The sequence below is a fragment of the Colwellia sp. BRX10-3 genome, from assembly GCF_014077505.1.
Lineage (GTDB): Bacteria > Pseudomonadota > Gammaproteobacteria > Enterobacterales > Alteromonadaceae > Cognaticolwellia.
Map to the genome: position 1 here is coordinate 1 of NZ_JACGWA010000002.1, position 57,671 is coordinate 57,671.

At 38.4% G+C, this 57,671-nt stretch carries 55 protein-coding genes, 1 other RNA gene and 1 riboswitch (1 of these 57 running past the window's edge); of the genes, 35 read left to right on the top strand and 21 right to left on the bottom strand.

Annotation, left to right across the window (positions count from 1 at the left end):
- Positions 1–348 precede the first annotated feature (348 nt).
- A complete protein-coding gene (locus tag H4J38_RS05105; RefSeq protein ID WP_182130183.1) occupies positions 349–759 on the top strand; it encodes a hypothetical protein in 411 nt (136 codons plus the stop codon).
- Between the two features lie 122 nt (positions 760–881).
- Here the strand turns inward: H4J38_RS05105 and dolP are convergent, their stop codons facing one another.
- Genes dolP through H4J38_RS05125 form a run of 4 tightly spaced genes read right to left on the bottom strand, consistent with a single transcriptional unit; the run spans position 882 to position 4,327 of the window.
- Positions 882–1,469, bottom strand: a complete 588-nt coding sequence (gene dolP / locus H4J38_RS05110) for a division/outer membrane stress-associated lipid-binding lipoprotein (protein WP_182130185.1) — start codon at positions 1,467–1,469, stop codon at positions 882–884.
- 1 nt (position 1,470) lies between these two features.
- Entirely contained in the window at positions 1,471–2,061 is a 591-nt protein-coding gene (locus H4J38_RS05115) for a phosphoheptose isomerase (protein ID WP_182130187.1), read from the bottom strand.
- Between the two features lie 42 nt (positions 2,062–2,103).
- Positions 2,104–2,478: a YraN family protein gene (locus H4J38_RS05120; protein ID WP_182130189.1), complete on the bottom strand. Its 375-nt coding sequence runs from the start codon at positions 2,476–2,478 to the stop codon at positions 2,104–2,106.
- Positions 2,465–4,327 carry a penicillin-binding protein activator gene (locus tag H4J38_RS05125; RefSeq protein ID WP_182130191.1) on the bottom strand — a complete coding sequence of 621 codons (1,863 nt, stop codon included), beginning with the start codon at positions 4,325–4,327 and terminating at the stop codon, positions 2,465–2,467. Before H4J38_RS05125 ends, H4J38_RS05120 begins: the two co-directional genes overlap by 14 nt.
- A 77-nt stretch (positions 4,328–4,404) precedes the next feature.
- Between H4J38_RS05125 and rsmI the strand changes: the two genes are divergently transcribed.
- The 3 genes from rsmI to H4J38_RS05140 all read left to right on the top strand — a co-directional run bounded on the left by rsmI (position 4,405) and on the right by H4J38_RS05140 (position 7,080).
- On the top strand, positions 4,405–5,259 hold the full coding sequence (gene rsmI / locus H4J38_RS05130) for a 16S rRNA (cytidine(1402)-2'-O)-methyltransferase (RefSeq protein WP_182130193.1): 855 nt from the start codon (positions 4,405–4,407) through the stop codon (positions 5,257–5,259).
- 61 nt (positions 5,260–5,320) lie between these two features.
- Positions 5,321–5,754, top strand: an RNA gene (gene rnpB, locus H4J38_RS05135) — RNase P RNA component class A.
- Between the two features lie 177 nt (positions 5,755–5,931).
- Positions 5,932–7,080: an ATP-grasp domain-containing protein gene (locus tag H4J38_RS05140; protein WP_182130195.1), complete on the top strand. Its 1,149-nt coding sequence runs from the start codon at positions 5,932–5,934 to the stop codon at positions 7,078–7,080.
- A gap of 131 nt (positions 7,081–7,211) precedes the next feature.
- Here H4J38_RS05140 and H4J38_RS05145 read toward each other — a convergent pair whose 3' ends face one another.
- Positions 7,212–7,529, bottom strand: coding sequence for a hypothetical protein (locus H4J38_RS05145; RefSeq protein WP_182130198.1), 318 nt, complete (start codon positions 7,527–7,529; stop codon positions 7,212–7,214).
- A 234-nt stretch (positions 7,530–7,763) separates the two neighbouring features.
- Between H4J38_RS05145 and H4J38_RS05150 the strand changes: the two genes are divergently transcribed.
- The 3 genes from H4J38_RS05150 to folA all read left to right on the top strand — a co-directional run bounded on the left by H4J38_RS05150 (position 7,764) and on the right by folA (position 10,555).
- A complete protein-coding gene (locus H4J38_RS05150) occupies positions 7,764–8,696 on the top strand; it encodes a sensor domain-containing diguanylate cyclase (protein WP_182130199.1) in 933 nt (310 codons plus the stop codon).
- Positions 8,697–9,058: 362 nt separating this feature from the next.
- Positions 9,059–9,688, top strand: coding sequence for a DUF5610 domain-containing protein (locus H4J38_RS05155; RefSeq protein WP_182130201.1), 630 nt, complete (start codon positions 9,059–9,061; stop codon positions 9,686–9,688).
- Positions 9,689–10,066: 378 nt separating this feature from the next.
- Positions 10,067–10,555 (top strand): type 3 dihydrofolate reductase, encoded by a 489-nt coding sequence (gene folA / locus H4J38_RS05160; RefSeq protein WP_182130203.1) that lies wholly within the window; start codon positions 10,067–10,069, stop codon positions 10,553–10,555.
- A gap of 267 nt (positions 10,556–10,822) precedes the next feature.
- Here folA and H4J38_RS05165 read toward each other — a convergent pair whose 3' ends face one another.
- On the bottom strand, positions 10,823–11,923 hold the full coding sequence (locus tag H4J38_RS05165) for a phosphotransferase enzyme family protein (RefSeq protein WP_182130205.1): 1,101 nt from the start codon (positions 11,921–11,923) through the stop codon (positions 10,823–10,825).
- 192 nt (positions 11,924–12,115) lie between these two features.
- On the bottom strand, positions 12,116–12,946 hold the full coding sequence (locus tag H4J38_RS05170) for a LysR family transcriptional regulator (RefSeq protein WP_182130207.1): 831 nt from the start codon (positions 12,944–12,946) through the stop codon (positions 12,116–12,118).
- 127 nt (positions 12,947–13,073) lie between these two features.
- Here H4J38_RS05170 and H4J38_RS05175 point away from each other — a divergent pair, with 127 nt between their 5' ends.
- The 4 genes from H4J38_RS05175 to argR all read left to right on the top strand — a co-directional run bounded on the left by H4J38_RS05175 (position 13,074) and on the right by argR (position 18,250).
- Complete coding sequence (locus tag H4J38_RS05175) at positions 13,074–14,267, top strand: acyl-CoA dehydrogenase (RefSeq protein WP_182130209.1); 1,194 nt, start codon at positions 13,074–13,076, stop codon at positions 14,265–14,267.
- 115 nt (positions 14,268–14,382) lie between these two features.
- A complete protein-coding gene (locus tag H4J38_RS05180; protein ID WP_182130211.1) occupies positions 14,383–16,587 on the top strand; it encodes an alpha-ketoacid dehydrogenase subunit alpha/beta in 2,205 nt (734 codons plus the stop codon).
- Complete coding sequence (locus H4J38_RS05185) at positions 16,584–17,675, top strand: ACP S-malonyltransferase (protein WP_182130213.1); 1,092 nt, start codon at positions 16,584–16,586, stop codon at positions 17,673–17,675. Before H4J38_RS05180 ends, H4J38_RS05185 begins: the two co-directional genes overlap by 4 nt.
- A gap of 98 nt (positions 17,676–17,773) precedes the next feature.
- A complete protein-coding gene (argR, locus tag H4J38_RS05190) occupies positions 17,774–18,250 on the top strand; it encodes a transcriptional regulator ArgR (RefSeq protein WP_182130215.1) in 477 nt (158 codons plus the stop codon).
- A gap of 76 nt (positions 18,251–18,326) precedes the next feature.
- On the opposite strand, the gene H4J38_RS05195 is transcribed toward argR, so the two are convergent.
- Complete coding sequence (locus tag H4J38_RS05195) at positions 18,327–19,421, bottom strand: aldose epimerase family protein (protein WP_182130217.1); 1,095 nt, start codon at positions 19,419–19,421, stop codon at positions 18,327–18,329.
- Between the two features lie 159 nt (positions 19,422–19,580).
- Positions 19,581–20,552: an octaprenyl diphosphate synthase gene (gene ispB, locus H4J38_RS05200; RefSeq protein WP_182130218.1), complete on the bottom strand. Its 972-nt coding sequence runs from the start codon at positions 20,550–20,552 to the stop codon at positions 19,581–19,583.
- A gap of 507 nt (positions 20,553–21,059) precedes the next feature.
- Here ispB and rplU point away from each other — a divergent pair.
- The 3 genes from rplU (at position 21,060) to cgtA (ending at position 22,974) form a co-directional block, all read left to right on the top strand.
- Positions 21,060–21,371, top strand: a complete 312-nt coding sequence (gene rplU / locus H4J38_RS05205; protein ID WP_077285540.1) for a 50S ribosomal protein L21 — start codon at positions 21,060–21,062, stop codon at positions 21,369–21,371.
- A 16-nt stretch (positions 21,372–21,387) separates the two neighbouring features.
- A complete protein-coding gene (rpmA, locus tag H4J38_RS05210; RefSeq protein ID WP_182130220.1) occupies positions 21,388–21,645 on the top strand; it encodes a 50S ribosomal protein L27 in 258 nt (85 codons plus the stop codon).
- Between the two features lie 168 nt (positions 21,646–21,813).
- Positions 21,814–22,974: an Obg family GTPase CgtA gene (gene cgtA / locus H4J38_RS05215; RefSeq protein ID WP_182130222.1), complete on the top strand. Its 1,161-nt coding sequence runs from the start codon at positions 21,814–21,816 to the stop codon at positions 22,972–22,974.
- Positions 22,975–23,111: 137 nt separating this feature from the next.
- On the opposite strand, the gene H4J38_RS05220 is transcribed toward cgtA, so the two are convergent.
- The 7 genes from H4J38_RS05220 to moaA form a co-directional block, all read right to left on the bottom strand.
- Positions 23,112–23,858, bottom strand: coding sequence for a HesA/MoeB/ThiF family protein (locus H4J38_RS05220; protein ID WP_182130224.1), 747 nt, complete (start codon positions 23,856–23,858; stop codon positions 23,112–23,114).
- Positions 23,851–25,065, bottom strand: coding sequence for a molybdenum ABC transporter ATP-binding protein (gene modC, locus H4J38_RS05225; protein WP_182130225.1), 1,215 nt, complete (start codon positions 25,063–25,065; stop codon positions 23,851–23,853). The genes H4J38_RS05220 and modC overlap by 8 nt, the downstream gene beginning before the upstream one ends.
- On the bottom strand, positions 25,062–25,760 hold the full coding sequence (gene modB / locus H4J38_RS05230) for a molybdate ABC transporter permease subunit (RefSeq protein WP_182130791.1): 699 nt from the start codon (positions 25,758–25,760) through the stop codon (positions 25,062–25,064). The genes modC and modB overlap by 4 nt, the downstream gene beginning before the upstream one ends.
- Before the next feature lies 1 nt (position 25,761).
- Positions 25,762–26,559, bottom strand: a complete 798-nt coding sequence (gene modA / locus H4J38_RS05235; RefSeq protein WP_182130241.1) for a molybdate ABC transporter substrate-binding protein — start codon at positions 26,557–26,559, stop codon at positions 25,762–25,764.
- A gap of 23 nt (positions 26,560–26,582) precedes the next feature.
- On the bottom strand, positions 26,583–27,113 hold the full coding sequence (gene moaB / locus H4J38_RS05240; RefSeq protein ID WP_182130243.1) for a molybdenum cofactor biosynthesis protein B: 531 nt from the start codon (positions 27,111–27,113) through the stop codon (positions 26,583–26,585).
- On the bottom strand, positions 27,106–27,765 hold the full coding sequence (locus H4J38_RS05245) for a molybdenum cofactor guanylyltransferase (protein WP_182130245.1): 660 nt from the start codon (positions 27,763–27,765) through the stop codon (positions 27,106–27,108). Before H4J38_RS05245 ends, moaB begins: the two co-directional genes overlap by 8 nt.
- The gene (gene moaA / locus H4J38_RS05250) at positions 27,765–28,736 is read right to left on the bottom strand and encodes a GTP 3',8-cyclase MoaA (protein WP_182130247.1); all 972 of its coding nucleotides are present in this window, start codon (positions 28,734–28,736) and stop codon (positions 27,765–27,767) included. The genes H4J38_RS05245 and moaA overlap by 1 nt, the downstream gene beginning before the upstream one ends.
- Positions 28,723–28,878: riboswitch (molybdenum cofactor riboswitch) on the bottom strand. (Overlaps the previous gene by 14 nt.)
- A 207-nt stretch (positions 28,879–29,085) precedes the next feature.
- Here moaA and moeA point away from each other — a divergent pair.
- From moeA to dbpA, 3 genes are all read left to right on the top strand, one after another.
- The gene (gene moeA / locus H4J38_RS05255; protein WP_182130249.1) at positions 29,086–30,321 is read left to right on the top strand and encodes a molybdopterin molybdotransferase MoeA; all 1,236 of its coding nucleotides are present in this window, start codon (positions 29,086–29,088) and stop codon (positions 30,319–30,321) included.
- 40 nt (positions 30,322–30,361) lie between these two features.
- Positions 30,362–31,099, top strand: a complete 738-nt coding sequence (locus tag H4J38_RS05260) for an alpha/beta fold hydrolase (RefSeq protein WP_182130250.1) — start codon at positions 30,362–30,364, stop codon at positions 31,097–31,099.
- A 107-nt stretch (positions 31,100–31,206) separates the two neighbouring features.
- Positions 31,207–32,598: an ATP-dependent RNA helicase DbpA gene (gene dbpA / locus H4J38_RS05265; RefSeq protein ID WP_404842594.1), complete on the top strand. Its 1,392-nt coding sequence runs from the start codon at positions 31,207–31,209 to the stop codon at positions 32,596–32,598.
- Between the two features lie 114 nt (positions 32,599–32,712).
- On the opposite strand, the gene H4J38_RS05270 is transcribed toward dbpA, so the two are convergent.
- On the bottom strand, positions 32,713–33,063 hold the full coding sequence (locus H4J38_RS05270) for a DUF3718 domain-containing protein (RefSeq protein ID WP_182130254.1): 351 nt from the start codon (positions 33,061–33,063) through the stop codon (positions 32,713–32,715).
- Between the two features lie 414 nt (positions 33,064–33,477).
- On the opposite strand from H4J38_RS05270, the gene H4J38_RS05275 reads away from it, so the two are divergent.
- The 10 genes from H4J38_RS05275 to H4J38_RS05320 all read left to right on the top strand — a co-directional run bounded on the left by H4J38_RS05275 (position 33,478) and on the right by H4J38_RS05320 (position 45,097).
- Complete coding sequence (locus H4J38_RS05275; protein WP_182130256.1) at positions 33,478–33,867, top strand: YebG family protein; 390 nt, start codon at positions 33,478–33,480, stop codon at positions 33,865–33,867.
- A 155-nt stretch (positions 33,868–34,022) separates the two neighbouring features.
- Positions 34,023–34,751, top strand: a complete 729-nt coding sequence (locus H4J38_RS05280) for a M48 family metallopeptidase (RefSeq protein ID WP_182130258.1) — start codon at positions 34,023–34,025, stop codon at positions 34,749–34,751.
- Between the two features lie 677 nt (positions 34,752–35,428).
- Positions 35,429–35,794 (top strand): response regulator, encoded by a 366-nt coding sequence (locus H4J38_RS05285; protein ID WP_182130260.1) that lies wholly within the window; start codon positions 35,429–35,431, stop codon positions 35,792–35,794.
- A complete protein-coding gene (locus H4J38_RS05290) occupies positions 35,791–36,399 on the top strand; it encodes a chemotaxis protein (RefSeq protein ID WP_182130262.1) in 609 nt (202 codons plus the stop codon). The genes H4J38_RS05285 and H4J38_RS05290 overlap by 4 nt, the downstream gene beginning before the upstream one ends.
- Before the next feature lie 2 nt (positions 36,400–36,401).
- Positions 36,402–37,346 (top strand): diguanylate cyclase, encoded by a 945-nt coding sequence (locus H4J38_RS05295; RefSeq protein WP_182130264.1) that lies wholly within the window; start codon positions 36,402–36,404, stop codon positions 37,344–37,346.
- Positions 37,347–37,606: 260 nt separating this feature from the next.
- Complete coding sequence (gene thrA, locus H4J38_RS05300; protein WP_182130266.1) at positions 37,607–40,063, top strand: bifunctional aspartate kinase/homoserine dehydrogenase I; 2,457 nt, start codon at positions 37,607–37,609, stop codon at positions 40,061–40,063.
- Positions 40,063–41,040 carry a homoserine kinase gene (thrB, locus tag H4J38_RS05305; RefSeq protein ID WP_182130268.1) on the top strand — a complete coding sequence of 326 codons (978 nt, stop codon included), beginning with the start codon at positions 40,063–40,065 and terminating at the stop codon, positions 41,038–41,040. The genes thrA and thrB overlap by 1 nt, the downstream gene beginning before the upstream one ends.
- Positions 41,041–41,100: 60 nt before the next feature.
- Positions 41,101–42,387 (top strand): threonine synthase, encoded by a 1,287-nt coding sequence (thrC, locus tag H4J38_RS05310; RefSeq protein ID WP_182130270.1) that lies wholly within the window; start codon positions 41,101–41,103, stop codon positions 42,385–42,387.
- A 257-nt stretch (positions 42,388–42,644) separates the two neighbouring features.
- The gene (gene ung / locus H4J38_RS05315) at positions 42,645–43,337 is read left to right on the top strand and encodes a uracil-DNA glycosylase (protein ID WP_182130272.1); all 693 of its coding nucleotides are present in this window, start codon (positions 42,645–42,647) and stop codon (positions 43,335–43,337) included.
- 227 nt (positions 43,338–43,564) lie between these two features.
- Complete coding sequence (locus H4J38_RS05320; protein ID WP_182130274.1) at positions 43,565–45,097, top strand: aminotransferase class V-fold PLP-dependent enzyme; 1,533 nt, start codon at positions 43,565–43,567, stop codon at positions 45,095–45,097.
- Positions 45,098–45,208: 111 nt separating this feature from the next.
- On the opposite strand, the gene H4J38_RS05325 is transcribed toward H4J38_RS05320, so the two are convergent.
- Positions 45,209–45,775 (bottom strand): GNAT family N-acetyltransferase, encoded by a 567-nt coding sequence (locus tag H4J38_RS05325; protein WP_182130276.1) that lies wholly within the window; start codon positions 45,773–45,775, stop codon positions 45,209–45,211.
- 103 nt (positions 45,776–45,878) lie between these two features.
- On the opposite strand from H4J38_RS05325, the gene H4J38_RS05330 reads away from it, so the two are divergent.
- The gene (locus tag H4J38_RS05330; RefSeq protein WP_182130278.1) at positions 45,879–47,216 is read left to right on the top strand and encodes an FAD-binding oxidoreductase; all 1,338 of its coding nucleotides are present in this window, start codon (positions 45,879–45,881) and stop codon (positions 47,214–47,216) included.
- A gap of 69 nt (positions 47,217–47,285) precedes the next feature.
- Here H4J38_RS05330 and H4J38_RS05335 read toward each other — a convergent pair whose 3' ends face one another.
- The 3 genes from H4J38_RS05335 to H4J38_RS05345 all read right to left on the bottom strand — a co-directional run bounded on the left by H4J38_RS05335 (position 47,286) and on the right by H4J38_RS05345 (position 49,981).
- Complete coding sequence (locus tag H4J38_RS05335; RefSeq protein WP_182130280.1) at positions 47,286–48,239, bottom strand: NAD(P)-dependent oxidoreductase; 954 nt, start codon at positions 48,237–48,239, stop codon at positions 47,286–47,288.
- A gap of 183 nt (positions 48,240–48,422) precedes the next feature.
- Positions 48,423–49,628, bottom strand: a complete 1,206-nt coding sequence (locus H4J38_RS05340; RefSeq protein WP_182130282.1) for an NnrS family protein — start codon at positions 49,626–49,628, stop codon at positions 48,423–48,425.
- A gap of 107 nt (positions 49,629–49,735) precedes the next feature.
- On the bottom strand, positions 49,736–49,981 hold the full coding sequence (locus H4J38_RS05345) for a DUF2164 domain-containing protein (RefSeq protein ID WP_182130284.1): 246 nt from the start codon (positions 49,979–49,981) through the stop codon (positions 49,736–49,738).
- A gap of 241 nt (positions 49,982–50,222) precedes the next feature.
- Between H4J38_RS05345 and iscX the strand changes: the two genes are divergently transcribed.
- From iscX to ispG, 7 genes are all read left to right on the top strand, one after another.
- The gene (gene iscX, locus H4J38_RS05350) at positions 50,223–50,423 is read left to right on the top strand and encodes a Fe-S cluster assembly protein IscX (protein WP_182130286.1); all 201 of its coding nucleotides are present in this window, start codon (positions 50,223–50,225) and stop codon (positions 50,421–50,423) included.
- A gap of 158 nt (positions 50,424–50,581) precedes the next feature.
- Entirely contained in the window at positions 50,582–52,276 is a 1,695-nt protein-coding gene (locus H4J38_RS05355) for an NAD-dependent malic enzyme (RefSeq protein ID WP_182130288.1), read from the top strand.
- Between the two features lie 452 nt (positions 52,277–52,728).
- Positions 52,729–53,160 carry a nucleoside-diphosphate kinase gene (gene ndk, locus H4J38_RS05360; RefSeq protein ID WP_182130289.1) on the top strand — a complete coding sequence of 144 codons (432 nt, stop codon included), beginning with the start codon at positions 52,729–52,731 and terminating at the stop codon, positions 53,158–53,160.
- A gap of 279 nt (positions 53,161–53,439) precedes the next feature.
- Complete coding sequence (locus H4J38_RS05365) at positions 53,440–54,585, top strand: bifunctional tRNA (adenosine(37)-C2)-methyltransferase TrmG/ribosomal RNA large subunit methyltransferase RlmN (protein ID WP_182130291.1); 1,146 nt, start codon at positions 53,440–53,442, stop codon at positions 54,583–54,585.
- A 42-nt stretch (positions 54,586–54,627) separates the two neighbouring features.
- Positions 54,628–55,968, top strand: coding sequence for a type IV pilus biogenesis/stability protein PilW (pilW, locus tag H4J38_RS05370; RefSeq protein ID WP_182130293.1), 1,341 nt, complete (start codon positions 54,628–54,630; stop codon positions 55,966–55,968).
- 12 nt (positions 55,969–55,980) lie between these two features.
- On the top strand, positions 55,981–56,973 hold the full coding sequence (locus H4J38_RS05375) for a RodZ domain-containing protein (protein ID WP_182130295.1): 993 nt from the start codon (positions 55,981–55,983) through the stop codon (positions 56,971–56,973).
- Between the two features lie 45 nt (positions 56,974–57,018).
- A protein-coding gene (gene ispG / locus H4J38_RS05380) for a flavodoxin-dependent (E)-4-hydroxy-3-methylbut-2-enyl-diphosphate synthase (protein ID WP_182130297.1) crosses the window boundary here: on the top strand, positions 57,019–57,671 show its 5' portion. Its footprint extends 466 nt past the window's final position; only the first 653 of its 1,119 coding nucleotides appear in the window; it begins with the start codon at positions 57,019–57,021; its stop codon lies off the right edge, out of view.

A 57,671-nucleotide genomic window follows, 5' to 3' on the forward strand; every position in this document is an offset into this window, starting at 1 on the left:
CAAGTGTCGAATTAGTTCGCTTTGACAATAAAAGTGGCCGAGCGGTTACACAAGCTTGCAACAATTCTCAATTACTACCTGCAGTTACCACAGGTTTAATTTATGAAACAGCATGTGAAGAAGCGCCGACAAAAAATAAGAAGAAATCTTGGCTAGAAAAATTATTTGGCAATTAGTTTTATAGTGAATTCAACGGTTAAGCATTTAGCTTTTGAATTTCGCTATTTTGTTAGTTGAATAACCCCATTTACACACTATGGTTAATAGGTAGTGAATAAAAGGGGGGCAAACTAAATAGTTACAGTAAAAAATTGCCTATATAAGAAGTACCTATATTAGAGGAGCAGAATGAAACATAGATTAAGCTTTGGTTACTTTACATTACTAGCTGAAAATATTGTTGAAGTTACTATCGATGAAGGTATTGAATTATCACTTGAAATGGTTGAAGAGTGTGATGTGTTTTTTAAAGCGCATATTTTTGGTGGTTTTGGCATGCTTATCAACAGAATCAATGAATATACTTATAGTTATGAAGCACAATTATCCATAGGCTCTTATGAGGGGTTAAAAGCTATTGCTTTTGTTTATTACTCAGATAAAAGCAAAGTCATTGTAGACGAATTAAATTTAATACGCGCATATGACAAGTGGAATAGTTGTACTTTTTCAGGCTTAGAACTTGAGTGGCAACAGGCATTTCAATGGCTAAAGCATGAGTTATTGATAGGTAGTGAACAAACAGCAAGTATTGGGTAACTTTATTAAAAGGTAAATGATTTACGTAGGTTGTAAATCATCAAAAATTCAAAATAAAAAGCAAACCTATTGGTTTGCTTTTTTATGTTCAGGCGAGAATGAAAACCTTAGAGCTTAATCAATTAGTCAACTTGGTTTTCTTCAACATATTCGAATATTTTAAACACTCGGTTAACGCCGCTAACATTGCGAGCAATATCTACCGCTATAGTCGCTTGTGTTTTTGTGACTAAGCCCATTAGAAATACTTCGCCATTTTCTGTTACCACTTTAATATTTGTAGCATCTAACTTGTCAGTGCCAAATAAAGAGGTTTTTACTTTTGACGTTAACCAAACGTCATTCGTTTTTGTGGTAAAAGATATCGTGTTACTTATGCGAATTTGATTATGTAGTTGTTTAACACCATTAACCTCATTTATCGCTTTTATAGCTTGATCACGCAAATAGCTATTAGGCGCTTGCCCAATGACTAATACACTGCCGTTAACACTAATGACTTGCAGGTTGGTATTGTCACTTAAAGCGTCGATTTTATTGATCTTTGCATGCGCATCAATTTCAATTTTTTGGTCGTCTATTTGATTGCCCAAAGAGCGATTGTCGGTTGCAACGCTTGCACCACCAACAACGCCAACAACAGCGGCAGCAACACACCCTTGTAGCAATACAGCAAGTGTAATTATGCTGACAATTGATTTTATCGACATACTAAGCCTCAGTTTGCGGAAATAATGTAGTATCTATAATGTCACATAAGCAATGAATAACCACTAGGTGCACTTCTTGAATTCGCGCAGTTCGACTTGAAGGTACACGAATTTCAACATCGTTTTCACCCAGCAGGCCTGCAATATCACCGCCGTCACCACCGGTTAAGGCAATAATTGGCATGTCGCGAGATACCGCAGTTTCAATGGCTTTAATAACGTTGCGAGAGTTACCACTGGTAGAGATGGCGAGTAATACATCTCCATTGTTACCCAACGCTCGTACTTGCTTTGAAAAAATTTCATCAAAATGATAGTCATTACCAATAGAGGTAATGGTTGACGTGTCGGTCGTTAAGGCAATTGCTGGCAACGGCGGACGCTCTGTTTCGTAACGATTTAATAGCTCGGCGGAAAAATGCTGTGCATCACCGGCTGAGCCACCATTACCACAGGCTAATATTTTATTGCCGGCTAATAAACTTTGTACCATAGTCATTCCGGCTTGTTCAATTGGCCCAGCCAATAATTCGCTGGCGGCAATTTTTGTTTGTATGCTTTCAGTAAAATTACTTTTTATCCGTTCTAACATGGTGGACTTAGCTCCGTTGTTTCAGTTCATAAAAGGCATTGATTAAAAGGCATTTTTAAGCCAAGTAATTTCTGGGTTATTAATATCGCCTTGCATCGCGATAACATCGAATCGGCAAGGGGTATTATATTCATTTAATCCGGCTTGTTGCAGATAAAATGCTGCACATTGTCTAATTTTTTGCTGTTTTTTAGCTGAAACAGCAGCAATGGCGCCACCAAAGTGATTATTTTTGCGATATTTCACTTCTACAAACACCCAAGTGTCATTTTCAGTCATGATTAAATCAATTTCACCACGGCGATTTTGAAAGTTACATGTCTTTAATAGTAAGCCATTTTGGCCTAAATAGTTGGCGGCTAATTGCTCACTATTTTTACCTGTGGTTACTGTGTTTGTTTTGTTAGTCCATAGCAATTTCTTGTACCTTGCTGCGGCTGTATTTACCCCAAATTAAGCTTCGGGTTAAAATGTTATCTTTGCCCAATTGCAATATACCCGTTTGACCATAATGCCTGACATAAGTTTTATTTTTCATGGCAGAAATTTTATCGACTAAAGACAAACTATCAAAACCCATGGCAAAGATGGTCTGTAAACTATCGCTGCGATTAGGCCAAAGTTTTTTGGCTTGTGCTGCTAAGGCTTTATTTTGTTGCTTACTGCGCAATTGCCAAGGCATTTCAGTAAATGTTAAACCGGATAAGTCACGATTATCACTTTTATCTATTTTAGAACTGTGGCTGCGCGAGCTCGCAAATACTGGAATTATATCGGCAAATGGGCTGATGTTAACGTCAATGTAAGGTTTTAAAAGTTTAGTTTCTAGCGGTAAACCTACTACGTAAATCATATCAATATCGCGGCGGTTACGTAATTCACTTTTAATTGAATATTTAATGTGGCGATTTAACTCTTTTGTGCGTTGCTGGCTGAGATCAACACCAAGACTAGCTTTAAGTTGATTTTGCATTTTCGCATCACTATTGAAAAATACCGTTTCAGGTGCCTTACCTGTTATATGTTGCCATTGTTGGCTAAATGTTTTCGCGATGCGACGACTGGCACTGTCTTGATGGCTTAATATTATTGGATATTGATACTGTTGACGGCTCAATGTTGTTGCCGCTTGAATCGCTTCATCTTCTGGTCGCATTGAAAGGGCAACTTGATGTGGCAATAATGCAATGCTTGCTGGTAAATTAAGTAAAAGCGTAGGAAGCGTTATCTCTGTTTGGGCTAAATAACTGTTAACATTTTGTTTAAGTAACGGGCCAATAACATAGTCAATTTTTAGCTCTATCAGTTTGGCATTTAACGTGGTCATGTCTAGGGTTGTTGAATCAATAAAATGTAAGGTTTTAGCGCTATTAATATCATAAGCGGCGAGTATGCCTTGCTGTGCTACTTTACCGGCACGTTCTTGTTTACCGGAAAGTGGAATAATAATAGCAATGTTTTGATATTCACTGGTTAATACTGGTTCTTGTAGGATTAAATTCCCAACAATATATTGCGCAGGATGAGTACTGAACTCTCGTTGCCATTGGCTTAAGTAGCGTTGAAGTCTAGCGTCGTCATCACCAAATTTATTAGCAAAAGTGATCAGTTTACTCCAACCTTTAATATTTGGTGGAGACATTTTAACTAACTGTTGATGCTGCCAAGGCGATAATTGACAAAACTGCTGCCAAATTAGTTCAATATCGCTGTCAGTTGATTGTGAATTTACAGCAAAGGCTCTTAAGTTTGCATCGAGCGCCACAATTGGCAGGTTTCGTTGTGTTTGCACGTTGGCCAGTGTTTGAAAATAATCAATCTGGTGAACAAGTTGTGCTTTTTCTCTAATGCTATTGGCATTTTCTAGCGCGATATAAGCCTTTGGGATTTTTGCTAAGGCTAAATAACTTTTAGCTTCAATAATGGCGAGGCGATATTGTTGCGCTGGAGATGGTGCTAATACTTCAAGTTGTTTAGCTAACCAAAGTGCTTTATGTGGTTTAGCTTGTGCTAAATATAACTCACTTGCGTTTAATAACGAAGCCACGGCTTCATCTTGCTGGTTTGAAGAAACTTGTGATGAAGCTTGAGCAATTAATTGCTCAGCGGTTAAGTTTGTTTCAAACTCTTGCATAACGTCAGCTTGTTTTGAAGTTGACGGTGCTGGTTTACTTTGTTTAGTTGTTGAGCAGCTGGCCAAAATAACCACAGCTACAAACGCACAAAGGCTACTTTTATAAGACGAAAACCATTTAGTAAGTGTCAAAGTTAATAAATCCATACTTTTTAATAGTGCTTTATAATAAACTTCATCCTCTTCAGTCTCAACACAAGTATTTTATTATGTCGGATTCTCAAATTCTGCCCAGCACCTTATATATTGTTGCCACACCCATAGGTAACTTAGGTGATCTTAGTCAACGGGCGCGAGATATACTCGAACAGGTTGATGTTATTGCCTGTGAAGATACCCGGCATACCCAACGTTTGTTATCAGCCTATACGATTAAAAATAAAACCATGTCGATGCATGATCATAACGAGCGTCAGCGCCAAGAACAAATTGCGGTTCTTCTAAAAGAAGGAAAGAGCGTTGCTTTAGTGTCAGACGCGGGTACACCTTTGATTAGCGATCCGGGTTTTCATTTGGTACGTCACTGTCGTCAACAAGGGCTTAATGTTTCACCCATTCCGGGGGCTTGCGCGGCAATAGCGGCGCTTTCTGTTGCCGGATTACCAACTGACAGATTCACCTTTGAAGGTTTTTTACCGTCAAAAACAGGTGCGCGACAATCAACATTAAACGAATTAGCCAATGAATCACGCACTATGGTGTTTTATGATGCACCACGCCGCGCCATTGATACCGTTGAAGATATCGTTAAAACTCTTGGCGGCGAGCGTTATGTGGTTATGGCGCGAGAACTAACCAAAACCTTTGAAACTATCCATTCAGATACTGCCGAAAACTTATTAACTTTTTTACAAGCCGATCCAAATCAGCTTAAAGGTGAAATGGTACTGATCATAGAAGGTAAAAAGATCGATCCAAATGATATTCCAGCCCATGTAGTAGCAACATTGAAGTTATTGTTGTCAGAAATGAAGCCGAAAAAAGCTTGTGCAATTGCCGCAGAAATTCATGGTGTGAAGAAAAATGCACTTTATGAATATGCCTTAGCAATGAAAGACGCTTAATAGATAATTTAATAACAATAGATGGCTTTCCAAGCACAATAATATCAAGTAGAATGCGCCCCGAGTTGACGAGACAATCGCTGCTTTATCGTTGTGCCGCTTATTTTAATAAGAGGTAGACAGATAGAGGGGAGGAAAGTCCGGGCTCCAATGAGCAGGGTGCCAGGTAACGCCTGGGGGGCGCGAGCCCACGACAAGTGCAACAGAGAGAAGACCGCCGATGGTTGTTCTTAGGAACTTCACAGGTAAGGCTGAAAGGGTGCGGTAAGAGCGCACCGGATTGCTGGTAACAGTAATTGCAAGGTAAACTCCACCCGGAGCAAGACCAAATAGGGTTTCATGACTAAGTTAACGCAAGTTAGTTTAGTATAAGCGTGGCTCGCGTGGAAACCGGGTAGGTTGCTTGAGCCTTAGAGCGATTTAAGGCCTAGACGAATGATTGTCACTTTTCTTCGGAAGAGATACAAAACCCGGCTTATGCGTCAATCTCACCAATTTTACATAAAGCCTCGATAGCAATATCGAGGCTTTTTTGTGGGTGAACATCTGAGATATCCCTCATTCCATTCTTATTTTGAACTAAACGATGCAGATATTCTTGTATATTAATCTATGTAGGTTGACTAAACTCAGGAAATAGGAATTCGGCTTTGTGATTATCTAGGATATTTAATGGCTAATGTATTAATTGTTGGTAGAAGAGGCCGATGTTATCGCGCAGCATTAAGAATGAAGCATAAGGTGTTTTTATGGAGTGACGGTCTTCTACACGAAAGTCGAAAAAAAAATTTGGCGGGCTGGATTGAAACACCATTTAAAAGTTGTGAAAAACGACTTGCAACCACCGATATAGAGGCTATTCAAAAATTTAATATCGAGTTCGTTATTGCTGCGACTGAGTCAAGCGTGGATATTGCGGCTATGATCCGCGAGGAATTCAAACTTACCGGCACTCCGCTTAACATTACCAACATTTTGCATAATAAAAACGAAATGAAGCTGGAAGCCTTAAAGTACAATATACCTATTACAAAATTTCATCTCATCGTTGAAAAAGATACGCCAGAAGCATTGGTCGAAAAATTGGGACTGCCACTTGTTGTTAAACCTGTAGCTGAATCAGGAGCAAGGGGGGTTATGGTGTTGGAGAGTCTAGATGAGGTTAAGGCTCATGCAAAACCTGGTCTACTGGCAGAAGCCTTTGTCGAAGGGACTGAAGTCAGTGTAGAAACCTTAATTCATAACGGCACTCCTATCTTTCACAATATCACCGAGTACCTTCATCAATGGAAGAAATCAATAGTACCTGCATCATTTGAACAAGATTTAGAAAACGAGATCATAAAAATAAACGATCGCGTAATTACTGGATTTGGCGTTAAAAACGGCATGACTCATGCTGAATTTTACCTGACAAAGAATGGCCCAATATTCGGCGAAATGGCAGTGCGACCACCAGGTGGCTACTATATGGAGCTTATTGAGTATGCTTACGGCTTCAATCCATGGAAAATTTATGTTGAACTAGAGACAGGTGCGACACCCAAGCCATTACCTGTAAAAGCAAAAAAGTGTGCGTGTGTGTTTATGATTCATCCAGGGGCAGGTACTGTTGATGAAATTTCTGGCTTAGAAAAGCTTAAGGAACTTAAGGAAGTCGAACAATTCAAATTTAAAATCGAACCTGGGTCTGAAGTTGCAGAACGAGACAGTACCAGTAGTGAAGTTGGCCATGTACTTATGTCTGCAGATTCACGAAAGGTCTTACTTGAAAAATTGAAGGTTGTTGAAGATAACCTAGTTATTACGATGAAGCAGTAGACTTATATTTACTTCACTTTAAAATTAAATTCCAGTCTTTAACTAAGCAAGCTGACATGCCAATTCGGTTCAATTTTATATCGTTGTTCTGTATTGTTCTGTGATTAAATTGGTTCGAACTGAACTCTGTATTAATGGAGTGTGCGTTCCTGTTTATCCCAGATACTTCCTTGCCAATTAGATATTGTTCCACAAGCATGACAGGAATCGCAATGCCACTCAATTAGGCCAATTGCTGTAGACGTTGCTTGAATGCTTCCATCACAATACAGCTTTTCAGCACGGGTACTGCATTTTAAATCCACCTCAATAACTGGCTGTTCGATTTGTTCAGTAACCGATGACACAATTTTGCTCAGAAATTTGAAAACTGCTTTTGCTTGCTTTGTAAGCTCTAATACCTTGCCTTCTTCGTCCAGAAAATGTTTTAAATCTGCTTTTAACACCATGCATTTTTCATTCATAAATTACTAATACCGTTAACATATAGCACTTAAAGCTTTCGGTACATCATTTCTAATTTAATATTATCAAACAGACCTTACAGATTTAAAGTGTGGAGAATATGGAAGTCGACTGTAAATATGAGTTATAAGCTTAACATTAGATAAGATCGATTATATTTTACTCTATGCGTTTTTTAACTTAAAGTTAATTACAGTATTAAAGGAGTATACCTACACATGGCAAGCCTTATAGATAATCATGATAATGCACTAGAACTCATGCTACTGCGCTCAGAAAATAAATTCTCAACAATGTTTCAATTATCATCTGTTGGTATGGCCGTAGTTGATGCAGAAACAGGAAATTTTCTTGAGGTTAATAACGCTGTTTTAATCTCAACCGCTTATACAAGGGATGAATTTATTAATTTAAGTTATTGGGATATTACTCCTAAAGAATATGAAGAGCAGGAACGCCAACAAATTAAAGATCTTGAAGAAACAGGACGTTTTGGCCCAAATCAAAAAGAATATATCCGAAAAGATGGCACAAGATACCCTATCAATATTAGTGGTGTGGCATTAACAGATACAGACGGAAGAAAAATTGTATTAGGTATTATTGAAGATATTAGCGAAAGAAAAGCCTATGAGCATAAATTAGAATACTTTGCTCTATATGATCCTTTGACAAATATACCTAATCGCCGCTTATTATCGGAGAAACTGCATCAATCTTTGGCTCAATGTAAGCGAGATGAAAAATTACTCGCCTTACTTATGCTTGATTTAGATAAATTCAAACCTGTTAATGATACATATGGTCACAGAATTGGTGATAAATTATTAGTAAAGGTTGCACAACGCATCACAGATGTTGTTCACAGAGAGAGTGATACTGTAGCTCGTCTCGGGGGAGATGAATTTGTCATCATACTTCCTTTTATCAGCACAAAAAATGATGCTGTTAAAATGGCAGAGAACATTTGTACAGCACTTGTTAAACCTTTTTATATTGAAAAAAATAAGATCACAATTTCTTCAAGTATAGGTATAGCAATGTTTCCAGAGCATGGGAATGACGAGAAGACTTTAATGGTAAATTCAGATGTAGCTATGTATAAAGCAAAAAATAGCAATAAAGAAAGTTTTAAATTATTTGAAAATTAATAGATGTTTACTTGATATCTGCAGCTTATGGCACTCAAAAATAGCCACAACCTGAAGTATAAAAACTTGATTGAAAATTCCCTCTTATTATCACCCGTTTCTAACAACAATAATGTGCTTGCAGTTAATTAAGCACCACCATAAATAACAATAGTTCAATTGAGCCCTCAAGCATTAAGCAATCATAAATACCATTGGCAGTTATCTCGTTATAGTTACTAAGAGGGAAGCAAAGGGTAATATCAACTTTTGTTTCATTAATGTCACCTTGGGTTGCTGAAAATATATACAGCTTGAAACTTAAGTTATACTCAACCGTGCCGATAATCTTATATATGCTTTGATCAACAGAGGTAAATTTTATGAGCTCACCAATTAAACCTAATGATACCTACAGCCAAGATGTTCGAGTATTAGCAAAAGCGCCGGACAAAAATGATATCAAGCCAATGGGGCAGCAAGTATCGGAGCTTGCACATGATAAAAAAATTGGCAAAGAGCAAGAGTCTATTTCTCTCAGCAGTAAAAAGCAGCTTAATGCGGCAATTATAGAATCAACGCTTAAGTACAATACGACAATCGGCGATCAGCCACTGTCATTGGTATTAAAAACCGCCTTACAGGGAATAAATGAAGCTCTAAAAGAAATAGGTGTTGAGAAAAGTGTTGAAGACGCTTACGAGTCAGGTATTGATTTTAGTCCTGAAGCGACCGCAGAGCGTATCGTCTCTTTTAGCACTCAGTTCTTGAGTTCATATCGCGAACAAAACCCACAAATGAGTGAAGAAGAATCGTTAACCGCTTTTGTTGACATTATTAGTGGCGGCATCGATCAAGGTTTTAGTGAAGCCAAAGATATTCTCGGCGGTTTAAAAGTATTAGAGGGTGATGTTGCGGGTAATATTGATAAAACCTATGAGTTAGTGCAATCAGGATTACAAGCTTTTGTCGACGCTTTAGGCGCTAAGAAAGAAGATCAAGTTGAATTGTAACTACCATGAAGATAACAGTAATAAAGAGCATGGCAGCATAGTAATGGTGTTAAGTTTTTCTCATTTGATGGTAAGTTAGGCTTTACACCATGCTGATTTGTTAGCTGCTAGATATATTGAATCCGGTCAAGACTCTACCTAACTGCCTTTCATTACTCCTCATGTATTATGGATATAAAAAATTAGCAGCAGTTGATAAACAAGCCGCCTATGTTACTGAGTAATAATACTACTTAGGAAAAGTTGAATATCACATATGATATTTTACATAAACTTATATAAAGGTGTATTTGCACTAATACAATTGCATCTTTTATGTTGTCAGTAATAACGTATAATATTTTAAAATATAGCCGCACTAAGAATTAAACAAACCTCATGACCATACTTTCAATGATAGTGGCGCACGCCAATGATCGTGTAATCGGAAAAAACAATGATATGCCGTGGCACTTGCCGGCTGATTTGGCTTACTTTAAAAAAACTACTTTAGGTAAACCCATTATTATGGGGCGAAAAACTTTTCAATCTATTGGTCGGCCTTTACCTGGGCGGAAAAATATAGTTATTTCGCGAGACGATACCTATCAAGTCGAGGGCGTTGAAGTGGTTAATTCTGTTGCTGCAGCTTTAGCTTTGGTTATTGAAAGTGAAGAAGTTATGGTTATCGGTGGTGGTGCTATTTACCAACATTGCTTAGCGGCGGCACAACGACTTTATATTACCCATATCGACGCTGATATCGATGGAGATACTTATTTCCCTGAATATGATTTAGCTGTTTGGAAAAAGGTCGCGAGTGATATTCGTCCAAGCGATGAGAAAAACCAGTATCAGTTAGATTTTTCAGTCTATGAAAAAGTTTAAAGATGTTATAGCCATGATGCGAACGGATTAATCACTAGAGAACAAGTACCTTCCTTAATGATGGATCGTTTTTGACAAAAAAATTGTGTTTACAATAAATGTCGGTCACTTAACTTGAACGGCATTTATTAATGGGATATCTATTTTTATAACCCGTTAAGTATAATGGATAACTTCTCTATTTAGTGTCAGCATCAGTGATTTTGTACCCAGTAGAGCTTTTTGTTCTTAACTGAAGGACATTACCAATATGGTGGCTATTTTATCTTATGAAACAGGGGATACTGGAGTTGATAATACTATTTCAGTTAATAAAGCTTCTTGCTGACAAAATAGCTTATACAGGTGTAATTGATTTTTTGCTCGGACTAAATTGTGCGTGGCGTAAGTGGTTTTAAAATAAATATCGCCATTTAAAAAGTCAGTTAAAAACCGAATGCTGAGCATAAATGGCATTAACTTAATGCCAAATAATAAACTTTTTTGTTCAATAGTACTTAACGAGCCATTAAAGCCTGCAACGTAGGCATTTGTTAATGCCATTATCATCTCAAAATCAATGGTCATATTATCGAGATCATCGCTATCTTCAGCAATTGACGCACAACAAGTGCGTACCATATCGCCGAAATCATGCATTAAATAACCTGCCATACAAGTATCTAGATCAATCACTGCGATTGGCTTGTTAGTCTCTTTACTAAAAAGTAGATTGTTAATTTTTGTGTCGTTATGGGTGACACGCAAAGGCAGTTTTTTAGTTATTTCAGCGATACTCTTGATAAAAATGTCCTGAGATTGAATAAATTCAACGCTTGTCTGGGCGGATATTAATAACTTATCTGAAGACTGTTCAATTGCCTGTTCAAATTGTTTAATACGCATGGATAAATCATGAAACTGAGCAATTATTTCAGCTAAGTTTTCGCTGTTAAAATCACTGAGTGCATTAGTGAATTGAGCAAAGGCATTGGCGACAGCACTAGCTTGCTCTACGTTAGTTATTGATTCTACAGTATAACAGTGAGGAATATAGTCGAGGCTTCGCCAATATTGTTCTTGTACTTTGACATAGTTATTATCGTCGTTGCTGCGAAGTTGGTAAACAGGCGTTAAAGCGTAGTTTTTATTTTCGGATTTTAGTTTTAAGTGCGAGCTGATCAGGTCGGCATTATTAGTTACCTGTAGAGGAGCATTAAAAACCTGTTGATTTAAACGCTGTAATACAAAGGTTTTATCAGCAGTTTTCACTAAGTAAGTGTTATTTATCAGGCCATTGCCAAGCAAAGATATGTGGCAACTTTCAATAGCATAACCAAATTGTGGTAAGACTAATGCTAATATTTTATTTGGTATAGACTGAGTCATGTATTGGTGATTGATTTGTTAAAATATGAAGCCATTTAGGCGCCTAATATTCTTAGTATGTTAAGGCATAGCTGATTAGATGGGAAGTTTTCATTACTTTGTTAGAAATTTGCCAAAACGTTAGATTTTATGGGTGCGCCGCTCAGTGAGCTGTCTAGAAAATAGACGAGTTTGCTCCATTATCAGCAATGTCTAATGTGCATGTTTATGGGCTAAACGCTTTAAGTTATTGATGGCTTTTGACGATGTTGTGTATGCCAATACAATTTCTCGTGTGAGTTGTAAGCCGACTATTGGCCTAAATACCACGTCACTGCGTTTAATAATTTCACTGTGTGCGGGTAAAAATGCGCAGCCTAAACCAGCATGTACCAAGCCAAGTGCATAATCTATGGTGGTGATTTTTGCTCGCACGTCGAGACTAATACCGGCGATCGCTAAAGTGTCTTGTAGGTGATCCCAAGCACTGCAAGGCATTCGCTGAATAAAAGGTAAACCGTCTAACTGCTGAATTGTGACGGTATCTTCGAGGGCAAATATATGATCATAAGGTACGGCAAGTAAATAATCTTCATTCCACATGTCAATATACTGCTCATTTTCCTGTAATTCATCTTTTAGAATAATACGCGCATCAACATTTTCAGTATGTGGTACTAAAGTCAGTTCGACAGAAGGGTTTGCCGAGGTGAATTCTTTTAATAATAAGCTCATGCGTTCAACACCTAAGCCGCGGGTAACACCTAAGTTAAAGGGTTGCTTATGGGTTTTTTCTGAAAAAACGTTTTTTATTGCGCCTGCTTGCCCTAACAGCTGTTTGGCCAATGGAAATAGTTTTTTACCTTGCTCTGAAGGCGTTACACCACGTGCATGGCGAATAAAAAGTTGTACTTTCAGTTGTTGCTCAAGTTGTGCTATTGCTGCAGATATTGAAGGCTGGGCGATAAAACACGCTTTTGCAGCAGCACTAAAACTTTTTAACTCATAGACTGAAATAAAATAATTCAGTGATTTTAAATCCATAATAAACTTAGTTAACTTAGGTATAGCTTTAAACTATATCAGTTAAAGGAAAATAATGTTTTAACTTTGGCTAGTATTTGCTTATTATTTTTGCACTTAATTATTTCTCAGCTTAACAGGTAATTTCATGTCTAATTCAAGCAGTGCAAACCGTCCCTCGTTTAAATGGCAAGATCCACTTTTATTGGAATCTTTATTGTCTGAAGAGGAGCGAATGATCCGTGACAGTGCGCATCAATATTGCCAAGAAAAACTAATGCCAAGAATATTAATGGCTAACCGAAATGAAGTGTTTGATGTTGAAATTATGCGCGAACTAGGTGCACTGGGCTTATTAGGCGCTACATTACCTGAAAAATATGGCTGTGCAGGCGTGAATTATGTTACTTACGGCTTAGTTGCTCGAGAAGTTGAGCGTGTAGATAGTGGTTATCGCAGTGCGATGAGCGTGCAATCATCTTTAGTTATGCATCCAATCTATGCTTACGGCAGTGAAGAGCAACGGATGAAATATTTACCTAAACTAGCGTCTGGTGAATACATTGGTTGTTTCGGCTTAACTGAGCCAAATTCAGGTTCAGATCCTGGTAGTTTAACTACACATGCTACTGCGGTTGATGGCGGTTATCGCATTACGGGTAATAAAATGTGGATCACGAACTCTCCTGTGGCAGATATTTTTGTGATTTGGGCCAAACTTGATGGCGTGATTCGTGGTTTTGTTTTAGAAAAAGGCATGGAAGGTTTAAGTGCACCAAAAATTGAAGGTAAATTTTCATTACGAGCATCCATTACTGGTGAAATCGTTATGGATAACGTTTTTGTACCTAGTGATAATATCCTCCCAAATGTTAAAGGTTTATCCGGCCCATTTGGTTGTTTGAACAAAGCTCGCTATGGCATTGCTTGGGGCGCTTTAGGTGCGGCAGAATTTTGTTGGCATGGTGCTCGTCAGTACACACTAGACCGTGAACAATTTGGTCGTCCTTTGGCGGCAACACAGTTAATTCAGAAAAAATTAGCCGATATGCAAACCGATATCACCACGGGTTTATTAGCTTGCTTACAAGTAGGTCGTTTAATGGATTCGGATCAATTAGCACCAGAAGCTATATCGCTGATCAAACGTAATTCATGTGGTAAAGCATTAGAAATTGCTCGCATGGCTCGTGATATGCATGGTGGTAACGGTATTGCTGATGAGTTTCATATTATTCGTCATATGATGAACCTTGAAGCGGTTAACACTTATGAGGGTACACATGATGTGCATGCCCTGATACTAGGTAGAGCACAAACTGGTTTACAAGCATTTTACTAAAACACTGGATAAGGCGTATTTGATACGCCTTTTATTTAAGCTTTTTTTAATGCTTCATGAAGCCATACAGCATTAGTTTTAAACCACAATAATAAAAATTCCCCGTGGAGATATCATGTCTGATCGTAATCAGGTGGTGAAAGAAAACTTTATTAACTTTGTTCGCGCCCAAACCTTGCCTGAATCAACTTGTACTTTAACTCCTAGTGATGTTGGATTAAGTTCAGCTGAAGTTATTGATCTATTTGAAACCCAAGTAATGAGTCGCCACCTTGATTTGCAATCACGTGTGATGCAGAAAAAAGGTCAAAGTTTTTATACTATTGGTAGCTCAGGTCATGAGGGTAATGCTGCTTATGCCAAGGCATTTCGTCCGACAGATATGGCATTTTTGCATTATCGCAGCGGCGCTTTTGTTATTCAGCGCAGTAAGCAAGTACCAGGACAAACGATTTTATATGACATGCTATTGTCATTTGCGGCATCAAAAGATGACCCTATCTCTGGTGGTCGTCATAAAGTGCTTGGTAGTAAATCGCTCTCTATTCCGCCACAAACCAGCACCATAGCGTCGCATTTGCCTAAAGCGATGGGCGCTGCATACAGCATTCCGTTAGCAAAACGTTTAGCGCATAAAGGTGAAATCCCAGACGATGGCGTCATTATTTGTAATTTTGGTGATGCTTCATCGAATCATTCAACTACTCAAGGGGCAATTAACAGCACAGCTTGGGCGGCTTATCAGTCTATTCCTATGCCAATTGTTTTTGTCTGTGAAGATAATGGTATTGGTATTTCAACTGCCACACCGGAAGGCTGGATCGCCGCTAATTATGAAAATAGAGCCGGTTTAACTTATCTCTATTGTGATGGTTTGAATATTTTAGATACCTATAAAACCGCAAAAGAAGCTGAACGAATTGCTCGAGAATTGCGTAAACCCGTGTTTTTACATATCCGCACTGTACGTATTTTGGGGCATGCAGGCTCTGATGCTGAGTTTGTTTACCGTGATATGGCTGACATTACCGCAACAGAGTTTCAAGACCCTTTATTACACACCGCGCGCATTATCTTAGAAAATAATATTTTAACGGCTGAAGAGCTGATCGGCATTTATCAAAACGTTGAAAAGCGCATTGAGGTTATTGCTGAAAATGCCGCTAGCAAAGAAAAACTGACCAGTGCTGATGCCGTAATGGCAAGCATTATACCTAGCGTGACTAAAGCACGTAATTCAGTGTTAGTTAGCGATAAAACTCGCGCAGAAATTTTTAAACATGAGAAACATAACCTGCCTAAAAAACAGCATTTAGCAAAATTGATTAACTGGGCATTGATGGACTTGATGGCTGAATATCCCAGTATTGTTATGTGCGGTGAAGATATTGGCAAAAAAGGCGGCGTTTATAACGTTACGGCAAAGTTATGTGAACGGTTTGGCAAAAGCCGAGTGATCAATACCTTGCTAGATGAGCAAACGATTTTAGGTACCGCCATTGGTTTGGCGCACAATGGTTTTTTACCTATACCTGAAATTCAATTTTTAGCTTATGTGCACAACGCTGAAGATCAAATTCGTGGCGAAGCGGCGACATTACCGTTTTTTTCAAATGGCCAATTTACTAATCCCATGGTGATCCGCATTGCGGGTTTAGCCTACCAAAAAGGTTTTGGTGGGCATTTTCATAATGATAACTCTTTTGCCGTTTTTCGCGATATTCCAGGATTAATCATCGCTTGTCCGTCAAATGGTGCCGATGCAGTTGAAATGATGCGCGCCAGTGTGCGTTTAGCGCAAGAGCAACAACGTATGGTGATATTTTTAGAGCCAATAGCGTTGTACATGGCGAAAGACTTACATCAAGAAGGTGATGGTTTATGGACCTTTGAGTATCAGCCTCCTGAATTGGCAGACAGCAGTATCGATTTAGGCGTTAAAGTTGCTGGCTCAGGCAAACAACTGTGTATTTTAACGTATGGCAATGGCAATTACTTGTCTCGCCAAGCACAAGCAAAATTAGCAGAGCAGGGAATTGATGCACGTGTCGTTGATTTACGTTGGTTAGCACCATTAGATGAACAAGGTATTTTGGCGCAAGTGAATGATTGTGAGCATGTGCTTATTGTTGATGAATGTCGTCAAACCGGTTCAATTAGTGAAGCTCTAGTGACTTTAATTCATGAGCAAACAAGTGAATGCCCTAAAATAAAACGCGTTACCGCCAGTGATAGCTTTATTCCTCTTGGCGCTGCAGCCTATGAGGTATTACCATCGGTTGAGAACATTGTCGATGCTGCGAAGGAGATTTGCCAATGAGTTCGTCAATAAAAAATACCGATAAAGCACCAGTAAAGGCCATGAATAAGAAAAAGCAAAGAGCGGTAGTCATTTGCCCTGGACGAGGTACATACAATAAAGAAGAGCTAGGATATTTACAGCGTTTGCATAGCGATAAAACCGAAATAGTTTCTCTGATTGATGATTTTCGCGACAGCCAAGGGCAAATGAAAGTTTCTGAACTTGATGGTATGGAAAATTACAGCATGCGTACCCACACTGCCGGTGAAAATGCTTCGGCACTTATTTATGCTTGTGCGTTATCAGATTATCAAGCTATTAATAAAGACGAGTTTGACATTGTCGCGGTTACTGGCAACTCTATGGGTTGGTATATAGCATTAGCGGTTGCTGGCGCATTAAAACCCAAACAGGCTATTAAGCTAATTAATACCATGGGCTCGATGATGACAAAAGGTGTGATTGGCGGACAAATGATTTATCCAATCATTAACGATGAGTGGAATATTGACCGAGAGCAAGAACACAAGGTTATGCGATGGTTAGCACAAGCAAATCAACAAAGTGATTGTGAAGTTTATGTCTCGATTAATTTAGGTGGCTATATAGTATTTGGTGGTAACAAGGCCGGTTTGAAAGCGTTAGAAGCGTTACTGCCTGTGGTGCAAGATCGTTATCCAATGAATTTATTTAACCATGCGGCTTTTCATACACCGCTGCTAAGTGATGTTTCAAAGCGGGCGGTGGAACTGATGTCAGCACAACTGTTTAATGCGCCTGAAATACCGTTAATCGATGGTTTAGGGCAAGTGTGGCAACCTTATAGCTGCGATGTTGAGCAATTACATAACTACACGCTTAATACACAAGTGGTAGAACCTTACAACTTTTCAAAAGCGATCGAGGTCGCCATTAAAGAATTCGCGCCCGATAAGCTTATTATTTTGGGCCCAGGTGCTACCTTAGGTGGTGCAGTTGCGCAGAGTTTGATCAGTCATCATTGGCTTAATTTACAAAGCAAAGCTAATTTTATAGCGCAGCAAAAGCAAAACCCTTTTATACTCGCCATGGGATTAGCAGAGCAACGTAAAAAGGTCGTATTATAAGTTTAAAATAACAACTAAACATTCTTGTATAAAATTAAATGGCTGAAAAAATATTTATTTTATACAATAGGCCTAGAAATTTCCGTATTGAGTTAACTATGACCACAAGCCGTAAAAAAAATGAAGCAGAATTAATACTCGCATTTAAAGCATTACTAAAAGAACAGTGCTATGGCTCACAAAGTCAACTTGCCGATGCCTTAGCTGAGCAAGGCTTTAAGAATATGTCGCAGGCTAAAATTTCACGCTTGTTGTCTAAACTTGGCGCGGTAAAAATGCGTAATGCGAGTGATCAAGTCGTTTACATTCTGCCTGACGAGTTAGCGGTACCAAAATCAAAACAAGCTATTCAATCTGTGGTTATTAGTGTCAAACACAATAATATGCAGATTATTCTGAAAACAGGTATCGGTGGCGCGCCATTAATTTCAAGAATGCTAGATAGCTTAGGTGAATCAACCGGTATTTTAGGTACGTTGGCAGGTGACGATACAATCTTTATTGCGCCAACAAATATTAACCGTATTGATGAAATAACTAAAGATATTAGTTTGTTGTTAGGCGTTTCAACATAGTAGTAATATAATAGCGCTTGAAAAACACTTCGCAAGGGTAAACAATTTATGTTTATCCTTTTTTATTTGAGCATTGCTAAGCCGATACTGTCTCAAAAACGAAGCGCGTTTGACTATAAAAAGGCTGGTCTGGCCGAAGTATAGTGTTGTTTATATTGGCACCCGTAACACGATTAACTAACCTTTGTGGTTCAAAACAAAACGCCGAATGTTTTTGATAAATACAATTTTCTTTGCCAGTTTGGCTGCCATCAATATAATTAGCGGTATATAAAATTAAACAAGGTTGATCGCTATATAAAGTTAACTTCCGTCCTGAGCTCGGTTCAAATGCGCTTGCCGCAAATTCCTCACCACTTATTACATTGTCATTGGTTAACCAATAATTGTCGTATCCTTTGGCTATAACCACTTGTTCGTCGTCTGAGTTGATATTTTTAGCTAAAGTCGTCAATTGATTGAAATCGTGCGCGCTATTTAGTACCGCTTTAACTTCACCTGTCGGGTAAATATCTTTATTCATCGGTAAAAAGTGGCAAGCATTGATTTGCACTTGGTGCTGGTAAATATTGCCGGATTGATGTCCTGAGAGGTTAAAATAGCTATGTTGAGTTAAATTAATTACCGTAGTTTTATCGGTATTGGCAAAATATTCAACGGTCAGCTCGTTGCTATTGTTCAGGCTATATTTTACTTTAAAATCAACAGTACCTGGAAAACCGTTATCACCATCAGGACTAGTATGTTGCAGTATTAAACTAACGTTTTTAGCAGAGCTTTCTGTCGTTGCCTGCCAAAGCTGTTTATTTAGTGCCTTGAAGCCACCATGGAGTTGGCTGTCATTATTATTTATGTGTAGCTGATAAGAATTACCGTCAATAAACAGTAGCCCTTGATCTATGCGTCCAGCGTAGCGGCCAATAATAGCGCCTAAATAGTAAGGGTCATTTTCATAAGACTCAATATTGTCGTAGCCTAGAACGATATCGTCAGGCACTGCATTGTTATCTAACGTTTCCAGTGAAACAATTATGCCGCCATAGTTAGTTATTTTAATTTTCATGCCGTGAGCATTTGATAAGGTGAAAAGTTGTGCACTTTCGCCGCTACTCAAGGTGCCAAAATATTGTTGGGATATATTAAGGCTGTTAATGATGGGCTTACTTGACATGCTGTAGTTCACTGATTGAAAATATTAAAGTAACTATACCAAATGCTTTTATCGCTTTACCAGCTATACGAAGTTATTTTGAGGGGTTGTTGTTAAGCAATTAACAGTTAGCTATAAAGCTAACTGTTAGCTTTTAGCTAAGGACTATTAGCCAGTGACTTAGTGACAACGATTGGCGGCGATATGCGCCAGTGAAATCAAGGCTTGCTTGTACTCTGACTCAGGTAACATAGCTATTGCATTAATAGCTTTGTCGGCTTCTTGCTCTGCTTTTTTCTGAGTATAAACCAAAGAGCCGGTTTGTTTCATTGCGGCAAGTATATCATCTAGATGGTCCATGCCATCGCCATGTTCAATCGCATTGCGGATCATAGATTTTTGTTGCTCATTACCATGTCCCATTGCATATAACAGTGGTAAGGTAGGCTTGCCTTCGGCGAGGTCATCACCTACATTTTTGCCCATTTCTTGTGCATCAGCAGTGTAATCCATAATGTCATCAACGAGCTGAAAGGCCGTGCCTAAATGTTTACCGTAATTAAGCATTGCTAGCTCTGTTGCATTATCTTGCTTTGCAATAACAGCGGCAAGACGAGTGGCGGCTTCAAATAACTTCGCTGTTTTACAGTAGATAACTTTCATGTAGCTTTCTTCTGTGGTCTCAGGGTCATTACAATTCATTAATTGCAGTACTTCACCTTCGGCAATAATATTGGTTGCATCAGATAAAATATCCATGATTCTTAAATTACGTAGCTCACTCATCATTTGAAATGAACGTGAATATAAAAAATCACCGACTAACACGCTAGCACTATTACCAAACATAGCATTAGCTGTTTCACGGCCTCGGCGCATATTAGACTCATCAACAACGTCATCATGTAATAATGTAGATGTATGGATAAACTCTACTATTGCCGCGAGTTGTAAATGCTCTTCACCTTGATAACCAATAGCTCTTGCCGCTAATACGGTGAGTAATGGGCGCATACGTTTACCGCCACCATTAACAATATAAACACCTAATTGATTTATAAGTGCAACGTCTGAATGTAGTTTCGAAAAGATAAGATCGTTGACAGCGTTCATGTCTTGTTGAGCCAAAGCTTGGATATTTTTTATATTCATAGAGCGTAACAAGTTACCTTAATTGTGCTTTATACAAATTGAAATAAATAATCGTTCATTCTAAAGTGGTCTAAATATCTAAATATCTACATTGCTTGCAGGACCGTTCCTAGTCATCTCGGTAATTGCTCCTGCATTAGTCTAATAACTTACATCTATGCAAAAACATTGATCCATGACATTAGTAAATTCTTTAGTCGATGTAGATATCTATGCTTAGTCTGAAACAATAAACATGTGACCTTGAATATTTATTATCACTTAAAACAACTTACTTAGTTAATTCAATTAGTATTTAGTGTTAGAATACTAGTAATTTCACGGGGTAATTTTACACGAAATTCATGACGATAGAAGTTTTACAGGTGAGAAGTTTTTACTTTAGTAAAAATAATAATAAATCATTACTTTTATGCTTGCTCTAACCGATTTCTTCGCGTAGAATTCGCGCCCTATAATTTTAAATTTAAGCGTCGTCCATAGATGATGACGCAGTACGGAGTAGCTATGTACGCGGTATTCCAAAGCGGTGGTAAACAGCATCGTGTAACTGAAGGCCAAACAGTTCGTTTAGAGAAAATTGAACTTGAAATTGGTGCTGCAGTAGAATTCGAAAACGTTTTAATGATCGCCGATGGCGAGAGCATCAATGTAGGCGCGCCTTACATTGCTGGTGGTAAAGTTGTTGCTGAGGTTGTAAACCAAGGTCGCGCTGACAAAGTTAAAATTGTTAAATTCAAACGTCGTAAGCATTCACGCAAAGAAGCGGGCCATCGTCAATGGTTCACTGAAGTGAAAATTACTGGCATTAACGGCTAATTAGGAGCGATTTACAATGGCACATAAGAAAGCTGCGGGTAGTACACGTAACGGTCGTGATTCAGAAGCTAAACGCCTAGGTGTTAAGCGTTTTGGCGGCGAAGCCGTTTTAGCGGGTAATATTATTGTTCGTCAACGTGGTACTCGTTTCCACGCTGGTAGCAACATGGGTATCGGTAAAGACCACACTCTATTTGCTTTATCTGATGGTAAAGTACAATTCGAAGTTAAAGGTCCTAAAAACCGCAAGTTTGTCAGTATTGTTGCTGAGTAGTAATACGCAAACTTATAAAGCCCTGCTTTTACGCAGGGTTTTTTTTTGCAGGTAATTTATAGTTATTCGTTACAAATTGTATAAAAAATGACATTGTTCAAAACTATTTGAAATAAATCATTTATAATATGTGGCAGAAAATAAAATTTTGGAGTGTTTTAAAACACCATGAAATTCGTAGATGAAGTAGAAATTCGCGTAGAGGCCGGAGACGGTGGCAATGGTTTAGTCAGTTTTCGTAAAGAAAAGTTTATTGAATTCGGTGGACCAAACGGCGGCGACGGCGGTGATGGCGGCGATGTTTACTTAATTGCTGATGAAAGCTGGAATACGCTAATCGATTACCGTTTTGAAAAATTTCATCGCGCGAAACGTGGTGAGAATGGCAGAAGCCGTGACTGTACCGGTAGAGGCTCAGAAGATTTGTACTTAAAAGTTCCTATAGGTACACGTGCTGCAGATATTGATACTGGTGAGCAATTAGGTGATTTAACTCATCATGAGCAAAAGCTATTAGTCGCCAAGGGCGGTTGGCATGGTTTAGGTAATACTCGTTTTAAAAGTAGTACCAATCGTGCACCACGTCAGAAAACTGATGGTACCCCAGGCGAAATTCGCAACTTAAGACTGGAGTTGTTGTTGCTTGCTGATGTTGGTTTACTCGGTTTACCAAACGCAGGTAAGTCTACTTTAATTCGCAGTGTTTCGGCAGCAAAGCCAAAAGTAGCAGACTACCCGTTTACTACTCTAGTACCTAATTTAGGCGTTGTGCGTTTAGACCCTCAACGTAGCTTCGTTATTGCTGATATTCCAGGCTTAATTGAAGGTGCTGCTGACGGCGCAGGTTTAGGTACACAGTTTCTAAAACACTTAGAACGTTGTCGTATTTTATTGCATGTGGTTGATGTCATGCCAGCTGATTGTTCAGACCCATTAGAGAATGCAAAAACTATTATTGGCGAATTAGAAACACATTCTTCAGAGCTTGCTGGCAAACCACGCTGGTTAGTCTTCAACAAGTTAGACTTGTTACTTGAAGAAGAAGCAAAAGAAATTACTGATCGGGTTATTGAAGGCTTAGGCTGGACAGGTGAAGTTCGTAGTATTTCAGCCGTTAATCGCACCGGTACTGACGATTTGTGTCAAGGTGTAATGGGCTTTATTGAAGCCTTACCACCAGAAGAAGAAGCTGCACCTGTTGATGGTAAAGCTGTTGAGTTTAAATGGGATACCTATCACGAAGATACCATTGCAGACTTGGCAGATGATCTTGATGATGAAGATTGGGACGAAGATGAATACGATGTAGAAGTTGAATATCGTAAGTAAGCTTTAATCTAACCTGAGTTCAGTTTAAGCCGTCAATTATAGGTTTAAACTTTAGATCGAAAGTATTAAAGTGTGGCTTATTATTCTAAATACTAAGCCACAAGCCCACCAAAGAATTTCAAATTATACTCGTCAACTTATGTTGAGCAAATAGGGCATTTAGCCTGTTTTTTCAGGGCAAACTGCTGCCATGAGTTATTCAAACCATCAAAAATATTCAGTTGATTTGTTGCCACAGAATTACCTGTTAAATACTTAATAGCCTGTAATGCTTGCATACCACCAATAATAGCTAAAATTGGTCCTAATATGCCGATAGTTTGGCAATTGTTTTCCTGTGCTTTCTTATCTGTGGGGAATAAACATTGATAGCATGCGCTATCAGGTATATTCGGGTTAACAAACATATGTTGCCCGTCAAAGCCAGTGGCCGCGCCAATAACTAATGGCTTTTTATGTTCAATACACTTTTGATTAATCAGATAACGGGCGGTTATGTTATCAGTGCAATCTATCACCAAGTCAACTAGTGGGAAATAGTAATCAGCAAGTTCTTCATCGAGCATTTCATCAAGTATTTCGATATTTGTACTGCTATTTAGTTGCTGTAACTTCTCTGCTCCAGTATCCGCTTTATTTTGGCCAATATCTGATTCGTTAAATAGTATTTGGCGGTGTAGATTGTTGATTTCAATGCTATCGCCATCAACTAAATAAATATTGCCAACACCAGCGGCATTTAAATAAAGGCTTACTGGATTGCCTAAACCACCGATACCGACAATTAAAACACTGGCCTTTTTAAGTGCTTGCTGGCCTTGTTCACCAATGCCTTTGAGCATGGTTTGACGGCTAAAACGTAATAGTTCTTGGTTGCTAAGCATGGATTGTCTGCTCCGTATTATGATAACTATGCACGGCATTGGCTTTAAATTGAATAAATACCCTTGCTTGCGTGGTTAGCTCCATACGTATTGCTGACCATAAACTAATTTGGGCATAAAATTTTTGCTCGCCAGTTTCTAGCGTAACTAAAGCATTGGTTTTGCTGTGTTGTATTGCGATAATGTTTGCTGATAAATGATTTACAATTGAGCTATGTTCAGGCTTGGTTGTGCTGATACTAATATCGCGGGCGTAAATAATACAAGGGAGCAGTTGGCCAATTAAGCGCTGATCATTGCTTTGTTCTAATATTGGTAAATAAATGCTGTGGTTACTGCCTTGAGCTATTGGCAGTGATAGCCGCGTGAGGCCGTAATCAGGTAAGTGCTCAGCGATAATTAACGATAAACTGGTTTTAGGGCTAGTTTCTCCAAGGCTATTTAAATCGTGAATCGCTTGGTGAATAGGAGCCGAAGGACTTATTTTACCTGCTGAAACTACCACTAATTGATCGGCGATATATTGCAATTCACTCAAACTGTGGCTGACATAAAGCATAGGCAACTGAAGTTGTTGCTGAATTGCTTTTAAAATGGTCAGCATTTGTGATTTAGTAGTTTTATCTAAGGCGCTGAAAGGCTCATCTAATAAGAGTAATTTAGGCTCTGCTAATAAGGCTCTGGCAATAGACACTCTTTGTTTTTCACCACCGGAAAGCTGAGTTACATTTTGGTGTTGTAGCTTGGTTAACTGGGTTAATGTCAGTACTTTTTCAATGGTCAGTTTATGGTTGGTTTGTCGTTTAGCGCCATAAGCTAAGTTTCCATAAACGCTTAAGTGTGGAAATAAACGACTGTCTTGAAAAACTAAGCCAATTTGCCTGTTTTCAGCTTTAATAAAACACTTGTTTTCGCTGTTTTGTAACGATTTACCATTCAACGATAATTGGCCTTTTGCTCGATGTTCAAGACCGGCAATGACCCGCAGTAAGGTAGATTTTCCTGAGCCAGAATCACCATAAATACCAGTAATCGCTGAAATGCGAATACTTTGATTACTCGTTATTTCAAAGTGATTAAACGCTAATTTAAACGCTAATGTTAGCTCTGAAAGTGCAGCATCGTCACTATTGTCAATAGTTGCCTGAGTAGAACTCAAATGGTTTTGCTGGCTGCTAATAATATTCGACTTAGTCATAGTGCTCATAATTTTGTTGGCCTATGCTGCTTACTAGTAAAGTTATTACCTAATAGATAAACAAATGACAACAGTAATAATGACGCAATTAATAACCCAGCTGATAGCAAATGAGCGTTAGCGTAATTAAATGATTCTACATGATCGAATAACGCGATAGACAATACCCGTGTTTCACCAGGAATATTACCGCCAATCATTAACACCACACCAAACTCCCCTACGGTATGGGCAAAACCTAATGCGGTTGCCGTAATAAAACTGGCCTTAGTTAAGGGTAAAACAATACTAAAAAAACGATCTATCGGACCAGCACCTAGCATGGCAGCTGCTTCAAGATGCTGATCACCTAATTGTTCAAATGCTTTTTGTAAGGGTTGTACTACAAAGGGCAGGGAGTAAAGCACCGAGCCAATAACAATAGCGCTAAAACTAAAGGCTAATTGGCTGCCAGTAGCACTTTGCCATATCTGCCCGGGTAATGAGCTGGGTGAAAAAGCCAGCAGTAAGTAAAAACCTAATACGGTTGGTGGTAATACTAATGGCAAGGCAACTACAGCCTCAAAAAACACTTTGAATCGACTTTGCCATTTCGCTAAATACCATGCTAGTGGTGTACCTATTATTAGCAAGATAACCGTGGTTACCGCGGCCATTTTTAAGGTGGTAATAAGCGCGAGTAAGTCGGATGAAATATCTGTCATATTATTCATTGACCTTGCTATGTTCTTGTCTCGATTTTATGGGTAAATAGCCAAGTTGCTGTAATTTATGTTGGCTACTAACTTGTAAAATAAAATCACTGACTTGCTGAGCTAATTTGACTTGTTGGCTGGCTTTAATAATCACCAATTGCTGAGCAATGGGCTGATAATACTCAGGTGGAATAATTATCCCCTGATATTTATTTATGACCAACTGACTGTACGCCACTATGCCAAAAGGCACCGCTTGACTACGAACTTGTTGAAAGGTTTGATTGATATTAATGCCGGTGACTAATTGATTTTTTAATTGCGGCCATAGCGATAAATGTTGCAATGCTTGCTGGGCAGCCTTGCCATAGGGAGCTGTATACGGGTTTGCAATAGCTAGCTTGTTAGAATAACTCTTAAGCTCGTTTAAGCTATTTAACTGCTGAGTAGCTGACCACAAAGCAATTTGCCCAAAGGCATAAGTTTTACGGCTATTCGCAATAATTAGCTTTTCTTGCTCTAGCAGTTTTGGGCGAGTTGCATCAGCGGATAAAAATATATCAAAAGGTGCTCCATGCTTTATTTGTTGATAAAGCGTACCGGTAGCAGCGCTGATAATTTGGTAGTTAATCTTTTCTTTGTTGGGTAAGTCAGCCAATAATAATTTTAGTGTCTGTGCAAAGTTTGCTGCAACTGCTATACGAAGTGGTTTAGTTTGCTTTGACTTTTCGACAGCAAAAGCACAGCTGGCTTGTGAGGCCAGCCAAATAACAAATAGCAGGATGATTTTTTGTATTAAATTTGGCATAAGTGCTTATGGTAACGCTGATGTTATGTAAACTTTAAATGTGGAACAAAGTTACATGGTCGATGGCTTGCATCCAGTTGTTCAACAATTAATTTGTCCCAAGCTGTTTTACAGGCGTTGGTTGAACCGGGTACAGATAAAATAACTGTACTATTTGCCATGCCGCCAAAGGCGCGTGATTGAATGGTTGAAGTACCAATTTCAGCTAAAGAAATTGTTCTAAATACTTCGCCAAAACCTTCAATGTCTTTATCGAATAAAGGTAATAACGCTTCAGGCGTATTATCTCTTGCGGTAAAACCTGTGCCACCTGTAGTTAATATTACTTGCACATTATCATCAGCAATCCACTTAGAAACTATGGCACGTAATTGATAAACATCGTCTTTTGAAATTTCTTTAGCAGCGAGTTTATGACCAGCGGTTTGTAATCGTTCAACCAGTGCTTGGCCTGAAGTATCGTTGTGTACTTCTCGGGTATCTGAAACGGTTAACACTGCGATATTTAATGGTAAGAAGCCATCGCCACAATGAATAGATGAGGTACTAGACATGAGATTTCCTTTGCAAAGATAATAAATGTTGTGCCTGTTGCCATTGCTCAGGCGTATTAGTGTTAAACAAACATTGGCTGTTTTTTGGTTTAATCACATTATGTGGTATTTGCGCTAATAAGCTACGTACTGAAGGACCAGCTAAGTTCCGCTTATTGGCTGTTTTATGCGAAACCATATGTTCACTGATTAGTTTTTTTGATTTTAGCGGTGACAAAACTGATGATAAAGGTTGTTGGAAAAACTGTTCCACAAAGGCGTTAACCGGTAAATACAAGGGTAGATAATTATCAGTAAAGTAGCACGCCCGTTGGCTTAACTCTCCCACTTGCTTTAATGCTGCTAGCTCTACTGCCGTCATTAAAGGTAAATCTACGGGTAAAATTAATAGCGCTTGAGGTTTGAACTGCTGAATAATACTTTGAATACCAGCGAGTGGTCCCATATTAGCAACAAGATCATCAATACCTTGTTCTCCACCGCTGACAATAACTTGCGAGCTGCCAGCTTCTTTAAGTAAAGACTTGCTATAACTGAGCATATCTTGTTTCTCACGCTGCAAATTTGCCTTGTTTTTCCCCATGCGGGAAGATTTACCACCGGCTAAAACTACACCTAAGCAGGGTTGAAATAAAGTTTTTGTTAAACTCATTAACCGCCCAACATGGCTAGATTTTTTGTTGCGCCGGTGAGCTTCTCGTGTAAAAAATGGGTCTGTTTTTTATCTGTTAACATATTAGTGATAGCCGCTTTTAAAGGTTCAACGTCATCAGTTTGTAAGTACTCTTTTAATGATAAACCTTGCTCGGTAAATAAACATAAATGTAACTTACCTAACGAACTTATTCGTAAGCGATTACAGGTGTTACAAAAATCTTTAGAATAAGGCATGATTAAGCCTATTTTTCCGGCATATTCAGGATGATAAAACTCTTGCGCTGGCCCTGCCGCTTTGTCATTAATAACCGGTAACCAACCATCTAATATTAAGTTTTGTTTTATGCGCGAACCTTGAATGTGTTGGGCATCGAAAAATTCTTTATTATCACCCGTTTGCATTAATTCAATAAAGCGTAAGGTAATTGGTGTGTCTTTTAACCAGGCTAAATAACTGGCGATGTCGTAGCCATTATATTCACGCATTAATACGGTATTAACTTTAACATCTATATTGCCTGCCGCCACCGCCATATCAATACCTTTGAGGATATGTTTAAGCTTGTCGTGGCCAGTAATAGCGTGGAATTGTCTGGGGTCTAAACTATCAATACTAATGTTTATGGCGTCAATACCAGCATCTAACCAAGCAGGTAAGTGTTCAGGAAGTTTGTAACCATTGCTAGTGATAGCAACTTTTTTAATGCCAGGTGTTTGCTTACATCGCGCAATGATTTCAGGTAAGTCTTTACGTAAAGAGGGCTCACCACCGGTAATACGAATTTTTTCCGTACCCATAGCAGAAAACGCCGAAGCTAAGCGGGTTATTTCAGGCAGTGTAAGAAATTTTCTATCGTTATCACATTGATAACCATTGGGTAAACAATAGTCGCAACTAAAATTACATACGTCAGTGATCGATAGGCGCAAGTAGTAAAACTTGCGGCCGAAGTTGTCTGTTAACATGTCACCTTTCCAAAGTTGGGAGGCAAACAAGTTTCCTTGTTAACCCTGGCAAACTCAAAATTAAATTTGGTTTACGGCTAAAAGAGCGTGTTGGTTGCATAGCAACAAATTTAGCTAAGATAGCTCGGCGAAAAATAATATTTTATATCATATAATTATAAGCATAGTATGATTATCAACACTATAACAGATAAAGACCTTGGTTATATTAAATGACATTCAAGAATATTATTATTTTGTCAAAATTAGCTAGCTAAGTGAAGATGAGAAAATTTGAATCGAGCTTTTTTTTACTGTGCTTGGCGATACTGATAAATAGAAAAAACAAATAAAATTGGAAGAGTTTATTATGGTTGATTGTTGTTCTTCGCCGGGGTTAATGCCCTTTGAAAAAGCACTAGAAACAATGCTAGCTGCTATTACCCCGATTACCGATATTGAAAGGATTACGTTAACCGACAGCTTAGGTCGAGTCTTATCTACTGATATCACTAGCCCGATTAATGTACCACCACATAATAATTCAGCCATGGATGGTTATGCATTTGCACAGTCCAGTTTGGCAAATCAAACGCAACTGAAGTTAGCTGGCCGCTCTATGGCTGGACAGCCATATCAAGGTATTTGTGGTAAAGGTGAATGCATCCGTATTATGACAGGCGCAAAAATACCTGACGGTTGCGATACCGTAGAAATGCAAGAAAATTGTCAAGTAGCAGGCGAGAGCGTTAAGTTTTTAGTGCCACGTCAGTTAGGTGACCATGTGCGTTATGCTGGTGAAGATATTGGTGAAAATCAGGTGGTTTTTACCAAAGGTCGGCGTTTATCTGCTATTGATATTGGCGTGCTGGCATCGCTTGGTATTCAAGAGTTAACCGTGTTTCGCAAACTTAATGTTGCATTAATTGCCACAGGTGATGAGCTAAAAGCATTAGGTGAACCGCTAGGTAGCGGTGACATTTTTGAAAGTAACAGCTATGCACTAGCGGCTATGTTAAAAAATCTCAATGTTAATGTGATTAATTTTGGCGTGATTATTGATGACGAAACCGCTATTAGACAGGCTTTTATTCAAGCAGATAAGCAAGCTGATGCGGTAATTTCTTCTGGTGGTGTTTCAGTAGGTGACGCAGATTATACCAAACTCGTACTTGAACAAATCGGTGAAATTGCCTTTTGGAAAATAGCCATGAAACCAGGCAAGCCATTTGCTTTTGGTAAATTGTCCAATAGTGTTTTTTTTGGCTTACCGGGCAATCCAGTTTCCGCAATGGTTACTGCTGATTTATTGGCTATGCCGGCATTGATGAAATTACAGAATTGCCATCCAGCGCCACCAATAACATTAAAAGCCAAAACCCTGACTGATTTAAGAAAGTCACCAGGGCGTATGGATTTTCAACGTGGTGTGCTTTCTTATAACAATAACGGCGAGTTAATAGTGGAAAGCACCGGCAGCCAAGGTTCAGGTATTTTAACCAGTATCGCGTCGGCAAATTGTTATATTGTTTTACCTGCTGAGCAAGGTCGAGTTCCGGCCTTCGAAACGGTTAATATTCGCTTGTTTGAGCGATTTTTTGCTTAATTACCCAAGTGAAATAGTTCAAAATGGCAGGGTATAATACGTGTTGAAAACTATTTATTTTATTCCTGGCACTATGTGCGATCAGCATTTATGGTTGCCTGTATGGAACTTGCTGCGTGAGAAATTTCATGAAGATTACCAGCTAATATCTTTGGTGATTCCGAGCACTGGCTGCATGGATGAAGTCGTCAGTACTTTATCTGACCAAATAATTGAAAATAAGGCGATATTAGTCGGTTTTTCACTGGGCGGCTATATTGCTAGTGCCATCGCGTTAACACTGGGAAATAAACTTAAACACTTATTGATAGTGTCTAATTTTCCGAAAGACTTACCTTTAGCAGAAATTAAACAACGAAAACGTACTATTGACTGGATAAATCAACGTGGCTATTCGGGTATTCCCAATAAGCGTATTGATGATTTACTACACCCAAATATTAAGCAATTTAACGCTCAGGGCTATCAGGATATAAAGCAAGTTATTGTTGCCATGGATAAAGAACTTGGCGTTGACGCCCTATTGCATCAGCTCAGTGTTTCTATGCATCGACCAAATTTATTACCTTTATTAGCACAATTAACCTTACCTATTACTTTTCTTGTTGGCGACGAAGATAACTTAGTTGATCTTGTTTCACTGAAACAAGATTTGAAACAAGAGCAGCAAGGGCTAGATCATATTATGTTACAGGAAGTTGCCAATACTGGGCACATGTTACCTTTAGAATCACCTCAAGCTTTAACTACAATGCTGATACATTTATTAACTAGTTAACCTACTTTTCCTAAACTTAAAAGTTACTAAGAATATAATTGCTTAAAGCTGTGTTTGCGCGAGCGAAAGCGTGTAAAATAGCGACAATTATTTTTTACGTTAGGACTTTGACGTTGAGCGACAGCAAATTTTCATCACTTACCTTGCAACCGGCAATTTTAGAAAACCTCTCATCAATGGGTTACCATGAGATGACAGAAATACAAGCTAAAAGCCTACCGGCTATTTTAGCGGGGCAAGATGTTATTGCTCAAGGTAAAACCGGCTCTGGCAAAACAGCGGCATTTGGTCTTGGCCTTCTGAATAAACTACAAGTTAAAAAGTTTAGAATTCAAACCTTGGTACTTTGCCCTACCCGCGAATTAGCCGACCAAGTGGCGAAAGAAATCAGAAAACTGGCAAGAGCGGTTCATAACATTAAAGTGCTGACTTTATGTGGTGGTACGCCGTTTGGCCCACAAGTAGGTTCATTGGAGCACGGCGCACATATTATTGTTGGTACGCCGGGGCGAATTGAAGATCACCTAGGACGCGGTACCTTGTCATTAGAACATGTGGATACCCTGGTTTTAGATGAAGCCGATCGTATGCTCGATATGGGTTTTCAAGCCGCTTTAGATAACATTGTTGCTAAAATGCCAAAACAGCGACAAACGTTGTTATTCAGTGCTACTTTTCCACAACAAATTCAAAAAATAGCGAATAGTTATTTACAGACACCTGCAGTGATAAAAGTAGAATCAAGCCATGAAAGTAGTACTATTTCACAGCACTTTTATCAGGTGGAAAATGATGAAGATCGCCTAACTGCTATCCGATTACTACTGCTAACCCATCAGCCTGAGTCGAGCGTAATATTTTGTAATACCAAAATAGAAACACAGAATGTGGCGAACAAATTGGCTGCTTATGGTTTTGGTGTTGTCGCATTACATGGTGATTTGGAGCAAAGAGACCGTGATCAAACATTAGTACGATTTTCCAACAAAAGTGCCTCAATACTAGTTGCGACTGACGTCGCAGCGCGTGGTTTAGACATTGAAGCGCTTGATGCGGTATTTAACTATCATATTGCGCATGACAGCGAGGTCCATATTCACCGTATTGGTCGCACCGGTCGTGCAGGTAGTACAGGTTATGCATTTTCATTATTTAATAAAAAAGATAGCTACAAAATTGGCTTATTGGAAGATTATTTAGAGCGAACTATTGAAGGCGAAGAGTTACCGAGTAGTGATGCTTTAGAGCGCAGTATATTCACGCCAAAAATGACCACATTACAAATTGACGGTGGTAAAAAACAAAAAGTCAGACCAGGTGATATTGTCGGTGCACTTACCGGTGAAAATGGCATAACATTTGAGCAAGTAGGTAAAATTCAACTAGGCGCTAATTGGGCATATGTTGCCGTAGACAAAACAGTGGCTAGAAAGGCGTTAAACAAATTAACTCATGGCAAATTAAAAGGCCGTACTTTTAGGGTTAAAGAATTAAAGTAAGCATATTATAAGTTTAATTTTTTACGCTAGACACAGAAGAATCTTAGGTACTCAACTGTAAAATTGAGCGCCTAAGATGTTGATAAATTATTTTAATGTTCTCCTCCTTAGATGCTATAACTGAAAGTTAACATTGATTTTTTCAACTGCTGCAATATCAATAATATTAACATTACCGCTAACACTACGCTCTAAACGTGCTGCAGTTTTATTTGCGCCATATTTTTCGGCAAAAGTGATAATATCATCACCGTTACACATAACTTTCATTGCGACTGTTTTGTCACGCAAATTATAAGACTTAGCTACTTTTTGAAACTTAGTGACGCTGTTAGTTAATGTAGATTTACAAACGTCAATCAGGGCTGTTTCTATATATTTATCCATGGCATGACTATTAAAGCTTACAACTGACAATATTGAGCAAGTAATAGCAGCGGTAGTTAATGATTTTAATGTGTTCATTTAATTCTCCAATTAAAAGTGTATTTGTACTGTGTACACAATAATAGTGGCGCATTAATGATAAAAAGTTGTAAAGAAGTGATGACTAAATGTAACAGTTAATCAGCAGTAATCTTAGGGGATACCTTAGCATTTAATTGTTTTTATTTAATAAAACGTTATTAGTAAATGAATTTGATGACATTAACTTTTACATCTATTGATATTCTTAGAAATAGTAAGGCAAAGTAAGGTTATATATCGTACGATAGACAACATAAATATGTCGCTAACCAATAATATATTTTGGTGATTTAAGTAAATCAAGGTATGATACTGTCAATATGTACAGTTGTTGTTAAAGTGATATATGCATATTTTTGATGCATCATAGTAATGATTCGAGTTTGGTCAATAGTAAAATAAGGGATAACAATGGCAGTTGAAAGTCGATTTGTCGTCATAAGACAAGGTGTGGAGGTAGAAACATTCATGGATAAAAGAGCCGCAGATGAATACGATAAAATGCTCGATATGGCAGATAATTTATCTGAGATGTTTGAACACGCACCTGTTGAGCTTTCTGAAAGTATCCGTGAAGAACTTTGTGTTTATTTAGCACAAAATCGAGAGGAAGTGCTTATCGCTTTACAAGCAAAAAAAGCTAAAGTAGTGAGTAACAAAGCTACCGTTTCAAGTCCTAAAAAGACTAAAGACGAAGTCGATAACTCTGCCGAAGTTGTTGAAGCTGATAGCGTTAAAGTAACAACCGAGAAAGTGAAAAAAGTTAAAGCACCTAGCAAAGCTAAGACTGCTGTAGCTTAGTTGATACTTGATCGCACTTAAGCGTGAAAATATTTTATCAATAACTTTGCTTCTCAGCACTGTCGTTATGTTGTAATAAATCGATAGTTTTATTTGTACAAGTTTGGCTAATTAATTTATCAACTTGGTATGAGTTAATTTATTTTGGTGGTGTTTTGGAATATCAGCTGATAAGAAGTTCGCGTAGAAAGACCATAGCGTTACAAGTAAGTAATGCACAAGTTATTGTCAGAGCACCGAAATTTGTTAAAACTGCCTATGTCGAAAAGCTGATACAATCTAAATTGCAGTGGTTACAGCAAAAAGTTGCAGAACAAAAAGAAAACCTCGTATTAAATCCTACTTTTACTCAACAACTTTCTAGTGAAAATACCCATAATAAACCATCAGTATATATTGATGGTTTGCCACACAATATTATTATTGAATTTGGCAAAAAAAATGTTATTCAAAATAAGATAGAACAAAGTTTAACGGTAGTACTTAACCCGCGTTATAAATCCAATGAATTGCACTCAGAAGTTATTATTACGAAAGTAAAATCGCAAATTGAAGGCTGGTTTAAAGAGCGTGTTGAAGATTATATTGAGCAACATCTAGTGGCTTTTTCACAGCAAATGTCTTTACATGCATCGTCATTTAAAGTGAGAAAGTATAAAGCACGTTGGGGGAGTTGTAATAGCCGTGGTGAATTAAGTTTTAACTATTTATTGAAAATGCTGCCCGCTTGGGTGATTGACTATGTCATTATTCATGAACTTTGCCATCTTGAGCATATGAACCACTCGACAAGTTTTTGGCAATTAGTTGCCGCACACTGTCCTGAATATCAAAGTGCCAAACACTGGATGCAACTTCACCAACTCTATCTAAAATGGTCGTAATCGTTCGACAACACCGCTATCTCTAATGAAAAGCTCGTATATCATATTTACACCTCTATTATTGTTTGAAAAATAACTTAGTTGGCATAAGACCTGCTTGTTAATTCTCTGCTTCTTCAGTAATTTTAAAATAAAAAAACAATAATAATTAAAACGTCCGATAACAGCATTATTTTTCAATGGGTTGTTAAAATCGGGTTAAGGCGGAAAATATGAAATTAACTCACTACAGTTGGAAAGCGACAAGTATTTATCTATTGTCTGCGGCAATATCATTAACCTTAATTGATTTATTAATAAGCTTATAGTTATTAGGACAAATGCTTATTATCAGATCTGCATTTTTTTTTGCAGAAAAACCTGATAATAAGCAAGCTGATATACAAAGAAGATAATTACTAAAATGATTAAAAAAACTTAATTGTTTTGGCAAAATTTATATAAAATACTATCATTTCAGTTTCTTCAAAACGATTAACTAATCTAGTTTAGGCCAAGTTTATTTTTATATCTCACTTCTTGCAAAATCTTCAAGTATCAAATGTGAGGAAAATCCGCATTTTTAAACGCTAAAATAGAAAAATAATGTCGTTTTTATCAGCATTAGTAATTAACAGCAGCACAAAATTAATGTAAATTAGACTTTAATAAAAAAAATAATTAAGGATTAGCATCAAATGAGTACAAATGTTCTTATTTGTGATGACTCTAACTTAGCCAGAAAGCAAGTACTTAGAAGCCTTCCCGAAAGCTTATCAACAGATGTGCAATTAGCCAAAGATGGTCAAGAAGCACTAGAGATTTTACGAAGACAAAGTATTGATATTCTTTTTCTCGATTTGACTATGCCAATTATCGACGGTTTAGGTGTTTTGCAAGCTTTGAAAGATGAGGGCATTCAATTGCCTGTATTTGTTATTTCTGCCGATGTGCAGCCTGAAATGCAAAGTCGAGTTCTGGGCTTAGGTGCAAAAGCATTTTTGCGTAAACCTATAGCATTAGATACATTAAATGAACACTTGAGAAATCACGGTTTCCTATGAATGCATTTGACTTAACTGAAGATCAACATGACTGTTTGCAAGAGTTAATTAATGTCGCAATGGGACAGGCGAGCGATCAGCTTGCGCGTTATTTAGATACCTTTGTATATTTAAAAGTTCCTAGCATAGAGCAAGTAAAGGCAGAGCACTTGTTCGATACCCTGAATAATGATTTAAAAGCAACGGCCGTTGTTAGCCAAGGTTTTTTTGGTTACGAAGGAATCCGTGGTGAAGCATTATTGATGTACCAACCTCAGGATTCAAATCGATTGGCTGATCTTCTAGGCTATGAAGCGGATGAGTTGACATTTGATGAACAAATTATAGATTTAAGTTCAATTTTAACCACGACATTTCTCAATGTTTTTGCCAGCCAAATAGATAATCAAATGTCGTACAGTGCTCCTAGGCTTCTGTCTTCAAGTTTAGATAAAATAAACCAGCACTTGAAACAGCAATCGTTTAATTGGGATTTTGCACTAAAAGTTAGGATCAGTTACCAAGTGACAGATTATTCATTTAATTGTGATATGGTGCTATTAATTCCTGAAGAAGCTATTACTAACATTAAAACTGTTATTGATCGTATATTGGCAGACTTTTAAGTATGTTAGATGCACTTTGTAGTAACATTTTAAATCGCTTGAACACCGGAATATTGATTTTAGATAAAGATTTTAATATTCTTATGTGGAATCGGTTTTTAGAAGTGCATGCCAACAAAAGCGACAAACAAGTTATTGGCAAAAGTATTTTTGCTGTTTTTCCTGAGTTACCTAGAAAGTGGTTTGAACGTAAACTATCGAGTGTTATCCAATTAAAAAGCCAATCTTTTTGTGGCTGGGAGCAACGCCATCACCTGTTTGAACTTTCTCATTCACGCCCGATAACAACTGATAGTGATTTTATGGCGCAAAACTGTACTTTCTTACCTGTTGAGGTAGAAGGAGAAGTTGAGCGTATTTGCATCTTAATTGAAGATGTTACTGATGTTTGTCATTATCAAATGCAATTAAATAAAGTCTTGCAAGCACTAGCGTTGTCAAATCGTATAGATGGCTTGACACAAGCATTCAATCGCAAGCATTGGGAAGAGTGTTTAGCCGCAGAGTTTTCTCGGGCACGGCGCTATAAACAAGATCTTTCATTAGTTATGTTAGATTTAGACCAGTTTAAATTGTTAAATGACACCTTTGGTCATCAAGGTGGTGATAAAGTGTTAATAGAGACAGCTAAAGCTATTAATGAACTACTACGTATGGGCGATTTATTTGGCCGTTATGGTGGCGAAGAGTTTGCCATTATATTACCTAATACCAATCTAGCTGGCGCTGAAGATGTTGCAGAGCGTATTCGTCAAACCATTGCAAACAACGCTATAGACTATAAAGGGCGAAGTGTCAGTGTAACTGTTAGTATTGGTGTTGCGGTTATTGACGAACAGGATTCACGCTATGAAGACTTAATTAGTCATGCCGATATTGCATTGTATAAAGCGAAAAACAATGGACGTAATCGGGTTTGTGTAGCCGAAAAACGTAATATCTTATGAATATTTTTATATAATATTCATTCTTCCTAACTTTTATGCATATACTAGTTTGTTTTATTCATAAAAATCAGTTGACAGAAAAATCCATATCAGGCACTTTATAGCCTATGAATATTTTACTTCGCCGAATCATTATTATTACTATTACCACCCTCACCGGGATGGTGGTCATCGGCTGACGTGTAAAATTTAGCAATTTTATAAAGCCCGTGACCTTTAAGGTTACGGGTTTTTTTGTTTTTAGGGTTTAAGGAGTAAAAATGCGTGTATTAAAATTTGGTGGTTCCTCTTTGGCTTCAGGCCAACGCTTCATTGAAGTGGCGAGTATCATCAAAAATAAAAGTCAGTCGTCTCGTCTTGCTATTGTTGTTTCTGCACCGCAAGGAGTGACTAATCACCTTGTGGCGATGGCAGAAAATATTTCTAATGAAGAAAAGTTGAAAAGTGACTTACTGCATTTTAAACACGCTATTGAAAATATTATTAACGACTTATCAGCCACATTGCCTGGTTTTTGCCAACAACATAGCGAACAAGTGCTAGCTACTTGGGAGCATCAGTTAAGTCGATACTTGCATGGTGCAACTTTGCTATCGTTTTGTCCTGAGCATGTTCGTGCTCGTATTATCAGCATAGGAGAGCGTTTAAGTGTGGCACTATTGCAATCGGTACTGTCATTTGATGATATCGCAGTGAGTGTTATTGAGCCCGAGCGATTTTTACGCACCAATGATGTTGCAATGAATGCCGTAGCAGACCTAGTATTATGTAAAGAAAGATTCCAGCATGTTTATAATGAACTCAACTCGATTGCCCTTATGCCTGGTTTTATCGGTGTTGATAGCCTCGGTAATGTAACAACCTTAGGTCGCAATGGTTCAGATTATTCTGCGGCTGTGTTAGCGGTATGTAGTGAGGCAGAGTATTGTGAAATTTGGACTGATGTTGACGGGGTATATAACGCAGACCCTCGCTTAATAAAAGAAGCACAATTATTAGATTATTTATCTTATCAAGAAGCGATGGAGCTATCTTATTTTGGCGCGAGTGTTCTTCATCCAAAAACTATCGGACCTATTGCTCAGCATCACATTCCTTGTTTGATTAAAAATACCGGAAATCCTGATGCACCAGGTACGCTGATTGCGAACGAAAATGATCAGCAAAAGCGTGTTAAAGCGATTTCAAATTTAGATGACTTAACCATGGTTAATGTTTCTGGTCCGGGCATGAAAGGTATGGTTGGTATGGCGAGCCGTGTTTTTGCTACTATGAGTCGTGAAAATATTTCTTTAATCTTAATTAGCCAATCTTCAAGTGAATATTGTATTAGTTTTTGTATTTACTCATCTGATGCAGGTAAAGCCGAGCAAAGCTTACAAGAAGAATTTGAATTAGAATTGTTGAACGGTTTGTTAGAGCCGTTAACGCTTACTCATGAATTATCAATTGTGTCGTTAGTTGGTGATGGTATGCATCATCAACAGGGTGTTGCGGCTAAATTTTTCAGCTCACTGGCGCAAGCACGTGTGAATGTTGTTGCCATAGCGCAAGACTCATCAGAGCGCAGTATTTCTGTAGTTATTGAAAGTAGAAAGTGTACTGACGCTATGAAAGTTAGCCACCAAAACTTCTTTTCTCACAAACCAACGATTGATGTGTTTTTGGTTGGCTGCGGTGTTGTCGGTAGTGAGCTACTCGCGCAAATAGCCCGTCAGCAGGCAAAGCTTACAGCAGATAATATTTCACTGAAAGTTTATGGCTTGGCTAACAGTAAAGGCATGGTATTTAACAGTGAAGGTATCGATGTTGCTAATTGGCAAGAAAATTTAGATCAAGAAGCCTTACCGGTTAACGTTGAAAATATTAAAAACTTTGTTCGTGCAAATCATTTAATTAACCCAGTTTTAGTTGATTGTACTTCTAATGAAGCACTAGCTTTGCAATATGTTAATTATTTAGAAGCTGGTTTCAATGTTGTAACACCGAATAAGAAAGCAAACACAGATTCTTGGGCTTATTATCAAGCATTACGGACGGCAGCTCAAAAAACTAACCGTCGCTTTTTATATGAAACAACGGTTGGCGCTGGCTTACCGGTTATTGATACTTTGCAAAATTTACTGAAAGCCGGTGATGAACTCGTACGCTTTGAGGGTGTATTATCAGGTTCTTTATCCTATATATTCGGTAAACTTGATGAGGGTATGACTTTATCTCAAGCAACAACGTTAGCCAAAGAACAGGGCTTTACTGAACCAGATCCTCGCGATGATCTTAGCGGTATGGACGTTGCGCGTAAATTACTTATCATGGCTAGAGAAGCGGGTATGCCGTTAGAGCTAACTGACATTGAAATCGAACCCGTCTTAGCAGATTCATTTGACGCTAGTGGCGACGTAGCAACCTTTATGAGTAATTTACCTAAGTTGGATAAGGCATTCGCTGAGCGTATAACTGCAGCTAAAGCAGAAGGTAAAGTGTTGAGATACATTGGTAATATTGTTGATGGAAAATGTCAGGTGGCTATTGAAGCTGTCGGCGTAGATCATCCTCTCTATAGTATTAAAGATGGCGAAAACGCGTTAGCGGTTCATAGTCGTTATTATCAACCGTTACCTTTCGTTTTACGTGGTTATGGCGCTGGTGCTGCAGTTACCGCAGCGGGTGTTTTCGGTGATGTATTAAGAACATTAGCATGGGAGCAGCAGCACTAATGAGTGTATCAGTATTTGCACCAGCATCAATTGGCAATGTTAATGTCGGTTTTGATGTTTTAGGTTTAGCGGTTAAGCCCGTTGACGGTACATTATTAGGTGATGTGGTTACTGTTACGCATAGTAATAGTGGCGACCAATTAGAAGTTACGGGTAATTTTGCTAATAAGTTGCCAAGTGATGTTAAGCAAAATATTGTTTGGCATTGTTTACTGCTGTTTAATAAAGAATTATTTGCCAGCAAACAAGCTATTGCCGAAGTAAAAATAACCTTAGATAAACGTATGCCAGTGGGCAGCGGATTAGGCTCTAGCGCCTGTTCAGTCGTTGCTGCAATTGCCGGTTTAAATGCTTTTTATGAAAAGTACCATCAGTTTAGCTTTTCGCAGCAAGCACTGTTAAAAATGATGGGACAAATGGAGGCGCAAATTAGTGGTAGTCTACACTATGATAATGTTGCACCTTGCTTTTTAGGTGGTATGCAGTTAATGGTGCCAGACCCAGATATAATTGCCCGTAATTTACCGCAATTTGAAGATTGCTATTTTGTTATGGCATATCCAGGGATTGAAGTATCAACCAAAGCGGCAAGAGATATATTGCCAACATCTTATTCGCGTGCAGATTTGATTAGCTTTGGACAGAATTTAGCGACTTTTGTCGACGCTTGCCATCGCGGTGATAAGGCACAAGCGTTTTCGGTATTAACCGATATCGTCGCTGAACCTTATCGCCAATCAATTTTGCCGGGTTATAGCGAAGCGGCAAGTTATTTAACCCAAGAGGGGTGCTTGGCTGTCGGTATATCCGGCTCAGGCCCAACGCTTTTTTGTGTTACAGACGATGAAGTAAAAGCTAAAAAGTTTGTGAGCTGGTTGAGTGACAATTATTTACAAACATCAGCGACTGGCACAAGTGAAGGATTTGTTCATCTTTGCCAAGCTGATACTCAAGGTGCTGTGAGTTTGCCTGAGTAAGTTATTCGTTCATCTTGCTTTAAGTAAGCAAGGTGAATAAACCCGATATAGGAATTGAGTGTGAAATTTTATAATTTAAAAGAAAAAGATGAACAAGTCAGCTTTGCTGGTGCTGTAAAGCAAGGTTTAGGACGTAATCAGGGCTTATTTTTCCCTGAAGAATTACCACGTTTTGATAATATTGAAGCCTTACTTGCGCTACCAATGGTTGAGCGCAGCGTTAAAGTACTTTACCCGTTTGTTAGTGAAAATTTAACTGAAGCACAGTTGACTGAAATTGTGACTGATGCCTTTAACTTTCCAGCGCAAATACAACCTATTAGCGAAAAACGAGCGATATTAGAATTATTCCACGGACCAACACTTGCTTTTAAAGACTTTGGCGCTCGCTTTATGGCTAAATGTTTACAAGCGTTCAATGAAGATAAAAAAGTCACTATTTTAACAGCAACCTCTGGTGATACTGGCGCTGCGGTAGCACATGCTTTTCACGGTATTGATAATATTGATGTAGTCATTTTATATCCGAAAGGAAAAATAAGTTTATTACAGGAAAAAATGTTTACTACCTTGGGCGGGAATATTCGTACTATCGCGGTAGAAGGAACGTTTGACGATTGTCAGTCGCTGGTTAAACAGTCGTTTGATGATAAAGAACTCAGAGAAACTATCGGATTAAACTCAGCTAACTCTATTAATATTAGTCGTTTGTTAGCTCAAATTTGTTATTACTTTGAAGCGGTTGCGCAGCTTTATCGTCAAAAAGGTAATGATGCTTTAAAGGATATTGTATTTTCTATTCCAAGTGGCAATTTTGGTAACCTAACCGCTGGGCTTTTTGCTAAAGCGCTAGGTTTACCTATTAAACGCTTTATTGCGGCAACAAATGCTAACGACACAGTACCTCGCTACTTGCAAACCGGCGAATGGACACCTAATGAGACAGTGGCAACTATTTCTAATGCCATGGATGTTAGTAATCCAAATAACTGGCCACGCGTAGAGCACATGTTAAAAACCGGATTAGTTGACCAAGATTGTGTCAGCTCAGTATCAATTGATGAAGAGCAAACACAAATGGCTATGATCCAATTGGCAAAACTTGGCTACATAAGTGAGCCTCATGCGGCCGTTGCTTACAGAGCATTGCAATATAATGTCACTGATACTGAATTTGGTGTGTTTTTGGGCACGGCTCATCCAGCAAAGTTTAAAGAAATTGTTGAAAGCACTTTAGGCCAGCCGATTGGTTTACCAAAAGAGCTTGCCGATTGCGCGAGTGAAACTATTTTATCAACCACGAGTTCAACTGACTTTGCTGAGCTTAGAGCTTACTTAATGGCTTAGTAAACTCGCACGTTAGCGTAATATTATGTTCATTAGAAAAGGCAGTTTTTACTGCCTTTTCTATGTACAGGAAGTACGGAATGCCAAGTTCACATGGTCACTATTAGCCATTCTTGGCTTCTCGGCATTAATGCATTCATGCACATCGAAGTAAGGTCAGTTTTTTTTCAGACAAAACTAAGTCTCAACTTATGACATTCATACTGTAAATACCGCATAATATACTCACGATATTAAATACATGATTTGCAAAAAATATGGCTAAGCTAAAACCTCAGTGGCAAAAAATAATTGCCTATGAGCAACAACAGGACTACTTCCAAAAACTATCAACAGAAATTGCTCAACAACGAACTAATGGCGAAGTAGTGCTTCCGCTTGAAGAAGATGTATTTGCGGCTTTTTCTACTGTTGATTTGTCAGATGTTAAAGTGGTTATTCTAGGTCAAGATCCATACCACGGTTTGGGTAAGACAGGTGAGTCACAAGCGCATGGTTTGGCTTTTTCGGTGCGCAAAAGTATTAAAGTACCACCGTCGTTGGTTAATATATATAAAGAACTCACGCAAGATATAACTGGCTTTACTACACCCAATCATGGTTATTTGTCTGAGTGGGCGCAGCAAGGTGTATTATTGCTTAATACCGTACTCACCGTTAAACAAGGCCAAGCGCATTCTCATGCGAAATTAGGTTGGGAAACGTTTACTGATAAAATTATTACTGAAATAAATCAACACAATGCTGGCTGTGTATTTTTACTCTGGGGTAGTCATGCGCAGAAAAAAGGCAAAAATATTGATCAGCAAAAACACCTGGTATTAAATAGTCCTCATCCATCACCACTTTCGGCTTACCGCGGGTTTTTCGGCTGCCAACATTTCTCAAAAGCTAACCTGTGGTTACAAGCGAAGAATAAAAGCGCAATCAATTGGCAAGTAAGTGACTAACGAAGGGTAATTAATGTTGGTGATTAAGAAAATTATTTCACTTAATGAAGCTTGATGAAATTTATTTTCAGAAACTACTGATAATCCCACGTTAAAGGTTAATTAATTTAATTATCGTTCGTATTACGAATTAAAATTGCTATTAACAGTGTTTTACTGGTTTTATATTGCGCAATGTTCACCTAATGATAGTATGTTTTTATTGTAGATAGTTAAGAGCATAACGTATGTCATTAGAAGATTATTTTTTACCTTTTCGGCACCATGTCATAGGGCATAATTTACAGCATAAAATTAATGGTCACACACTTGATATTATTTATGCTGATTGGACAGCCAGTGGACGTTTATATCAACCTATTGAAGATTATCTCACCATTGAACTAGGCCCTTATGTTGCTAATACACATACTGAGACTAATTTAACGGGTAGCGCCATGACTCAAGCCTATCACGATGCTCAGCATGTGATTAAACGTCACGTAAATGCTTGCGATAATGATATATTGATCACTGCAGGTGCAGGTATGACAGCGGTGGTAAATAAATTCCAACGTATTTTAGGCTTACGAATTCCTGAGCGCATGCAAGCGCAAGTAGCGTTTTCAGAAAATGACAGACCAGTAGTTTTTATTACCCATATGGAACATCATTCTAATCAGACGTCTTGGTATGAATGTGATGTAACCCTTGAAATTGTTGATCCAGATAGCAATGGTTTGCCTTCTTTAGAGCACTTAGCGCAATTGCTAGAAAAGTACCAAGATCGCACGGTAAAAATAGGCTCATTTTCTGCCTGCTCAAATGTTACGGGTATTAAAACCCCTTACTATCAATTAGCAGAAATTATGCATCAACATGGCGGTTTATGTTTCGTCGATTTTGCAGCTTCAGCACCTTATGTTGATATTGATATGCACCCGAGTAATCCTAAGCAATCGTTAGATGCGATTTACTTTTCGCCACATAAATTTTTAGGCGGCCCGGGTAGCTCAGGGGTATTAGTCTTTAATAAAGCGCTCTATAAAAACAAAGTGCCAGATCATCCCGGTGGCGGTACGGTTACCTGGACCAACCCTTGGGGTAAGCATAGCTTTTTTAATAATATTGAAATGCGTGAAGACGGTGGCACGCCCGGTTTTTTACAATGTATTAAAACTGCATTAGCGATAAAGCTAAAAGATGCCATGGGTGTTGAAAATATTCAGCAACGTGAAGCAGAAATAACCCGCTACGTTATGGTAAATCTAGCTAAAAACGAACAGGTTGTGATGCTTGAACCTAACATTAGTGAGCGTTTGGCTATTGTTTCGTTTTATGTCCCGGGCGCGCATTATAATTTAGTGGTTAGGTTACTTAATGATAAGTTTGGTGTGCAAACACGTGGTGGTTGTTCATGTGCGGGTACTTATGGGCATATTTTATTAAATGTTGATCAAGATACTTCGTCAAAAATAACTCAGCAAATAGACTTAGGGGATTTTGCCGAAAAGCCAGGCTGGATAAGAGCTTCATTCCATCCGACAACATCGGATAAAGAAGTCGCTTATGTAGTGGATGCTATTAATCAAGTGACTGAAAACTTAGCCATCTGGAGTAAAGAATATCGCTTTAATCCTGCTTCAGGTGACTATGAACATTGTAAGCTAGACGTTGAGTATCCAAATTTATCTAACTTTAAAGCGTTGCCAGAAACTGCGCCAATGACTATAGATAAAGCCGGAGAAAAATTTTCGATATTACGAAAAATTTTTGGTTAATTGTTATAGCACTTGCCGCTATTAGCATAGCTAATAGCGTGTAAAAAATTGATTCTTATAATTAACCTGAGTTCGCGGCAATAAATATTCAAACATCAGACTAAGTCATTTTTACTCAAAAACAATCATCATTTCGGCGGCTTCGCAATGACAGTCATGATGACATATCGGACAATCATAGCCAGCTAAGCTGATTTCATGCCAACGGTCAGGGTGGTTTTTAATTAATATACCACCGCACTTGGTAAAATATTTTACTGCACTATTACCGGGGCTTTGTTTCCATAAGTGGCTAATGCCTGCAATAGCACCTTGCTGTTTAGCGGCAACAATTGAACGCTTTAATAGTTCGCCACCAATGCCATGGCCACGATAGTTCTCATCAACGGTATTACATTTAAAATAACAAACTTGCTCAGTCGGCACTGACCAGAGTTCAGTAGAACACCATTTGTCTACCTGCCATTGTTGAGCTGCATAAGTAATTCTAAACCCAACCAGTTTTTCATCATGATAAACGACAAAACCTGCGTTGATACCATTTTTAAGTCCTTTTTTATACCAAGCTTGCATGCTAGTTTGATCTATATAGCCTGCACCATGAACCTCGGTAGCTAAGCGAATAACAGAGTCAAAGTCAGTAGGCGTTAATGATTGATAGTTAAGCGTAATGCTCATAATGTTGTTTTTACTGAGTTAGTTATTACAGTATTGTACTGTTTTTTCTGCGATACTTTAAGCGCGCTAGTGCTTAAAATAATATAAATATTTTGGAAGTAAAATGTACGATCCTTTGCATGATTTATCACCGGGCTGTAATGAAGCCTATCCCGAGAGTTATTGGGCTAATGTGTCAGGCATAGCACCTGAACATGATGGCGCCGTTATCGCAGATCTTGATGTTGATGTTGCTATTATTGGTGCAGGATATACCGGTTTATCTTGCGCATTACATTTGGCACGTGAGCATGGTATTAAAGCGCATGTGCTAGAAGCTAACCAAACGGCATGGGGTTGTAGCGGCCGAAATGCTGGTTTTATTTTGAAGTCTTCCGGTCGAAAGTCCTATGGCCAAATGGCTAAACAGTGGGGCGAAGAAGTTATGCGCGGCATTTATCAAGAAATGGCCGCAGGCGTTGAAACCGTTAATTCACTGATTGATGAAGGGATTGACTGTGACAAGCAAAGTGCGGGTTTTATTAAAGTTGCGCATAAACCCAATAAACTCAAAGAATTGGTCGAGTTGGCAAAACTTCAGCAGAAAATGTTTGGCTATGATGTTGAAATTCTTTCGCAAAACCAAGTGCGCGAGCAGTACATGGACGATCGTAATGCCTATGGCGCTATTCGTTATCAAGATGGCTTTGGTTTAAATCCGATGAAGCTTGCTTGGGGCTATCAAAAGTTAGCACGCGAAGCTGGCGTAAAAGTGCATTGTGCATCCCCGGTTACTCACTGGCAATCGCAAGGTAACAAACAAAAGTTGCATACCCCTAACGGCATTGTTAGCGCGCAAAAAGTGGTAATAGCCACCAATGGTTATACCCCCAAAAACTTCCACGCGTTAACTACTGACAGAACATTACCGGTTCTTTCGCAAATTATTGTTACAGAGCCTTTGAGTGAAGCACAAATAGCGGCCTGTAATTTCTTAACCTCAAATGTTGTGATGGATACTCGAGCGCTGAAATATTATTACCGTAAGTTACCCGACAATAGAATATTGTTTGGTGGCAGAGGAGCTATTACTGGCAAAAGTGCTGATGATCCATATTACGCTCAACGTTTACTGTCGGTATTAAAAACTAGTTTCCCAGCGCTGTCCAACATCAAGTATAGCTATGCTTGGTCTGGCTGGATTTGTATGGCCTTGGATGATTTGCCACATATTTACCAAAATGATGAAAAATCAGTATTTTATAGCATGGGATATTGTGGCAGTGGCGTGTCTTTCTCGGTACAGGCAGGAAAGCGTTTAGCTGAAAAAGTGGCAGAAAAACCTGTGCCTAATTTACCACTGTACAATAAAGCGTTACCTAAATTTCCTTTTGCGCCGTTAAGACGGGTAGGGCAATGGGGCTATTTTCACTATGGTAAAATTAAAGACCAGTGGTTTTAAACTAATTGATTTATGGCCAGTGATGCTAAAACCAGTGACTCTAAAATTACTGGTTTTAGCCCAAGGTAATTAATCTACGCGATTAGTGCGCCTGCCTTGCTTAAATGCTGATATATTCCCAGCGACTAAATTAAGTAAGGCTTGCTGTGCCTGTTGACTTGCCCAAGCGATGTGTGCGGTTATTTTTAATTTAGTTGATTGGGCTGCCAAAAGAATATGATCTTTTGGTGGCGGCTCCTGCTCTAATACATCTAAAATGGCACAGGCTAAGTGGTTATTATTTAATGCGGCTAATAAGTCATAATTATTTATTAAAGCGCCTCTTGCAGTATTAATGAGGAGTGCGCTACTTTTCATCATTTTGAATACTGCTTCATTGAATAAATTTTCAGTTTCAGCTGTTTGCGGGCAATGTAAACTAATAATATCGGCTTGAGCAACTACCTGTTCAAAAGCTACTCTACCTTTACGTATGGTCAAAGCATTGGGTCGTTCGGCTACCAATACTTGCATATCAAAAGCGCGGGCAATAGTCGCAACTTTGCTACCTAATACACCATAACCAATAATACCGATTGATTTACCGGTTAATTCATCACTACCTTTACCGTGCATACAAAACGTATCACTAGTTTGCCATTTGCCGTCACGAGTATTGTTGTTGTGATCTTCTACTTGGCTGTAATAGGCCAGCAGTTGAGCAAATACATATTGAGCGACTGAGTTTTTTGCATAACCACTCACATTAGTTACCGCAATGCCAAGCTCGCGAGCGGCGCCAATATCGACATTATTAATCCCTGTAGCAGTGATGCATATTAGCTTCAAATGCGGCAATTTTTTCAGTGTCTTGCTATCAAGCACGACTTTATTGCTCAATATGATTTCATTGTTTTCACTGCGCTGCAACACTTGCTCTGGTGCCGTGGTTGCATGTAAGTCGAGTTTATCAACCACCTGTTTAAGTGTAGATAAGTCGAGAGAAGGGCTAAAGGTTTGATAGTCTAAAAATACTGCGCGCATGGTGCTAACTCAGGATGAAAATTTTCTTAAGTTTAAACCCTTTCTCAATTTGCTGAAACCTCCATTTTGTATAGGGGCGAGATTATATCAATTGATACTTAAAGCAACTCTAATTGATTACACAGATTAAACGCCTAACCTATCAAATATAAAGTTAAAGCGTTTAATTTAATTCAACAACCGCTAACCAGGTTTGCCATCAGCTCGTGCTTTTAATAGCATAGGACTATAAAAACCAATAAATAAACTGAAACTGATAACCCAAAGAAAGCCACTAATATCAATAAATAGCAGGGTTTTTTCTGGCATTATCCAAGGGCCAAAACTACGCAAAAAACTCGCTAGCACTAATGCGGAAAAAGCCAATGACATAAGCTTTGGCGCTTTTAACGCTCTTCCGGTATGCCCCAAAGACACGCGTGAAATCATAGCAAGAATAACACCGCCAATACCACCAACGGTGAGCAAGTGCCAAGCATGGTTAGTTGGGATTTCAGGGATTAAATAACTCAGACCAAGTAATATTAAACCAAAGGCTAAGGCTTTGATGGCAAGGTGCAATGACCATAATAATGGAATACTTAAGGTGATCCAAGGGCGCCATCTGAACCAACGAATAGCTTGAAAAACTCCAGCAATAATTAAAATCAAACCCATATAAAAATTGTTCACGCCAATAGCAGGGTGCAACAGAAGCAGTATGGTGATTAAGGCAAGTGAGCCATTAGAAAGCTTATCAAGCCAAGGGAGTGCTATTATTTTAGCTGTTTGCGTACCATTAGCGGTAAACATGGGTACTACGCGGCCTGTCATTACCGAAATAAGTAAGGTAACTAACATAACACCGGCATAACCCGCATACTGCTTAGAGACTAAACTTGGGTAATATATGCTGGCATGCATTTCTGCATTGGTGAGGGTGAAAATTGCTAATAAAGGCACAAAGAATAAATTACGATATTGTTTAATGGCTAGTATCGGTTTCGCCAATACAACAGCAACAAAAGGTAAAAAAGCTAAATCTATGATTGTAGTTAACTTTATGCCTAATAAATCAGGAAACATTAAGCAAAATCGGCCGATTAACCACAAAAGAAATAAAGCGGCGAGTGCTTTACCTTGCACTCCCGGTAGCCCAGTCCAGTTTTGAACTGCCGTTAAGAGAAAGCCAGCAATGATTGCACTACCAAAACCGAAAATCATTTCGTGAATATGCCACCAGTAACCACCGCCCAAAGGCTGGAAATCTAACACGCCTCGGTAGAGCATTAACCATAATACAATGGTGATAACACTAAATAACGCTCCTCCGAGAAAGAAAGGACGAAAACCTAGTCTCCAAAGTGGCGTTATTTGCTGCTCTTGGTCTAAGTCGGTAATTTGCATCATAGTACAGCCTTTATAGTTCTAGTTGTGATGATGATAAATGAATTAAAAATACTAACGTTGCGATAAATCAAATAATTGCTAGTTATTAAAAAACATATGAATGGCGCTCAAGATACCGGTAATTCTAATTCTACAATTTGTTCTGAAATTAATTCAAGCTTTTCTGCCATTAGTGCTTGGGCATCATATAAACCGCGATTGTAATAAAGCGCACCTAATTCTTTCGTAAAAAAATCAAGTAAAAAATCAGCATCAAAATGTCCTAGTTCTTGCTCTAATTCTTTATGAAAATAGCGTTGTAGTTTGTCAATTAACAAGGATTTTTCGGTACTGGTAAATTTTATCGGTGACATAAATGCATTTTCCTTGCATGACTGATGATCAAATAATTTATTTAATTGCTATTATACTATTCATATGAAAACTTATTTAAGTAATACATTGTGAATAAATCGTCGTTTAAGCAATGGTGGCAAACGGACTGTCAATTTTGTCGTAAATCACGAATGATTATTTTGTGGTTGGCCTTGATGTTAATTGCTGATAGTTTGTGGTTTGGCTTGATTATTCACTAACAAAATAAAAGGTAATACTATGACTTATCGTTGGAGCGACTCACTGGAAATTGCGCTCGATTTAATCGAAGCTCATCCTGATGTAGATCCTATGAAACTGCACTTCCCCGAGTTAATGCAATGGGTGCTAGCGTTAGAGAATTTTGATGATGATCCTAAACATTGTGGTGAACGCGTACTTGAAGCTATTCAGTTAGCTTGGATTTCAGAAACTGATTAACCGCACTTTCATTACTTAACCGTTAAAATAGATAATTAAAACGGTACGATTAAGGGATATCACTTTTCAAAAGGTGATATTTGGCTATAATGCGGACATCATTATTCGTATGATGAATTTTCGCCATTCACTTAATATATAAAGAACAAACTTCAACTATGACATCTGAAAAAAATCAACGTCCATTATATATCCCATACGCGGGTCCTAGTTTACTAGAAACACCATTACTTAATAAAGGCAGTGCGTTTAGCGAAGAAGAGCGCTCACACTTTAATTTAACTGGGTTATTACCGCCACGCTTTGAAACTATCGATGAGCAAGTTGAACGTGCCTACATGCAATACCGTAGTTTTGAAACTAACTTAAATAAACATATATACCTGCGTGCTATTCATGACAACAATGAAACCTTGTTTTTTAAATTGGTGCAAGCTCACTTAGCTGAGATGATGCCGATTATTTACACACCAACCGTTGGTGATGCTTGTGAGCAGTTTTCAGATATTTACCGCAGCTCACGCGGCTTGTTTGTTTCTTACGATCAACGGCATCAGCTTGACGATATTTTACGTAATGCGACAAAAAATAAAGTCAAAGTTATTGTTGTCACCGATGGTGAGCGAATTCTAGGTTTAGGTGATCAAGGCATTGGTGGTATGGGTATTCCGATTGGAAAGCTATCACTTTACACTGCCTGTGGCGGTATTAGCCCAGCTTACACCTTACCAGTGATGCTTGACGTTGGTACTAATAATGAAAAATTATTAAACGATCCCATGTATATGGGCTGGCGTCACCCTCGTATTGAACAAGATAAATACGATGAATTTTTAGAAATGTTTATTAATGCGGTTAAGCGCCGCTGGCCGCACGTTTTATTGCAGTTTGAAGATTTTGCTCAACCCAATGCTACGCCATTGTTAAATCGCTATCGCGACGAAATCTGTTGTTTCAACGACGACATACAAGGCACAGCATCGGTTACGGTAGGTACATTATTAGCTGCATGTCGAACTAAAAAAGTACCATTGTCAGCGCAACGTGTGGCTTTTGTTGGTGCCGGCTCTGCTGGTTGTGGTATTGCCGAACAAATTATCTCACAAATGGTCAGTGAGGGAATTTCAGAGCAACAAGCACGTAGCCAAATATTTATGGTTGACCGTTTTGGTTTATTAACTGAAGGAATGCCGGGATTACGTGATTTTCAAGAGAAACTAATACAACAAAAAACGGCAATAACGTCTTGGAATACACAAGGCGACTATGCTTCTTTACTTGAAGTTATGCATGGTGCTCAACCTACTATTTTAATTGGCGTTTCTGGTGTGCCAGGTTTGTTCACTGAAGCTGTGATTAAAGCGATGAAGTTATACTGCGATTTACCGGTAATATTTCCATTGAGCAACCCTAGTCGCCAAGTAGAAGCAACCCCTGAACAAGTGATTAATTGGACCGAAGGTGAAGTGATTATTGCCACAGGTAGCCCATTTGATCCGGTTGAATATAAAGGTGAAATTTTTCCTATTGCTCAGTGTAACAACAGCTATGTATTCCCAGGAATTGGTTTAGGCGTGATATCAGCAAACATAAACCGCATTACCGATGAAATGTTAATGGCAGCCAGCGCCATGTTAGCGCAAGCCTCACCATTAGCAAATACCGGCATGGGTGAATTGTTACCACCTTTAGTAGCAATTGCTAACTTAAGTAAACAAATAGCTTTTGCTATTGCTAAAATCGCTTTCGATCAAGGATTAGCCTTACCGCTATCAGATGAACAGCTTTTGGAAAATATTGAGCGAAATTTTTGGACACCTCAATACCGTCAATATCGTCGGGTCAGTACTTAGTTAGTGATATAGCATAAGTAGAATAAAATAAAAGAAAGTAAAACGATTGAAAAACGCTCACACTGATGAGCGTTTTTTATTTTCTATACCAGTAACACTTTGTTCGAGAAAAATTTAAGTATCAAGCTTCAGGTGAGAACATCGCTTCTTTGTCTGAGTATATATGGGCAATAGCCTGAGCATTATGTTAACGATTTATATTTATCAAAGTACAAATATTTTGATGAGAAAGACTCGTGATTGCACCGTTTAGTTTCGATGTAAAACTTAGGTATTATCTCTTGTAGGCTTTGGCTAACACAATTTACTTAGTGATAGCCGTTTATGTAGAATAATTTTAGCCCAGTTTATATACGCTAAAAGTGATAACCCTAGGCATTTGCTTTTAATTCGTCTATAATCGCGCCAAAATTTATACCGTATTTAATTCTAATTTTATTGAGAGGGCTATCATGGCTATCGAACGTACTTTTTCTATCGTAAAACCTGATGCAGTTGCTAAAAACTTTATTGGTCAAATCTACAACCGTTTTGAAACTGCTGGTTTAAAAATCGTTGCTTCTAAAATGATTCATTTATCAAAAGAAAAAGCAGAAGGCTTTTACGCTGAGCACAGCGAACGTCCTTTCTTTGGTGCTTTAGTTGAATTCATGACTTCTGGCCCAGTAATGGTACAAGTTTTAGAAGGCGAAAACGCTGTTCTTAAAAACCGTGAAATCATGGGTGCTACTAACCCAGCTGAAGCGCTTGCTGGTACTATTCGTGCTGATCTTGCTGATTCAATTGACGAAAATGCAGCTCACGGTAGCGATGCTTTAGAATCTGCTGCACGTGAAATTGCTTATTTCTTCGCTGACGACGAACTTTGTTCACGTACGCGTTAATTTTAAATATTACATAATAAACTAGCTCATTATTGGGCAGCTTAATGTAGTTTAAAAATTAATTTGAAGGATTTTACTGATTAATCGGTAAAATCCTTTTGTCTATTTTAAGACCATATAAAATTGAGTGTTTTTACCAGAGTGCATACTACTGAGAACATTGACTTTTATTGAGATAGACCGAATATATATTTAATATCGATCCACTAAATTGTTTGTTTTGCACAAAAAGCGTACAATTTATTCTGTAATTTTAGTAGTTTTGAGAAGCTTTTTATCATGAGTGATGTAACCGAAGTAGTAACCCCAGTGAAGAAAAAAATTAACTTACTGAACCTTGATCATAAGGGAATGCGAGAGTATTTTTCTTCAATCGGCGAAAAGCCATTTCGTGCTGACCAAATTATGAAGTGGATGTACCATTTCGGCTATGATGATTTTGAGTTGATGACCAACATAAATAAAAAATTACGTGAAAAATTGCAACGTGATACCGAAATCAAAGCACCTGAAATATCTGAAAAGCAGGTATCAAGCGATGGCACAATAAAATATGCCTTAAGCCTAGAAGGCGGTCAAGAGATTGAAACGGTTTGGATCCCTGAAAATGGCCGTGCAACACTTTGTGTTTCTTCACAAGTGGGTTGTGCACTGGAATGTACTTTTTGCTCAACAGCGCAGCAAGGCTTTAACCGTAACCTTTCAATGGCAGAAATTATTGGTCAAGTATGGCGAGTAGCTAATGATATTGGTGCAACACGCATTGCAGGCACACGTCCTATCACTAACATTGTGATGATGGGTATGGGTGAGCCACTGCTTAATATGAAAAATTTGATCCCAGCCTTAGATACCATGCTAAATGATTTGGGCTACGGTTTATCGAAACGTCGTGTCACGGTAAGTACCTCAGGCGTGGTACCAGCCTTAGATATGTTAAAAGAAAAAATTGATTGTGCCTTAGCGATATCTATTCATGCAGGTAATAATACGTTACGTGACGAATTAGTACCGATTAACAAAAAGTACCCATTGGAAGAATTTATTGCGGCTGCGGGTCGTTATATTGATGGTTCAAAAGCCAATAAGCAGGCAACAATCGAATATGTAATGCTGGATCATGTTAACGATAGCACGGATCAGGCACATGAATTAGCACATGCTTTGAAAGACTTACCGAGTAAAATTAATCTTATTCCATTTAATCCTTACCCTGGTTCTCCGTATAAACGTTCAAGTAATTCACGCATTGATCGCTTCGATAAAGTACTGCAAACCTACGGTTTGACAGTGATCACGCGTCGAACACGTGGTGACGATATTGACGCTGCATGTGGACAATTAGCGGGTGAAGTTCTAGATAGAACCAAGCGGACAGGAAAAAAAGAGGTGAAAGCTGAGTCAATTTCAGTAAAGATGGTTTAATTACTCTTAAATCATTACTTACTAAGTGACAGCTCTTTAATTATGAAAAAATTATTACCGTTTTTTATCGCGTTGCTAACGACAAGTACATTAACGGCTTGTGTGACGCAAAATTATGGCAATGATAAAGACACGCCGTTAATTGAAAATGAATCTAGTAAAAATGAAATAGCCATGACCCGGATCTCGCTCGGGTTAGGTTATTTAAAAATGGGCAATACTCAGCAGGCCAAACTAAATTTAGAAAAAGCGAAACGTTTTTCACCTAATTTGGTTCAAGTTTATACCGCTTTTGCTCACTACTACGACACGGTAGGTGAGCCTGATTTAGCAACCCAAGCCTACGAACATGCGCTGAGCATTGACGACCAAGATGCCGACACCTTGAATAACTATGGTGTGTTTTTGTGTCGCCATGAAAAATACGCAGCTGCTGAAAAACAAATGCTCAAAGCAATAGCAATTCCAAGCTATATTTTAGTGGCACAAAGCTACGAAAATTTAGCCTTTTGCCAATTAAAAGCTAAACAGTTTGATAAAGCACAAACATACCTCGAAAAGGCGATTGCTCATAGCCCTAACCGAGCAAGTTCGTTGTTACAAATGATGCGTTTACAATATGCAAAAAGTGATTATAAGTTAGCGCAAACTTACCTGTACCGTTATGAGAAATCAACACGCAGATTCAGTGCAGATGCTTTAGCTTTAGCCTTTAAAATTTTTGAAAAGCAAGGTAACAAAAGTATTTCGTCGAACTATGGCAATATGTTAGTTAAAATGTTTCCAAACTCTTTTGAAGCTAAACAATATATTTTAAATGAACTTTATCAGATTGATGCAGACAAACTAGCTGAAGACTACCGAGCTTCGCTTACAGGCGAAAGCAGTAAAAAAAGTAAAAAGCGTGTTGTGGTATTGTCGCCTAGAAAAGCACCTACTGCTACAAAAGCAAGCTTAAGTCAAAATGGTTTAAAGCCTATTATGGCTAATTCTGTTATGCCAACCACTGAGCAAGAAGCAGAGTCGAAAGCAAAAGAATCAAACACTGACGATCAGCATAGTGCGCTTGATAAAAATATTGAGCCAGTTGAAGTCACAGAAAAACCGGTAACAAAGCTGGCAGTTCAAGCGCAAATCAGCGAAGAAATAAAGCCTGAAAAAATGGTTTCAAAAGTAGTTGTTAAACAAGAAGACAATCGAACACCTATGGTGTCGTTACCCATACATGTTGTGGTAAAAGGCGATAGTCTGTTTGCTGTTTCTAAGCAATACAATATTGTGATGAAAAGTTTAGAACGTTGGAATAAATTACGCCGTCCCTATCTTTTAAAAATTGGTGATGTTCTCTATCTCGCCGATCCAAAATCAGCGACTAAACGTTAAGAGAAACGCTTGATGAAGCAAGAGTTTAAAACATTGAAAAGTGAACCTGATAACTCGGCAGAAATTGCTGACGAAATCGACGTAGTGGTCGGGCCTGGACGTATGCTCAAAGAAGCGCGAGAAATATGTGGATTAAGTGAACAGCAAGTGGCTGATAAACTTAATTTTAGAACACGTTTAGTACAAGATATTGAAGTAGACATATTTAATCGTGATTTACCTGAGGCTTTTAATCGTGGTTATCTTAAAAATTACGCCAAGTTGGTTAACATTTCAGAAGGTGCTGTTTTAAATAGTTATGACCAATTAGCTGAAGTGCAAAGCCAATGTGCCGGCATGCAAAGTTTTTCTAAAGGTACTGAGAAACAAGCCGAACATAATCTGCTGATGTGGATCACTTATCTCATTTTGGCAATATTAGTTACAGCAACCGTAGTTTGGTGGTTTCAATCGCCCTCCGAACAACCTGCGCCGATAGTGGTAGATACTACTGAGATGTCAGCGGTAGAAAATAGTACTACTGAGCAAGCTAATTTATCTAATGAAAACAGTCTAAAAAATTTAAACACTGAGCCAAATGCTGAATCAGAGGATAGTTTAGCTAGTGTGATTAAAAATGAAGAAAATGCCAATGTAGATAACATTAATAAAGCAGCAACGCTTTATGCAGAAAACATTTCATCAAGCCGTGATTTAAGTAATGCTCAGGTAACCTTAACGAATGATAACACTGTTGATGAAAGCGCATTATCTGCGTTGAATGCTGATGTTGTTTTTACTTTTTCTGGCGATTGTTGGGTTAATATATTTGACGCTACAGGGGAGCGAATTGCTTGGGGTGTGAAAAAGTCTGGCTATATTATGCGAATTTCTGGACAAGCACCTTTTTCTATTACTTTAGGAAAACCAGAATTAGTACAAATAGATTACAATGACCTACCGGTCGATATGACTGCATTTAATGCCGGTAATATTGCCAAGTTTTCATTACCATTAGTGCCTTAATACGGTAAAATTTGTTTAATTAACGTAAAATATTGAAGTTTTATTATGTTTAAAGAATCTCCTATTATTCGTCGAAAGTCCCGCCAAATTATGGTTGGCAATGTTCCCGTGGGTGGCGATGCACCTATTACCGTGCAGTCAATGACCAACACGCTCACCACTGATGTTGCTGCAACGGTTGCACAAATTAACGCACTTGAAGCCGTTGGCGCTGATATTGTACGTGTGAGTGTACCTACGATGGACGCGGCTGAAGCATTTCGTGAAATAAAGCTGCAAACTAATATTCCGTTAGTTGCCGATATTCATTTTGATTATCGTATTGCCTTAAAAGTTGCGGAATATGGCGTTGACTGTTTGCGCATTAACCCGGGCAATATTGGCCGTGAAGACAGAGTTCGCTCTGTTGTTGAGTGTGCTCGTGATAATAACATTCCTATACGAATAGGCGTTAACGGCGGTTCGTTAGAAAAAGATATTCAAGAAAAGTATTCAGAGCCAACGCCAGAAGCACTGTTAGAGTCAGCCATGCGCCATGTGGATATTCTTGACCGCTTAAACTTTCATCAGTTTAAAGTTAGTGTAAAAGCCTCGGATGTTTTTCTTGCCGTTGGTGCTTATCGCTTATTAGCGAAACAAATAGATAACCCTTTGCATTTAGGTATTACAGAAGCCGGTGGTTTGCGCTCAGGCTCTGT

What these genes read in the sequence shown, in the direction of transcription:
- H4J38_RS05175 (WP_182130209.1), top strand. Translation starts at nt 13,074, where the DNA reads ATGTCTAATTCAAGCAGTGCAAACCGTCCCTCGTTTAAATGGCAAGAT.
- H4J38_RS05115 (WP_182130187.1), bottom strand. Translation starts at nt 2,061, where the DNA reads ATGTTAGAACGGATAAAAAGTAATTTTACTGAAAGCATACAAACAAAA.
- H4J38_RS05155 (WP_182130201.1), top strand. Translation starts at nt 9,059, where the DNA reads ATGAGCTCACCAATTAAACCTAATGATACCTACAGCCAAGATGTTCGA.
- H4J38_RS05325 (WP_182130276.1), bottom strand. Translation starts at nt 45,775, where the DNA reads ATGAGCATTACGCTTAACTATCAATCATTAACGCCTACTGACTTTGAC.
- rplU (WP_077285540.1), top strand. Translation starts at nt 21,060, where the DNA reads ATGTACGCGGTATTCCAAAGCGGTGGTAAACAGCATCGTGTAACTGAA.
- H4J38_RS05285 (WP_182130260.1), top strand. Translation starts at nt 35,429, where the DNA reads ATGAGTACAAATGTTCTTATTTGTGATGACTCTAACTTAGCCAGAAAG.
- moeA (WP_182130249.1), top strand. Translation starts at nt 29,086, where the DNA reads ATGGTTGATTGTTGTTCTTCGCCGGGGTTAATGCCCTTTGAAAAAGCA.
- H4J38_RS05150 (WP_182130199.1), top strand. Translation starts at nt 7,764, where the DNA reads ATGGCAAGCCTTATAGATAATCATGATAATGCACTAGAACTCATGCTA.
- thrA (WP_182130266.1), top strand. Translation starts at nt 37,607, where the DNA reads ATGCGTGTATTAAAATTTGGTGGTTCCTCTTTGGCTTCAGGCCAACGC.
- moaB (WP_182130243.1), bottom strand. Translation starts at nt 27,113, where the DNA reads ATGTCTAGTACCTCATCTATTCATTGTGGCGATGGCTTCTTACCATTA.
- thrB (WP_182130268.1), top strand. Translation starts at nt 40,063, where the DNA reads ATGAGTGTATCAGTATTTGCACCAGCATCAATTGGCAATGTTAATGTC.
- H4J38_RS05245 (WP_182130245.1), bottom strand. Translation starts at nt 27,765, where the DNA reads ATGAGTTTAACAAAAACTTTATTTCAACCCTGCTTAGGTGTAGTTTTA.
- H4J38_RS05295 (WP_182130264.1), top strand. Translation starts at nt 36,402, where the DNA reads ATGTTAGATGCACTTTGTAGTAACATTTTAAATCGCTTGAACACCGGA.
- iscX (WP_182130286.1), top strand. Translation starts at nt 50,223, where the DNA reads ATGACTTATCGTTGGAGCGACTCACTGGAAATTGCGCTCGATTTAATC.
- H4J38_RS05180 (WP_182130211.1), top strand. Translation starts at nt 14,383, where the DNA reads ATGTCTGATCGTAATCAGGTGGTGAAAGAAAACTTTATTAACTTTGTT.
- H4J38_RS05220 (WP_182130224.1), bottom strand. Translation starts at nt 23,858, where the DNA reads ATGCTTAGCAACCAAGAACTATTACGTTTTAGCCGTCAAACCATGCTC.
- modA (WP_182130241.1), bottom strand. Translation starts at nt 26,559, where the DNA reads ATGCCAAATTTAATACAAAAAATCATCCTGCTATTTGTTATTTGGCTG.
- H4J38_RS05345 (WP_182130284.1), bottom strand. Translation starts at nt 49,981, where the DNA reads ATGTCACCGATAAAATTTACCAGTACCGAAAAATCCTTGTTAATTGAC.
- H4J38_RS05340 (WP_182130282.1), bottom strand. Translation starts at nt 49,628, where the DNA reads ATGATGCAAATTACCGACTTAGACCAAGAGCAGCAAATAACGCCACTT.
- argR (WP_182130215.1), top strand. Translation starts at nt 17,774, where the DNA reads ATGACCACAAGCCGTAAAAAAAATGAAGCAGAATTAATACTCGCATTT.
- ispB (WP_182130218.1), bottom strand. Translation starts at nt 20,552, where the DNA reads ATGAATATAAAAAATATCCAAGCTTTGGCTCAACAAGACATGAACGCT.
- H4J38_RS05375 (WP_182130295.1), top strand. Translation starts at nt 55,981, where the DNA reads ATGAAGCAAGAGTTTAAAACATTGAAAAGTGAACCTGATAACTCGGCA.
- pilW (WP_182130293.1), top strand. Translation starts at nt 54,628, where the DNA reads ATGAAAAAATTATTACCGTTTTTTATCGCGTTGCTAACGACAAGTACA.
- H4J38_RS05365 (WP_182130291.1), top strand. Translation starts at nt 53,440, where the DNA reads ATGAGTGATGTAACCGAAGTAGTAACCCCAGTGAAGAAAAAAATTAAC.
- rpmA (WP_182130220.1), top strand. Translation starts at nt 21,388, where the DNA reads ATGGCACATAAGAAAGCTGCGGGTAGTACACGTAACGGTCGTGATTCA.
- H4J38_RS05165 (WP_182130205.1), bottom strand. Translation starts at nt 11,923, where the DNA reads ATGACTCAGTCTATACCAAATAAAATATTAGCATTAGTCTTACCACAA.
- modC (WP_182130225.1), bottom strand. Translation starts at nt 25,065, where the DNA reads ATGAGCACTATGACTAAGTCGAATATTATTAGCAGCCAGCAAAACCAT.
- H4J38_RS05170 (WP_182130207.1), bottom strand. Translation starts at nt 12,946, where the DNA reads ATGGATTTAAAATCACTGAATTATTTTATTTCAGTCTATGAGTTAAAA.
- H4J38_RS05330 (WP_182130278.1), top strand. Translation starts at nt 45,879, where the DNA reads ATGTACGATCCTTTGCATGATTTATCACCGGGCTGTAATGAAGCCTAT.
- H4J38_RS05140 (WP_182130195.1), top strand. Translation starts at nt 5,932, where the DNA reads ATGGCTAATGTATTAATTGTTGGTAGAAGAGGCCGATGTTATCGCGCA.
- moaA (WP_182130247.1), bottom strand. Translation starts at nt 28,736, where the DNA reads ATGTTAACAGACAACTTCGGCCGCAAGTTTTACTACTTGCGCCTATCG.
- rsmI (WP_182130193.1), top strand. Translation starts at nt 4,405, where the DNA reads ATGTCGGATTCTCAAATTCTGCCCAGCACCTTATATATTGTTGCCACA.
- H4J38_RS05290 (WP_182130262.1), top strand. Translation starts at nt 35,791, where the DNA reads ATGAATGCATTTGACTTAACTGAAGATCAACATGACTGTTTGCAAGAG.
- H4J38_RS05145 (WP_182130198.1), bottom strand. Translation starts at nt 7,529, where the DNA reads ATGGTGTTAAAAGCAGATTTAAAACATTTTCTGGACGAAGAAGGCAAG.
- modB (WP_182130791.1), bottom strand. Translation starts at nt 25,760, where the DNA reads ATGACAGATATTTCATCCGACTTACTCGCGCTTATTACCACCTTAAAA.
- ndk (WP_182130289.1), top strand. Translation starts at nt 52,729, where the DNA reads ATGGCTATCGAACGTACTTTTTCTATCGTAAAACCTGATGCAGTTGCT.
- folA (WP_182130203.1), top strand. Translation starts at nt 10,067, where the DNA reads ATGACCATACTTTCAATGATAGTGGCGCACGCCAATGATCGTGTAATC.
- H4J38_RS05195 (WP_182130217.1), bottom strand. Translation starts at nt 19,421, where the DNA reads ATGTCAAGTAAGCCCATCATTAACAGCCTTAATATATCCCAACAATAT.
- H4J38_RS05320 (WP_182130274.1), top strand. Translation starts at nt 43,565, where the DNA reads ATGTCATTAGAAGATTATTTTTTACCTTTTCGGCACCATGTCATAGGG.
- H4J38_RS05335 (WP_182130280.1), bottom strand. Translation starts at nt 48,239, where the DNA reads ATGCGCGCAGTATTTTTAGACTATCAAACCTTTAGCCCTTCTCTCGAC.
- dolP (WP_182130185.1), bottom strand. Translation starts at nt 1,469, where the DNA reads ATGTCGATAAAATCAATTGTCAGCATAATTACACTTGCTGTATTGCTA.
- H4J38_RS05270 (WP_182130254.1), bottom strand. Translation starts at nt 33,063, where the DNA reads ATGAACACATTAAAATCATTAACTACCGCTGCTATTACTTGCTCAATA.
- H4J38_RS05105 (WP_182130183.1), top strand. Translation starts at nt 349, where the DNA reads ATGAAACATAGATTAAGCTTTGGTTACTTTACATTACTAGCTGAAAAT.
- cgtA (WP_182130222.1), top strand. Translation starts at nt 21,814, where the DNA reads ATGAAATTCGTAGATGAAGTAGAAATTCGCGTAGAGGCCGGAGACGGT.
- H4J38_RS05185 (WP_182130213.1), top strand. Translation starts at nt 16,584, where the DNA reads ATGAGTTCGTCAATAAAAAATACCGATAAAGCACCAGTAAAGGCCATG.
- H4J38_RS05275 (WP_182130256.1), top strand. Translation starts at nt 33,478, where the DNA reads ATGGCAGTTGAAAGTCGATTTGTCGTCATAAGACAAGGTGTGGAGGTA.
- ung (WP_182130272.1), top strand. Translation starts at nt 42,645, where the DNA reads ATGGCTAAGCTAAAACCTCAGTGGCAAAAAATAATTGCCTATGAGCAA.
- H4J38_RS05355 (WP_182130288.1), top strand. Translation starts at nt 50,582, where the DNA reads ATGACATCTGAAAAAAATCAACGTCCATTATATATCCCATACGCGGGT.